The 54,676-nt window shown below is 68.7% G+C and carries 56 protein-coding genes (1 of these 56 running past the window's edge); 30 read left to right on the top strand and 26 right to left on the bottom strand.

What is annotated here, in order from left to right:
• Positions 1-256, top strand: the 3' portion of a protein-coding gene (locus tag ACSVDM_RS11490) for a DUF3703 domain-containing protein (protein ID WP_439264579.1). The gene continues 104 nt to the left of window position 1, outside the view; 256 of the gene's 360 nt are visible here — the last part of the coding sequence; its start codon lies off the left edge, out of view; it ends in the stop codon at positions 254-256.
• Positions 257-318: 62 nt separating this feature from the next.
• Here ACSVDM_RS11490 and ACSVDM_RS11495 read toward each other — a convergent pair whose 3' ends face one another.
• The 3 genes from ACSVDM_RS11495 to ACSVDM_RS11505 form a co-directional block, all read right to left on the bottom strand.
• Positions 319-1,512 carry a site-specific integrase gene (locus ACSVDM_RS11495; RefSeq protein ID WP_439264581.1) on the bottom strand — a complete coding sequence of 398 codons (1,194 nt, stop codon included), beginning with the start codon at positions 1,510-1,512 and terminating at the stop codon, positions 319-321.
• A gap of 60 nt (positions 1,513-1,572) precedes the next feature.
• Positions 1,573-1,806, bottom strand: coding sequence for a hypothetical protein (locus ACSVDM_RS11500; RefSeq protein WP_067638311.1), 234 nt, complete (start codon positions 1,804-1,806; stop codon positions 1,573-1,575).
• A 100-nt stretch (positions 1,807-1,906) separates the two neighbouring features.
• A complete protein-coding gene (locus tag ACSVDM_RS11505; RefSeq protein ID WP_439264582.1) occupies positions 1,907-2,596 on the bottom strand; it encodes a winged helix-turn-helix transcriptional regulator in 690 nt (229 codons plus the stop codon).
• A 91-nt stretch (positions 2,597-2,687) separates the two neighbouring features.
• Here ACSVDM_RS11505 and ACSVDM_RS11510 point away from each other — a divergent pair, with 91 nt between their 5' ends.
• The 5 genes from ACSVDM_RS11510 to ACSVDM_RS11530 all read left to right on the top strand — a co-directional run bounded on the left by ACSVDM_RS11510 (position 2,688) and on the right by ACSVDM_RS11530 (position 7,434).
• The gene (locus ACSVDM_RS11510) at positions 2,688-3,803 is read left to right on the top strand and encodes an acyl-CoA dehydrogenase family protein (protein ID WP_439264584.1); all 1,116 of its coding nucleotides are present in this window, start codon (positions 2,688-2,690) and stop codon (positions 3,801-3,803) included.
• Positions 3,804-4,391: 588 nt separating this feature from the next.
• Positions 4,392-4,955 carry a methyltransferase domain-containing protein gene (locus ACSVDM_RS11515; protein ID WP_439264586.1) on the top strand — a complete coding sequence of 188 codons (564 nt, stop codon included), beginning with the start codon at positions 4,392-4,394 and terminating at the stop codon, positions 4,953-4,955.
• A gap of 117 nt (positions 4,956-5,072) precedes the next feature.
• Positions 5,073-6,158: a metallophosphoesterase gene (locus tag ACSVDM_RS11520; RefSeq protein WP_439264587.1), complete on the top strand. Its 1,086-nt coding sequence runs from the start codon at positions 5,073-5,075 to the stop codon at positions 6,156-6,158.
• A gap of 85 nt (positions 6,159-6,243) precedes the next feature.
• Positions 6,244-6,855, top strand: a complete 612-nt coding sequence (locus ACSVDM_RS11525; RefSeq protein ID WP_439264589.1) for a class I SAM-dependent methyltransferase — start codon at positions 6,244-6,246, stop codon at positions 6,853-6,855.
• 66 nt (positions 6,856-6,921) lie between these two features.
• Positions 6,922-7,434, top strand: coding sequence for an OsmC family protein (locus ACSVDM_RS11530; protein ID WP_439264591.1), 513 nt, complete (start codon positions 6,922-6,924; stop codon positions 7,432-7,434).
• A 1-nt stretch (position 7,435) separates the two neighbouring features.
• On the opposite strand, the gene ACSVDM_RS11535 is transcribed toward ACSVDM_RS11530, so the two are convergent.
• Positions 7,436-8,290 (bottom strand): alpha/beta fold hydrolase, encoded by an 855-nt coding sequence (locus tag ACSVDM_RS11535; protein WP_439264592.1) that lies wholly within the window; start codon positions 8,288-8,290, stop codon positions 7,436-7,438.
• Between the two features lie 65 nt (positions 8,291-8,355).
• On the opposite strand from ACSVDM_RS11535, the gene ACSVDM_RS11540 reads away from it, so the two are divergent.
• Entirely contained in the window at positions 8,356-8,940 is a 585-nt protein-coding gene (locus ACSVDM_RS11540; RefSeq protein WP_439264594.1) for a TetR/AcrR family transcriptional regulator, read from the top strand.
• A 3-nt stretch (positions 8,941-8,943) separates the two neighbouring features.
• Here ACSVDM_RS11540 and ACSVDM_RS11545 read toward each other — a convergent pair whose 3' ends face one another.
• Complete coding sequence (locus ACSVDM_RS11545) at positions 8,944-9,897, bottom strand: endonuclease/exonuclease/phosphatase family protein (protein WP_439264596.1); 954 nt, start codon at positions 9,895-9,897, stop codon at positions 8,944-8,946.
• A gap of 123 nt (positions 9,898-10,020) precedes the next feature.
• Between ACSVDM_RS11545 and ACSVDM_RS11550 the strand changes: the two genes are divergently transcribed.
• The gene (locus ACSVDM_RS11550; RefSeq protein ID WP_439264598.1) at positions 10,021-10,542 is read left to right on the top strand and encodes a YybH family protein; all 522 of its coding nucleotides are present in this window, start codon (positions 10,021-10,023) and stop codon (positions 10,540-10,542) included.
• A 34-nt stretch (positions 10,543-10,576) separates the two neighbouring features.
• On the opposite strand, the gene ACSVDM_RS11555 is transcribed toward ACSVDM_RS11550, so the two are convergent.
• A complete protein-coding gene (locus ACSVDM_RS11555) occupies positions 10,577-11,020 on the bottom strand; it encodes a DUF4267 domain-containing protein (RefSeq protein ID WP_439264600.1) in 444 nt (147 codons plus the stop codon).
• Positions 11,021-11,135: 115 nt separating this feature from the next.
• Here ACSVDM_RS11555 and ACSVDM_RS11560 point away from each other — a divergent pair, with 115 nt between their 5' ends.
• Positions 11,136-14,615: a BTAD domain-containing putative transcriptional regulator gene (locus tag ACSVDM_RS11560; protein ID WP_439264602.1), complete on the top strand. Its 3,480-nt coding sequence runs from the start codon at positions 11,136-11,138 to the stop codon at positions 14,613-14,615.
• Positions 14,616-14,710: 95 nt separating this feature from the next.
• On the top strand, positions 14,711-15,631 hold the full coding sequence (locus ACSVDM_RS11565) for an alcohol dehydrogenase catalytic domain-containing protein (RefSeq protein ID WP_439264603.1): 921 nt from the start codon (positions 14,711-14,713) through the stop codon (positions 15,629-15,631).
• Here ACSVDM_RS11565 and ACSVDM_RS11570 read toward each other — a convergent pair.
• Positions 15,613-16,227 carry a TetR/AcrR family transcriptional regulator gene (locus tag ACSVDM_RS11570; RefSeq protein ID WP_439264605.1) on the bottom strand — a complete coding sequence of 205 codons (615 nt, stop codon included), beginning with the start codon at positions 16,225-16,227 and terminating at the stop codon, positions 15,613-15,615. The genes ACSVDM_RS11565 and ACSVDM_RS11570 overlap by 19 nt on opposite strands.
• 82 nt (positions 16,228-16,309) lie before the next feature.
• Here ACSVDM_RS11570 and ACSVDM_RS11575 point away from each other — a divergent pair, with 82 nt between their 5' ends.
• Positions 16,310-17,536 carry an alpha/beta fold hydrolase gene (locus tag ACSVDM_RS11575; RefSeq protein WP_439264606.1) on the top strand — a complete coding sequence of 409 codons (1,227 nt, stop codon included), beginning with the start codon at positions 16,310-16,312 and terminating at the stop codon, positions 17,534-17,536.
• Positions 17,537-17,557: 21 nt separating this feature from the next.
• Here ACSVDM_RS11575 and ACSVDM_RS11580 read toward each other — a convergent pair whose 3' ends face one another.
• Together ACSVDM_RS11580 and ACSVDM_RS11585 are read right to left on the bottom strand one after the other, a co-directional pair.
• Entirely contained in the window at positions 17,558-18,166 is a 609-nt protein-coding gene (locus ACSVDM_RS11580; protein ID WP_439264608.1) for an SRPBCC family protein, read from the bottom strand.
• Between the two features lie 11 nt (positions 18,167-18,177).
• Positions 18,178-18,507 carry an ArsR/SmtB family transcription factor gene (locus ACSVDM_RS11585; RefSeq protein ID WP_181695986.1) on the bottom strand — a complete coding sequence of 110 codons (330 nt, stop codon included), beginning with the start codon at positions 18,505-18,507 and terminating at the stop codon, positions 18,178-18,180.
• Between the two features lie 100 nt (positions 18,508-18,607).
• On the opposite strand from ACSVDM_RS11585, the gene ACSVDM_RS11590 reads away from it, so the two are divergent.
• Both ACSVDM_RS11590 and ACSVDM_RS11595 read left to right on the top strand, forming a co-directional pair.
• Complete coding sequence (locus tag ACSVDM_RS11590; RefSeq protein WP_439264610.1) at positions 18,608-19,969, top strand: M20/M25/M40 family metallo-hydrolase; 1,362 nt, start codon at positions 18,608-18,610, stop codon at positions 19,967-19,969.
• Between the two features lie 39 nt (positions 19,970-20,008).
• On the top strand, positions 20,009-20,536 hold the full coding sequence (locus tag ACSVDM_RS11595) for a YbhB/YbcL family Raf kinase inhibitor-like protein (RefSeq protein ID WP_439264612.1): 528 nt from the start codon (positions 20,009-20,011) through the stop codon (positions 20,534-20,536).
• A gap of 48 nt (positions 20,537-20,584) precedes the next feature.
• Here ACSVDM_RS11595 and ACSVDM_RS11600 read toward each other — a convergent pair whose 3' ends face one another.
• From ACSVDM_RS11600 to ACSVDM_RS11610, 3 genes are all read right to left on the bottom strand, one after another.
• Entirely contained in the window at positions 20,585-22,411 is a 1,827-nt protein-coding gene (locus ACSVDM_RS11600) for an AMP-dependent synthetase/ligase (RefSeq protein ID WP_439264614.1), read from the bottom strand.
• A 131-nt stretch (positions 22,412-22,542) separates the two neighbouring features.
• The gene (locus ACSVDM_RS11605; protein ID WP_439264616.1) at positions 22,543-23,220 is read right to left on the bottom strand and encodes a GTP cyclohydrolase II; all 678 of its coding nucleotides are present in this window, start codon (positions 23,218-23,220) and stop codon (positions 22,543-22,545) included.
• Between the two features lie 54 nt (positions 23,221-23,274).
• Entirely contained in the window at positions 23,275-24,756 is a 1,482-nt protein-coding gene (locus ACSVDM_RS11610) for a PfkB family carbohydrate kinase (RefSeq protein ID WP_439264618.1), read from the bottom strand.
• Between the two features lie 214 nt (positions 24,757-24,970).
• Here ACSVDM_RS11610 and ACSVDM_RS11615 point away from each other — a divergent pair, with 214 nt between their 5' ends.
• A complete protein-coding gene (locus ACSVDM_RS11615) occupies positions 24,971-25,357 on the top strand; it encodes a hypothetical protein (RefSeq protein WP_439264620.1) in 387 nt (128 codons plus the stop codon).
• Between the two features lie 3 nt (positions 25,358-25,360).
• Here the strand turns inward: ACSVDM_RS11615 and ACSVDM_RS11620 are convergent, their stop codons facing one another.
• Genes ACSVDM_RS11620 through ACSVDM_RS11630 form a run of 3 tightly spaced genes read right to left on the bottom strand, consistent with a single transcriptional unit; the run spans position 25,361 to position 27,671 of the window.
• A complete protein-coding gene (locus tag ACSVDM_RS11620; protein WP_439264622.1) occupies positions 25,361-26,440 on the bottom strand; it encodes a quinone-dependent dihydroorotate dehydrogenase in 1,080 nt (359 codons plus the stop codon).
• Between the two features lie 8 nt (positions 26,441-26,448).
• Complete coding sequence (locus ACSVDM_RS11625) at positions 26,449-26,676, bottom strand: DUF5703 family protein (protein ID WP_067638350.1); 228 nt, start codon at positions 26,674-26,676, stop codon at positions 26,449-26,451.
• The gene (locus ACSVDM_RS11630) at positions 26,676-27,671 is read right to left on the bottom strand and encodes a hypothetical protein (RefSeq protein WP_439264625.1); all 996 of its coding nucleotides are present in this window, start codon (positions 27,669-27,671) and stop codon (positions 26,676-26,678) included. Before ACSVDM_RS11630 ends, ACSVDM_RS11625 begins: the two co-directional genes overlap by 1 nt.
• A gap of 166 nt (positions 27,672-27,837) precedes the next feature.
• Here ACSVDM_RS11630 and ACSVDM_RS11635 point away from each other — a divergent pair, with 166 nt between their 5' ends.
• From ACSVDM_RS11635 to ACSVDM_RS11650, 4 genes are all read left to right on the top strand, one after another.
• Positions 27,838-28,182, top strand: coding sequence for a hypothetical protein (locus ACSVDM_RS11635; RefSeq protein WP_439264626.1), 345 nt, complete (start codon positions 27,838-27,840; stop codon positions 28,180-28,182).
• A 6-nt stretch (positions 28,183-28,188) separates the two neighbouring features.
• Positions 28,189-28,719 (top strand): hypothetical protein, encoded by a 531-nt coding sequence (locus ACSVDM_RS11640; protein ID WP_225279939.1) that lies wholly within the window; start codon positions 28,189-28,191, stop codon positions 28,717-28,719.
• 58 nt (positions 28,720-28,777) lie between these two features.
• Positions 28,778-30,817, top strand: a complete 2,040-nt coding sequence (locus tag ACSVDM_RS11645; protein WP_439264628.1) for an MMPL family transporter — start codon at positions 28,778-28,780, stop codon at positions 30,815-30,817.
• 133 nt (positions 30,818-30,950) lie between these two features.
• Positions 30,951-31,865 (top strand): hypothetical protein, encoded by a 915-nt coding sequence (locus ACSVDM_RS11650; protein WP_439264630.1) that lies wholly within the window; start codon positions 30,951-30,953, stop codon positions 31,863-31,865.
• A 105-nt stretch (positions 31,866-31,970) separates the two neighbouring features.
• Here the strand turns inward: ACSVDM_RS11650 and ACSVDM_RS11655 are convergent, their stop codons facing one another.
• The 4 genes from ACSVDM_RS11655 to ACSVDM_RS11670 form a co-directional block, all read right to left on the bottom strand.
• A complete protein-coding gene (locus tag ACSVDM_RS11655; RefSeq protein WP_439264632.1) occupies positions 31,971-32,888 on the bottom strand; it encodes a heme ABC transporter ATP-binding protein in 918 nt (305 codons plus the stop codon).
• A complete protein-coding gene (locus tag ACSVDM_RS11660) occupies positions 32,885-34,006 on the bottom strand; it encodes a FecCD family ABC transporter permease (protein ID WP_439264634.1) in 1,122 nt (373 codons plus the stop codon). Before ACSVDM_RS11660 ends, ACSVDM_RS11655 begins: the two co-directional genes overlap by 4 nt.
• 214 nt (positions 34,007-34,220) lie before the next feature.
• Complete coding sequence (locus ACSVDM_RS11665) at positions 34,221-35,234, bottom strand: heme/hemin ABC transporter substrate-binding protein (protein ID WP_084456846.1); 1,014 nt, start codon at positions 35,232-35,234, stop codon at positions 34,221-34,223.
• Positions 35,235-35,251: 17 nt separating this feature from the next.
• On the bottom strand, positions 35,252-36,229 hold the full coding sequence (locus ACSVDM_RS11670; protein WP_439264637.1) for an aldo/keto reductase: 978 nt from the start codon (positions 36,227-36,229) through the stop codon (positions 35,252-35,254).
• A gap of 233 nt (positions 36,230-36,462) precedes the next feature.
• Between ACSVDM_RS11670 and ACSVDM_RS11675 the strand changes: the two genes are divergently transcribed.
• From ACSVDM_RS11675 to ACSVDM_RS11690, 4 genes are read left to right on the top strand one after another with little or no spacing between them, the layout of a single operon-like run.
• Positions 36,463-37,392 (top strand): undecaprenyl-diphosphate phosphatase, encoded by a 930-nt coding sequence (locus ACSVDM_RS11675; RefSeq protein ID WP_067490393.1) that lies wholly within the window; start codon positions 36,463-36,465, stop codon positions 37,390-37,392.
• 32 nt (positions 37,393-37,424) lie between these two features.
• Complete coding sequence (locus ACSVDM_RS11680) at positions 37,425-38,141, top strand: histidine phosphatase family protein (protein ID WP_067490061.1); 717 nt, start codon at positions 37,425-37,427, stop codon at positions 38,139-38,141.
• 52 nt (positions 38,142-38,193) lie between these two features.
• The gene (locus ACSVDM_RS11685; protein ID WP_067490390.1) at positions 38,194-38,781 is read left to right on the top strand and encodes a DUF3090 domain-containing protein; all 588 of its coding nucleotides are present in this window, start codon (positions 38,194-38,196) and stop codon (positions 38,779-38,781) included.
• A 3-nt stretch (positions 38,782-38,784) separates the two neighbouring features.
• On the top strand, positions 38,785-39,582 hold the full coding sequence (locus ACSVDM_RS11690; RefSeq protein WP_439264639.1) for an SCO1664 family protein: 798 nt from the start codon (positions 38,785-38,787) through the stop codon (positions 39,580-39,582).
• Here ACSVDM_RS11690 and ACSVDM_RS11695 read toward each other — a convergent pair.
• On the bottom strand, positions 39,541-40,953 hold the full coding sequence (locus ACSVDM_RS11695; protein ID WP_439264641.1) for an MFS transporter: 1,413 nt from the start codon (positions 40,951-40,953) through the stop codon (positions 39,541-39,543). The two genes, ACSVDM_RS11690 and ACSVDM_RS11695, sit on opposite strands and share 42 nt — an antisense overlap.
• A gap of 67 nt (positions 40,954-41,020) precedes the next feature.
• On the opposite strand from ACSVDM_RS11695, the gene ACSVDM_RS11700 reads away from it, so the two are divergent.
• Positions 41,021-41,581, top strand: coding sequence for a helix-turn-helix domain-containing protein (locus ACSVDM_RS11700; protein WP_439264643.1), 561 nt, complete (start codon positions 41,021-41,023; stop codon positions 41,579-41,581).
• Positions 41,582-41,669: 88 nt separating this feature from the next.
• Positions 41,670-41,927, top strand: a complete 258-nt coding sequence (locus ACSVDM_RS11705; protein ID WP_067638374.1) for a hypothetical protein — start codon at positions 41,670-41,672, stop codon at positions 41,925-41,927.
• A gap of 44 nt (positions 41,928-41,971) precedes the next feature.
• Here ACSVDM_RS11705 and ACSVDM_RS11710 read toward each other — a convergent pair whose 3' ends face one another.
• Both ACSVDM_RS11710 and ACSVDM_RS11715 read right to left on the bottom strand, forming a co-directional pair.
• Positions 41,972-42,811 carry an alpha/beta fold hydrolase gene (locus tag ACSVDM_RS11710; protein WP_439264644.1) on the bottom strand — a complete coding sequence of 280 codons (840 nt, stop codon included), beginning with the start codon at positions 42,809-42,811 and terminating at the stop codon, positions 41,972-41,974.
• Complete coding sequence (locus tag ACSVDM_RS11715; RefSeq protein WP_067490050.1) at positions 42,808-43,230, bottom strand: helix-turn-helix domain-containing protein; 423 nt, start codon at positions 43,228-43,230, stop codon at positions 42,808-42,810. Before ACSVDM_RS11715 ends, ACSVDM_RS11710 begins: the two co-directional genes overlap by 4 nt.
• A gap of 295 nt (positions 43,231-43,525) precedes the next feature.
• Here ACSVDM_RS11715 and mshC point away from each other — a divergent pair, with 295 nt between their 5' ends.
• The 4 genes from mshC to ACSVDM_RS11735 all read left to right on the top strand — a co-directional run bounded on the left by mshC (position 43,526) and on the right by ACSVDM_RS11735 (position 48,085).
• Positions 43,526-44,764: a cysteine--1-D-myo-inosityl 2-amino-2-deoxy-alpha-D-glucopyranoside ligase gene (gene mshC / locus ACSVDM_RS11720; RefSeq protein ID WP_439264646.1), complete on the top strand. Its 1,239-nt coding sequence runs from the start codon at positions 43,526-43,528 to the stop codon at positions 44,762-44,764.
• An 87-nt stretch (positions 44,765-44,851) separates the two neighbouring features.
• Entirely contained in the window at positions 44,852-45,676 is an 825-nt protein-coding gene (locus ACSVDM_RS11725) for a universal stress protein (RefSeq protein WP_067638380.1), read from the top strand.
• Positions 45,677-45,842: 166 nt separating this feature from the next.
• Positions 45,843-47,261 carry a hypothetical protein gene (locus tag ACSVDM_RS11730; protein ID WP_439264648.1) on the top strand — a complete coding sequence of 473 codons (1,419 nt, stop codon included), beginning with the start codon at positions 45,843-45,845 and terminating at the stop codon, positions 47,259-47,261.
• Between the two features lie 2 nt (positions 47,262-47,263).
• Positions 47,264-48,085 (top strand): Abi-alpha family protein, encoded by an 822-nt coding sequence (locus ACSVDM_RS11735; RefSeq protein ID WP_067490038.1) that lies wholly within the window; start codon positions 47,264-47,266, stop codon positions 48,083-48,085.
• On the opposite strand, the gene ACSVDM_RS11740 is transcribed toward ACSVDM_RS11735, so the two are convergent.
• Positions 48,086-48,736, bottom strand: a complete 651-nt coding sequence (locus ACSVDM_RS11740) for an enoyl-CoA hydratase-related protein (RefSeq protein WP_439264808.1) — start codon at positions 48,734-48,736, stop codon at positions 48,086-48,088.
• 391 nt (positions 48,737-49,127) lie between these two features.
• On the opposite strand from ACSVDM_RS11740, the gene ACSVDM_RS11745 reads away from it, so the two are divergent.
• A complete protein-coding gene (locus ACSVDM_RS11745) occupies positions 49,128-49,673 on the top strand; it encodes a TetR/AcrR family transcriptional regulator (protein ID WP_067490032.1) in 546 nt (181 codons plus the stop codon).
• Here the strand turns inward: ACSVDM_RS11745 and ACSVDM_RS11750 are convergent.
• Positions 49,670-51,520, bottom strand: a complete 1,851-nt coding sequence (locus tag ACSVDM_RS11750; RefSeq protein ID WP_439264651.1) for a Na+/H+ antiporter — start codon at positions 51,518-51,520, stop codon at positions 49,670-49,672. The two genes, ACSVDM_RS11745 and ACSVDM_RS11750, sit on opposite strands and share 4 nt — an antisense overlap.
• A gap of 391 nt (positions 51,521-51,911) precedes the next feature.
• Entirely contained in the window at positions 51,912-52,667 is a 756-nt protein-coding gene (locus ACSVDM_RS11755; RefSeq protein WP_439264653.1) for a histidine phosphatase family protein, read from the bottom strand.
• 128 nt (positions 52,668-52,795) lie between these two features.
• On the opposite strand from ACSVDM_RS11755, the gene ACSVDM_RS11760 reads away from it, so the two are divergent.
• Complete coding sequence (locus ACSVDM_RS11760) at positions 52,796-53,503, top strand: DsbA family oxidoreductase (protein WP_439264655.1); 708 nt, start codon at positions 52,796-52,798, stop codon at positions 53,501-53,503.
• Here the strand turns inward: ACSVDM_RS11760 and ACSVDM_RS11765 are convergent.
• Positions 53,500-54,558: a glucose 1-dehydrogenase gene (locus tag ACSVDM_RS11765; RefSeq protein ID WP_439264657.1), complete on the bottom strand. Its 1,059-nt coding sequence runs from the start codon at positions 54,556-54,558 to the stop codon at positions 53,500-53,502. The genes ACSVDM_RS11760 and ACSVDM_RS11765 overlap by 4 nt on opposite strands.
• Positions 54,559-54,676 lie beyond the last annotated feature (118 nt).

Raw genomic sequence — 54,676 nt, forward strand, 5'->3', positions numbered from 1 at the left:
CCACATCCTGTCGCAGGAGTGGGCGTGGCCGCACACTCGCGCCCACTGGGAGATGCTGCGGCTCGCGATGCGATCCCGCGACCGCCGCGAAGTCGTCGGCCAGGTCCTTCGACTCGCCTTCGGCGGCATCGCATCCGCGACCGGTCGCGCACCACTGGGCAACAACGGTCGATCCGATGTCGGCCCGTTCACGCCGATGCCGATCCCGGAAGATCTCATGGCCATACTCTCCGCGGGTACGACCACAGCCCGATGAAGAAGGTACGGCCGTTCGGGTGAGCGGCTCCGCGGGGCACCCGGTGCGCGCCGGTCAGCGCGTCAGAGGCCGAGTTTGGTGACGGCGTTGTCTTCGAGGGGGTTGGCGGTGCGGATGTAGCCGTGGACGGTTCGCGGGTTGGACCAGCGGCCCTGGCGCATGATTTCGCGGTCGCTGGCGCCGCCGAGGGCCGCTTGGGTGGCGAAACCGGCGCGTAGGGAGTGGCCGGAGAACAGGTCGGGGTCGAGGCCTGCGCGGGCGGCGTAGCGTTTGACCAGTTCGGCGACGGCACGGCCGGACAGGGCGGTGGGGGCGATGGTGCCGTGCCGGTTGACGGTGGGGAACAAGGGGCGGTGGGGGTCGCTGCTCAGGGTGGTTCCGGTGAAGCCGTGGCAGCGGTGGATGGTGGTGTCGGTGATCGGGTTCGCGGTGACCCAAGCACGCAGATCAGCTGTGCTGGAATGGTTTTCGAGGAGCTGCACCCAGTCGGCGAAGGCGCAGACGGGGCAGGTGTGCGGGTGTTTGCCGCGTGGCAGGGCGACGCGCTGTTCGCTCGCACCGGTCGGGTCGGTTTTGGTGGTCGGCAGGTGCACGATCAGCAGTGGTTCACCGGTGTGGTGATCGGTGCGTACCTGGACATCGCCGATGCGCAGGGCGGCCAGTTCGCTGCGTCGCAGCGCACCGGCGAAACCCACCAGCAGGGCGAGGGCGTCGCGGCGGCGGGCCGGTTCGGTCGGCCAGCCGGGGGCGGGGAGTTCGGCGAGGAGCTGTTCGAGGGTGTGCAGCAGGACCGGGCGTTTGCGGGTCGGTGGGGTGCGGCGGGTGCGGCGGATGCCACGCAGGGTGAGACGCACGACGTCGGACCTGGTCGGGGACGGCAAACCGTTGGCCGCGTGCACGGCGGCGATAGCGGCGGATTTGCGGTCGAGGGTGGCGGGGCTGAATGCCCACGTGCCGTTCTCGCGGCGGGCGTCGGCGGCCGCGGCCAGATACACCGCCACGTCCAGGGGGTCGGCGGGCAGCGCCTGGCGGTGTTCGCCCGCGCACCAGCCCGCCCACGCGATCCAGTCGGTGCGGTAGGCGCGCAAGGTGTTGGCCGACTGTGACGCCTCGAGATAGCGGCGTAGCGCACCTGCTTGGTCGTCGTCGAAGCGTTCACCGACGAGCCGCAGTGCGGCGGTGTCGATCAGGACGCTGCGCACCCCGCGGCGTAGTTCGGTGCGGACCCGTTCGGGTAGCACGACCGCCTCGCTCACCGCAGCCCTCCTCGCCCGCGTCGTCGCCGCTGATCTACGGCGCGCCCAGCTTAATCCGGGTCAGGGCAGTTCCTCGAGTTCGGCGAGCTTGGTGTGGATGAACGCGGCGAGGCGGTGCTTGGCCGCGCCGGTGAGGAAGCTGGTGTCGCCGAGGCGAGGGAACCCGTCGTCCGCCGATGCCGCGGGTTCGGGGGTGTCGGTATCGCCGACTAGTTCGAGACGTGCCGGATGCTGCTGGGGGAGAGGAACATTCGGTTCGTCCGGTTCTGTCTGCTCTGCTCCGGTACGTACCATGACTCGAACAATAACGTTGTGGTCACGGCCGTTGCCAACACGATAGGCCACGGAGTGATAACAGACACGTTTTGTTCGGATTTGCGTAATAAGTCCGGTTTCAGGAGGCTCGGGCCTGCTGGGCGGTCGCGCGCACGTACCCGGCGACCGGGCTCAACCGCAGCACATCCGGCATCCGGCGGGTTACCGCGTGCGGGCCGATGAACCGCACCCGTCCGGTGTGCTGGGCGTGCGTCAGCGGCAACCGGCCGAGCCACACCTCGTACAAACCCGCCACGTCGGCGCTGATCGTCACATCGACCGGATATCCCGGATCCGTCTCGCACACCGACGCCGCGCCGGCCTCGACCACGATCCAGAACCGGCGCGGATCGTCGGTGAACCGGACCGCGAGCACCTGACGGCGACCCGGCAGTTGCGTGGTGTCGAGGCGGTTGTGCATCCACCACACGAGCAGGGCCGCGTCGCGTTCATCGAGGCGTGGTTCGCCGAAGGTCCAGCGTGCACCCCACTCGCCGAGGCCGAACAGGATCGGTTCCAGGTCACGGCCCGCCTCGGTGAGCACGTACTCGGTGCCGAGCTTGTCGACCAGGCCCGCGCGTTCGAACTGGCGCAGCCGTTTGGCCAGCAGGCTGCGCGACAGGCCGGGCAGGCCGCGGGCGAGATCGTTGAATCGGGTGGTGCCCAGGAACAGGTCGCGGGCGATGAGCAGCGACCAGCGTTCACCGAGCACGTCGAGGGCACGCGAAATGGGGCAGTACTGGGCGTAGCTGGGGGTTGTGCTCGTCATCATCACCTCGCCGACGGGGTCCAGATACTGGACCGGGGGAGTCCACTTTCTGGACTATCCGGTTATCGCGCCCGTCCCTACCTTTCGAAACATGACTTCCACGATTACTTCCGCAACCGACCGGGTCGCCCTGGCCCGCACGATCGGTGAAACCCTGCGCACCGAGGTCGCCGAGCGCGACCTCACCGGCGAGATCTCCGTCGCCGCCTTCGACCTGCTGCGCTCCTCCGGGCTCTCGGCCGCGCTCGTTCCGGCCGAATTCGGGGGCGGCGGGGCCACGCATTCCGAAATGGGGGCCGTGCTGCGTGAGCTCGGCGCCCACGATCCGTCGACGGCGGTGGCGTTCGCGATGCATTCGCATCTGGTCGCCGCGCAGGTGTGGCGGCACAAGCACGGTATCGACGCCTCCGGCGTGTTCGCGAAGGTTATCGGTGGGGCGATTCTCGTCAGCACCGGCGCCTCGGACTGGGTGGATTCCAACGGAATGGCCGTGCCGGTGGACGGCGGGTACCGGGTGAGTGCGCGCAAAGCGCCCGCGAGCGGATGCGAGGTGGGTGACGTGCTCGTCACCAGCGTCCGCCTCGAAGGGAACCAGGTGCTGCACTGTGCGATCCCGATGTCGGCGGCTGGTGTTCGGATCGAGAAGACCTGGGACACACTGGGTTTGCGGGCCAGCGGATCGCACACCGTGGTGCTCGACGACGTGTTCGTGCCCGAGGTGGCGGTGTCGCTGATCCGGCCCGCCGGTGCGTGGCCCACTGTGCTGAATGTCGTGATGGGGGCGGCGCTTCCCCTGATCCTGGCCGCCTACCTCGGTATCGCCGACGCGGCGGTCGCCCTCACCGCCCACCTGCTGCGCGGGCGCGCCGACGACCACACCCTGCAGACCGCGGGCGAGATGCTCAACGCCCACTCCACCGCCGACGACCTCGTCACCGCCATGTTCACCGACGCCGCCGACCTCACCTTCCCCAACACCGACGCCTACGCCGCCCGCGCCCTCAGCCGCAAAACCGTCGCCGCCGAAGCCCTCGTCGACACCGTGCGCCTGGCCATCGAAACCACCGGCGGCGCCGGTTACTCCCGCACCTGCGACCTCGAACGCTTATACCGCGATGTCCTCGGCTGCCAGTTCCATCCCCTGCCCCGCCCCAAACAGACCCGCTTCACGGGGCGAGTCCTGCTGGGGCACAACCCGATCGGGTAATGCGATCCCGCTTGCGGCGCAGCGAGCGGGGCAGTTCCTCGGTGCCTGCTCCGCGTCGGCCTGTTCGCGTCAGTGAAATTGCAGCCGCGGGCGCGATGCCGGCTCATCCGGATCCGCAATGACCCCGCCCTGCGGTGCGCTCCTCCACCTTCCCGTGGGTAGCCCGCCCCAATGAGCGGGCTCCGGGTGCTGGGAGTGGTCGCGTGGGCGGGGACGGCGGAATGTGGTTGCGGCCGGAGGGAGCGGCTGGTGTACTCGGGCCGTGATGATGTTTGCGCAGCAGTGGTGGCCGGTCCGGTAGCGGTCGGCGTTGTTGTTGCGTGGCCGCCTCGCGGGCGGTCGGGTGCTTGTCGTGACGACATCTGGACGGGTCCGGGCGGCGGTCCTGGATAGAGAGGTCGACAGATGGGCGACAGCACTTCAGCTTCGGGAACCGGTGGGTTCGGGGAAATCCTGGTCAGTTCTCGTTCGCTGGACGAGTATCGGGCGATGTTCGCGCTCAGCGAGGAGGATTTGCGGCGCCGGATCCTCGATTGTCCCGGTGGTGCTGCGGGTTTCACCGCTGAGGTGTGTGCTCGGGGTGGGGACGTGACCGCATGCGATGTCGCCTATTTCGGTGACGGGTTGGCGAAGGTGGCGGCGACCGCTGTTGCCGAGGCCGAACGCGGCAACGACTTCGTTCGCGCACACGCACAGGATTATCGGTGGGAGTTCTTCGCCGATCCCGACGCGCATCGCCGGGCACGCTCCGAGTCGGCCCGGCAGTTCGCCGCCCACAGCGGTTCGTATCCGCAACGCTACGTTCCGGGACGGTTGCCGCAGCTGCCGTTCGCGGACAACAGTGTCGATCTCGTGCTGAGTTCGCACCTTCTCTTCTGCTACGCCGACGATCTCGACCCCGAATTCCATCGTCGAGCCATCATCGAACTGCTGCGGATCGGTGCCGAGCTCAGGGTGTTCCCGCTTGTTCCGATCGGTTCGCGCAGCCCGTACCCCCACCTGCGTGCGTTGGTTTCCGAACTGGCCGACGACGGTGTCGACTGCCGGGTGGTCGATGTCGACTACGAATTCCAGGTCGGTGCCGGTCAGATGCTGATGTGCCGTCGGGTGAGAGATGGCGCGACCCGCAGCCGGCAAATTCCACGACGCTAACTGGGCGATCGTCCATGTTGTTCTATTGTTCATCGAAACGCGCTGGGTGCGGTGCGGTAGCGGCCGGGGTGTTGTGCTTCGATCGAGCGGTCGACGGGTGAACTCGGAAAGGTGAGCATGGACGAGCAGCTCAACGTGCGGTCGAACGGTCTGGGCAGGCGCGAGGTTCTCGCGGGCGCGGCCGGTGTCGTCGCGGGTCTGACGTTGGTCGGGCTCACCCCGGCCGGTGCGGTGCCCGCCGCGGTAGCGAAATTCCCGCCGACGGCGGGGCGCAGCGTGCGGGTGCTGGTCACCGGTGATGCCGGGACCGGGACGCGCACGCAGTGGGCGGTGGCGGACGCGGCGCGGGAATTCCATGCGCGCGAACCGTTTTCGCTTGCCGTCGGCCTCGGCGACAATATCTACGATTCCGGTCCGAACGGGCCCGACGATATCCAGTTCGCGACGAAATTCGAGGACCCCAACACCGGCCTGGACTTCCCCTGGGCGATGGTGCTCGGCAATCACGACACCAGTTCGGTGTTTCCCGGCGACGGCGGCTGGTTGCCGCGCGGCAACCACGAAGTGGCCTATCACGCCCATTCGCCGCGCTGGTGGATGCCGAGCCGTTACTACTCGCTGCGCATACCCGAGCAGAACCCCGTCGTGGAGTTCTTCGTTCTCGACGTGAACCCGCTGGCCGCCTACATTCCGCCCGTGTTCGACCCGTACTGGGCGGTCGACGGTCCCTACATGAACGAACAGCGCGCCTGGCTCGACCGGGCCCTGGCCGAGTCGACCGCGCAGTGGAAGATCGCCTGCACCCACCACCCCTACCTGAGCAACGGCTCCCACGGCGACGCGGGCAACTACGAGGGCCTGCCGATCGAGCCGCTCAACGGCATCCACGCCAAACGCTTCTTCGAAGACCACGTCCTGGGCAAGGTCTCGCTGCTGCTGTCCGGCCACGACCACACCATGCAGATCCTCGAACCCACCCCGGCCACCAAGGGCACCCGCCAGATCATCTCCGGCGCCTCGGCCAAAACCTCCACCGGCCAGCCCGGCGAACCCGCCGGCCGCCACAACGCCCTCTACCAAACCCACCACGAACTGGGCTTCATGGTTCTGGACCTGCACCCCGACTCGATGCGCGCCCGCGTCGTCACGGTCGACCCGGCCACCGGCTCGAGCACCCAGGTCTTCGACCGTCGCCTCGCCTGAACCGACTCTGACTGAGCTTCGCCGGTCGTGCGGCTGACGCTTATCGGGTCTTTTCTGGTGGCTGGTCGGCGAGGATGATCGGAGAATGGGCTTCTATACCGATCGGGTTCTTCCGCATCTCACCGACAAGGTGTGTGGGGCGCGGGTGAACGACTCGTTGCGGCGGCGGGTGTGTTCCGGGTTGCGGGGGAATGTGGTGGAGGTGGGGTTCGGGTCCGGGAACAATGTGGGGTTCTATCCCGAGACGGTGGAGCGGGTCAGCGGGGTCGAGCCCGCTGAGGTGGGGTGGAAGATCGCGGCGAAAAAGGTTGCGGCCAGCCGGGTTCCGATCGAGCGGGCCGGATTGGACGGGCAGGCGCTGCCGTTCGGGGACGGCAGTTTCGACACCGCACTGTCGACGTTCACGTTGTGCACGATTCCCGATGTCGCGGCGGCACTCGCCGAGATCCGGCGGGTGCTCAAGCCCGGTGGGACCTTGCATTTCGTCGAGCACGGGTTGGCGCCGGACGAATCGGTTCGGGTGTGGCAGCACCGGCTCGATCCGATCCAGCAGCGGATCGCCGGTGGATGTCATCTGACGCGCGACATCCCCGCGCTGATCGCCGACGCCGGATTCGAAACCGTGGAACTCGACCGGTTCTATCAACCCGGAACCCCGAAGACCTTCGCCGCATTGTCGCTGGGTGTCGCCCGTTGAGCAGGGGTTGAAATCACCCGGAAATCATCGGTTGGCCAGGGATCTCCGCGTCGATAGCGTGCGGGCATGACCAGTCAGCTCGCGGCCTTGAACAGCATTTCCGAAGCGACAGCGAAAGCGGTGGCCCTCGATACGACCAATGCGCACGTTGTGTTCCGTGCGGCGGCGACGCCCGAGGGCACGGTGGGCAGCGTGGTCACCGCGCGCACCCACACAGTGCGCGTCGACGAACCGCCCGCGCTCGGCGGCGCCGACACCGCTGCCAATCCGGTGGAGGTGTATCTGGCGGCACTCGTTTCCTGCCAGGTGGTGACCTACCGATTCTGGGCGGAGCGACTCGGGATCAGCGTCGACGATCTCGAGATCACCGCCGAAGGCGACCTGGATGTGCGCGGGTTCTTCGGCATCGATGACACGGTGCGTGCGGGGTTCCAGGCGGTGCGGGTCACCGTGCGGATCAACGGTCCCGAGACTCCGCAGCGCTACGCCGAACTGCAGGAAGCCGTCGACGCACACTGCCCCGTGCTCGATTCGACGACCGGCGCCACACCGGTGAACACCACCCTCGAGGTCGGCTGACTCACCGTTCCGTCGGGCGGACCGTTGTGCTGGTGAGGAACTCGGTGACAGCGGCGGCGACCGCGTTCGGCTGGTCGAGCATCGACAACACATAGGCGTCGTCGATCTCGACCAGGCGGGCGCGGGGGATCAGGTCGGCGAGGCGACGGCCGTGCTCGCGGGGCATCACCTTGCCCGCCGACGACCACAGGATCAAGGCCTCACCCCGGAAGTGTCGCAGTGCTTCGGTTGCGGCGATCAGTTCGGCCTTGTCGAAACCGGAGCGGGTGTAGGCGAGCAGGTCGCGGCGGATACCGGCATCGCGCAGACCGGGGTCGGTCCAGGCGCGCACGAGCTCGTCCGACAGCGGGAACCTCGCCATCCAGCCGAACAGCGGTGGAGTCTCGCGCAACCAGCGCACGCGCAACTGGCGCAGGGCCAAGGTGATACCGCCCGGCAGGTAGGAGGCGAGGATCGCGGACTTGCCGGGCAGCCCGGGCGGGAAGTTGTCGAACGCCTCGCTGGGGAACACGATCAGCCGACCCACCCGCTCGTCGAGACCGTAGGCGGTGAGGAACAGGCCACCACCCCAGTCCGAGTGGACGAGGGTGACATCGTGCAGGTCGAGAGCGGCGAGGAAGTCCGCGATCAGCTGATTGAGCCCGCGCAGACTCAGGTCGGTGCCCGGTCGCAGCGGCTCGGGGTGCGCGCCCAACGGCAGATCCGGCAGCACATAGCGGAACCCGGAGGGCAGCAGATCGATGACCGAATCCCAGACCCGGTGGTTCATCAACAAGCCGTGCAGCAGCACGACCGGCGGTCCCTCCCCGCGCTCTGTGTAGTGGACGCGGCCGGCGGGCAGTTCGACGGACGGCATGAGAACCTCCAGTTAGAGCGAACACTCTAGTGCGTTTGCTCTAGTCTGGAGCTGTGAGGGAGAAGATGTCAACGCCTACCCGGGAACGCCTGGTCACCGCCGTCGCCGAACTGATGCGCACGCACGGGTACAGCGCGATCACGGTCAAGCAGATCACCGCCGCCGCCGACGCGCCGATGGGCTCGCTCTACCACCACTTCCCGCAGGGCAAACCGCAGATCGCCGCGGTGGCGCTGCGTGATTCCGGTGCCGCCTACATCCAGTTGCTGCCGCTGCTGATGGACCCGCACGAGGACCTCGCCGTCGCGGTGTCGTCCGCGTTCGCCGACGCCGCCCGCACGCTCGAGGAATCCGGGTGGATCAATATGTGTCCCGTGGGGACCGTGGCGGGCGAGATCGCCGACTCCGAACCGGAACTGCGGGAGGTGGTGGCCGAGGTCGTCGCGGACTGGATCGACCAGGGCACCACGTATTTCGTGCGTCGTGGACTGGTCGAGGACGAAGCCCGCGATCTTGTGCTGGCGATTCTGTCCGCACTGGAAGGGGCGTTCGTGCTCGGCCGGACAGTGCGCTCGGCCGAACCGCTGCTGGCGGCCGGGAATGCGATGCGGGCACGGGTCGAGGCGGTGCTGACACGGGCCGAGCCGTAGTTCTTACCGAGCGGGAAAGACGATGCGCGTTACCAGGGCTCGATGGTCGGCGCCGGGTAGATCGACGGTTTCCACGTTCGTGGCGTGCGCGTCGGCGAGCAGGAAATGGTCGATGCCGACCAACGGGGGTATCGATTTGTCTGTCGGGTAGGTGACCAGATGACCCGCGCCCGCCTGGGCGGCCGCGTCGGCGTAGCGACCAGAGGCGATAGCGCGGAACCGGGCATGGTCGTGGGTGGCATTGAAATCGCCGCCGACGAGCACCGGACGATCGGCGGGCGCGCCGTCCAGCACCTGCCGGAGCCGGGACAGTTCATCGGCCCAGACACGTGTGTCGTAGATCGGGGGCACCGGGTGGAAGGCATACACCGAGACCGGACCGACTTCGGGAACGGTGGCAGTCGCCGAGATCTGGTTGAGGACGTACCCGTCGTATTCGACGGTGTCGGACAACGGGTATCGGCTCCAGATCCCGGTCCCGCTCGCGGTCTGACCGGGGGCCAGGTAGCGGTACGGGAGCAGGGCATCCAGACCCGCACGACCCAGGTCCTCGACCGCCGGGCGGGTGAGCTCGTTGACGGTGAGCACAGCGATATCCCGCGCACGCGCCTCGTTCACGAGCACCATCGGATCGGCGCCGTCGAACAGCAGATTGGCCTGCATCGCCATGATCGCCGGCCCCTCGCCACCACCATCGGCGAAGTACAGCGGTACCTGGGTCGCCAGACCGGCGGCGACCACGATGCCCGCCACCCCGGCGGCCACCCACTGCTTGATGCCCACGAAACCAGCGGCCCCCACCACCGCACCGCACATCAGATACGGTGCCGCCGACGCCGCCAACACGACCGGCTCCACATCCCACCGCGAAAAATGCAACGCCACACCGGCGATTCCGGCCAGCGTCGCCACCCCGGCAACCACCCCGACCCCGATCCGAACAATCCGCGCGCTCACCACGCCAGCCAAACACGTGCAGCGAGACTTTCCGAACTCAGGGGCTCGGTGGGACCTCACATTTGTTCCCGCTGTCTCGTCGGACTACCGAAAAGGTCCGAAGGTTGCGGAAGGAGACGCGGGGTGTCAGGTGAGACCGAGATCAGGGAGTTCTTGGAAAGTCGTACCCGGGCGCACGAGTCGAAGGATCTCGACGCGGCGATGTCGTTCTATGCGGAGGACATCGTCTACTACGACGCTGTCGCGCCGCTGCGGTTTACGGGAACCGAGGAGGTGCGGGCGAACTTTCTGCGGTGGTTCGACGGGTACGACGGCCCGATCGATCTGGAAACGCACGAGCTGACGATCGCCGTCGACGGAGACGTGGCCTTCGCCAACATGCTCCATCTGGATTCCGGCAAGCACAAGGGCGGCATCGAATTGTCGATCTGGGTGCGCGAGACCGTCTGCCTTCGGCGGGTGGACGGCCGATGGGTGATCACGCACGAGCACATCTCGATTCCGATGAGCCCCAGGACCTTTCAAGTCTGGTGCGCGCCGAGCAAAGACGCGCCCGCCGATGCGGGCAGGACGATCTTCGGTCTCGCGGCGCGGGCGCTGCTTGCGCGGTTCGGTGTGCGCAGGACAGCCGGCAGGTCGGTGTGATCGAGACGACCACACCGACCTGCTCCAGTTTCGGCTAGGTGCGCGCGGGGCGTTCCGTGAGCAGCAGTGCAGCCGTCAGCACGACGAACAGCATTGCCGAAATATGCACGGTCAGCGCTGTCGTCACCGTTCCGCCGTGCGTCACCACGGCCAGCGCGTCGCCGAACGGGATCACCGCATTGATCAGCACGATCCAGCCGAGGACGCGACGGTGGCCGAGGGCGAGCACGAGGAACGCCACCGCGGCCGTCGAGATGTCGCGCACGCCCTTGACGACGAAATAGCCGTCGGCATTGCCGGTAGGCCACGGCGTGATACCGAAACCGGCGGGCGAACTCTCGGGAGCGAGCAGGAAACTCAGCCCGAAATACAACGGTGCCGCCGCGCAGAGCACGGCCATCACGGTGGTGACCCGATACCTTGTGACCACCTTTCGTCCCACTGTGCCGATCCGCGTGCCCTGTGTGCTGATGCTCATACTGTCCTGCCTTTCAACGGGTTTCGATGTGAACGAGACTGCTCGCCGAGCTTTGGAAGGCAGTTGGAGCCGACTTGGAACCGTGCGGGCAGGCGCGCGTACGATATGGCCGGTCATGGTCTTGATCCGGGTGTTGGGCTCGTTCGCGGCCGAGGTCGGCGGCGAACCGCTTCCCCTCGGTGGCCCGCGTCAACGCGGTGTGCTCGCGCTACTGGTGGCCGCGCGCGGGCAAGTGGTGCCGGTGGACCGGCTGGTCGAAGACCTCTGGCGTGGGGAAGCACCGTCGCGGGCGTTGGCGTCGTTGCAGGCGTATGTGTCGAACCTGCGCCGCCTGCTGGAACCGGACCGACCACCACGGGCACCGGCCCGTCTGCTGGTGAGCGCCGCACCCGGTTACGCGCTGCACCTGCCCGAGCACGCGGTGGACGCCTGGCGTTTCGAGGAACTACTCGAACAAGCCCGCACACGCACCGATCCCGAGGACACGCGCTCCCGGCTGGACGAGGCATTGGCGCTGTGGCGCGGTCCCGCGTTCGCCGAGGTCGCCGACGAGCCGTGGGTGGCCGCCGAAACAGCACGGCTGCACGAGTTGCGTCTGGTCGCGCGCGAACTGCACATCGGGGCAGGTCTGCGCCTGGGTCGGGCCGCGACGGTCGTTCCCGACACCGAGACCTTGACTCGCGACGAGCCCCTGCGCGAGGAAGGATGGCGGCTGCACGCGCTGGCGCTGTGGGGTAGTGGGCGTCAGGCCGATGCGCTGAGCGCGCTGCGGCGCGCACGGACCCTGTTCGCCGACGAACTCGGCCTCGACCCGGGCCCGGACCTGGTGGAACTGGAAGAGGCGATACTGGCTCAGCGCACGGACTTCCTGCGTGCGGTGGTTCCGGTGGCGTCATCGCAGCGGACAGTGCAGCCCGGGAGCCGGAATGCGCGCGAAGATCCTGCGGGCGGCGGCCGTGAGGTAGAGGTGGGCAAAGTCGGCCGCGGCGCGGTTGACTCCGGCGAAGTCCGCCCCGGCGCGGCCGGACCCGGCGCGGCTGGACCAGGTGCGGCTGGACCCGGTGCGGCTGGACCCGGTGCGGCTGGACCCGGTGCGGTCGGATCAGGTGTGGTCGACCCGGGTAAGAACTACTCCGGGAGCGTCGGATCACACTCAGCGGCAACGACATTCGACAACGGCCGGTCGCCCACCCCGTTTGTCGGACGCGACAACGAACTCGCAGCCCTGAGCAGAGCCGCCGAGCAAGCGATCACCGACGGCGCGAGAACCGCCCTGGTCACCGGCGAAGCGGGACAGGGCAAGTCGACCCTGCTCGAGCACCTCGCCACGACACTCACCCTCGACGGCTGGCTCGTAGCCGTCGGGCGCTGCCCCGACGTCGACAGCGCACCACCGGCCTGGGCCTGGGTGGAAGTGCTGCGATCGATCGCCGAAAGCGCTGCGCCCCAACCGCTCTCTGACGATCTGGCACCGCTGTTGGGCGACTTCGCGCCCGCACACGGCGACGCGGCAGCCGGACGATTCCGGCTCCGGCGAGCCGTGTGGACCTGGCTCGCCGCGGCCGCCACCGACCGCCCGGTCGCCGTCGTCCTGGACGACCTGCACTGGGCCGACGCCGCCACCCTGGAACTGCTCACCGGCGGCATCGACACCAAGGCCCCGATCCTGATCGTGGCCGCCTACCGTTCGGACGAAAGCGAGCGCCTCACCGAAACACTCGCCACCCTGGCCCGCACCGCCCCGCTTCGGCTCGACCTGCCCGGACTCGACCGCGACGCCGTCGCCGAACTCGTGCGGGCCGAGTGCGACACCGACGACTCGACCGTGGCCGGAATCGCCGAAAGAACCGGCGGCAATCCCTTCTACGTGCGCGAGACCGCCCGCCTGCTCAACGGCGAAGGCGCTTTGGTCGCGCTCTCGGAGGTTCCCGAGGGTGTCCGCGACGTGCTGCGGCGACGGCTCGCACGGTTGCCCGACAGCGGTGTGTCGGTGCTGCGGTTGGCGGCGGTGGCCGGTCGGGAATGCTCGGTCGACGTGCTCGTGCGCGCCGCCGACACCGACGAGGACGGCGTGCTCGACGCCGTCGACGCGGGCGTCATCGCCGGGCTGCTCGACGAACCGGGGCCCGGTCGGGTCCGGTTCGTGCACGCCCTGGTCAGAGACACCCTGGTCACCGGTGTCAGCCGGGCGCGCACGACGAGGATGCACGCGCGGATCGCCGCGGCGCTCGAAGGCTCCGGCGACATCGTCGCCCTGGCACACCACTGGGCGCGGGCCGGATCGCCGAAAGCCGTCGGGTACTGCGTGCAAGCCGCGGAACTGGCCGAGGCGCGCTACGCCCACGATGTGGCGGTCGCGCTCCTCACCGATGCCGTCGCCGCTGCCCGCGAACCGGACGAACGGGTGGATCTGCTCGGCAGACTGCTGCGAGCACAGGTCAGGGCCGGGTCCATCGCAGGCGCCAGGCGCACGCGCGAGGAGGCGGTGGAATTCGCCGAGTCGCTGGGGCGTGAGGATCTGATGATCGCCGCGTTCACCGCCTGGACCGAACCGACACCGTGGCAGTCCCGGATGTACGGGACGGTCGACCGCCCGATCGTCGAACGGCTCGCCCGGTTGCTCACCCGCACCGATCTCGACCGCGAGGTGCGCGCTCACCTGCTCATCGCCTACACCCACGAACTGGTCGGCGAAGACGATCCGACGGTCATGCCCGCGGCCATGGAAGCACTCGAGTCGGCGACCTCCCCGGGTCTGCGCGCCGCCGCCCTACTGATCCTGGCGCGCGCCTCCGGTCGGCAGGAGTACTCGCGGGAACTCCTGGCGATCGGCACCGAACACGACCTGCCCGTGTACCGCATCACCGCCCTGCTCAACCTGGCTGCCGGTGCCGCCGCCGCCAACGATCCGACGACCATGCGTCACGTCAGTGAACAAGCGCGCGACCTGGCCCGCGCCTACCGGATGCCCGAAGCGGTCGGCGCAGCCGAGATCGCCCTGGCGACACTGGTACTGATCGAGGGACGGTTCGCCGACGCCGAACGCCGCTACATCACAGCCACCCAGCGCATGGAACGCGCCGGATCGGTGCACGCCGCCGGATTCCTCCGCATCGCCCGCGCGGCGATCTGGATCAACGACGGCACCCTCGGCGCCCACCTGGACGAGGTCCGCGCCTTCCACGCCGCGCTCGGCTCGATGGTCGCCGACCTGCTGACACTGGCCTTGCACGCCGCGGGTCGCGGCAACGAAGTAGTGCCCACACCACCGGCTCCGATCCGAGCCGATTTCTTCTTCACCTTCCTGACGAGCCTGCGCGCGCTGGCCCTGATCGCCGTGAACGACCGCGACGGTGCCGAACGGGTTTACACGGACCTGCTGCCACACCGCGACGGTCCTCCCGCGGGCGCGGAGAGCGTGTCGCTCGCCGTGCGCCCGGTCGCGCACGTACTGGGCGAACTCGCGGTGTTCCTCGGTCGTGGCGACGAGGCGGCCGCGCATTTCGCGCAGGCAGCCGACATCGCCGAACGGTGGAACGCACCACACTGGTCCACCGAAGCCAGGGCACGCGCCGCCGCCGCGCTCCGCACCTGACAGAGCAAGGCACGGCGACGTCCGATTCGGCTCCAACTCCCTTCCAAGTCGCCCGAGCAGGCTGGAATCCACCAGCACTGATGGAGGAGCGAATCATGAACACAGCCAGAACTTTCCGGGCCGCCGTCGTCCGCACACCGGCCGGACCAGACTCGATCGAGATCATCGACGTGCCCGTCGCCGAGCCCGGACCCGGTGAGGTTCGGGTGGGAGTCGCGGCCGCACCCGTCAACCCCACCGACCTCGGTGTGGTCAGCGGCTTCTTCCACGAGCTCGGGATGATCGACCAACCCGAACACACCGGACTGGGCTGGGACTTCGCCGGCACCGTCCTGGCCACCGGACCCGGCGTCGAGCTGGCCGTCGGGACCCGAGTCGCCGGTGTCGTGCTCGGCTTCGATCGCGACTTCGGCACCTACGCCGAACAACTCGTCGTGCCCGCCACCGACCTCGCAGTGGTGCCGGACGGGCTCGACCTGGTCCCGGCAGCCACGGTGCCACTCAGTGGTCTGAGCGCCGCACAGATCCTCGACATGCTCGGCGAGGCACCCACCGACGGTGACCGGCTGCTGGTGATCGGAGCCGCCGGTGCCATCGGGGCCGGTGTCGCCGCCCTCGCACCCGACCGCGGCTGGCGGGTCACCGGTCTGGCCAGGGCGGCCGACGAACAGTTCGTGCGTGGACTCGGCGCCGACTTCGTGACCGCGGTCGAGCCCGGGTGGGACGCGGTCGTCGACGCCACCCCGCAGCAGACGTGGGGCCTGAAACCGGTCCGTGACGGTGGAATATTCGTCGGTGTCCGGCCCAATATCGTGCCCGCGGTGGAGCGGGGGATCACCGTGAACGTGCTGATGGTGCGATCGGACGGACCGCGCTTGGGGCGCCTGCTCGCCCTCGCCGCGGCAGGCCGATTGCCCACGCGGGTGCACGCGGTCCTGTCGCTGGACCGGGCCGCCGACGCCCACCGGGCCATGGCCGAGGGTGGGGCGCGCGGTCGTTACGTGCTCGAACCCTGAGCCCGGCCGGGCGCGGACAGGCCGAGGCTGGTTTCGAGGTGGTGCGCCCACCACTGTGCGTGCGCGTCGAAGGTCGCGGCGGCGTCGGTGAGCCCGGCGCTACGCCGGAAAGCGTTGCCGTAGCGGACATCCATCGCCACGGCCTGATGCAGAGCCGCGACAGCGTGGCGTGTGTCGTCGAAGCAACTGCCCGGTGGGCGGGCACGGTGCAGGGCCTCGACGACGGGGTCGAGCATGCCGCTGCCCCGGTCACGCCAACCCGCGGCGTGCAGGGCGGCGGCCAGATCGGCGTAGCCGCCGCGGTAGAAGTCGTGGAGTGCGGTGATGAGTGCGGGCAGGTCGGCGTTGTCGTCCAGCCACGCCGCGACGATGTTCGCGAGGCCCGCTCGGAGCCGGCGGCCGCCGTGCCGCAGGAGTTCGGTGAGCAGGGTCTGCCGGTTCCGGAAGTGATGGGTGACGCCCGCGTCGGTCATGCCGACGCGGGCGGCGACCGCACGGACCTGCACGGCCGAGGGGCCGCCCTCGGCCAGAAGCGTCGCGGCGGCGTCGAGGATCGCCTGACGCGCCTCCTCCGGACGCCTCCGCACTCTCGGCATGCTCACATCGTCACACTACCTTGACCAGCCAAGGCAGCAAGGCCTACCGTTACCTGGACACGTCAAGGTTTGGGGTAGCGCGATGATCCATACCGATATCGTCCTCGGCGACGCCACACTGCGCGCCACGGTCCGCGGCCACGGACCCACGGTCCTGCTGCTGCACGCCGGGGGAGAGCGTCGCGGCGTGTGGTCGCCCATCGCGGCACGGCTCGGGGTGCGTGGCTACCGCACCGTTGCGGTCGACCTGCGCGGCCACGGCGAGAGTTCCGGGCAGGTCACCACGCTTCGGCCGCTCGCCGACGACGTGGCCGCGCTGATCGGCCGTGAGTCCGGACCCGTGGTGGTCGCCGGAGCCTCCCTCGGCGGCTTCGCCGCCATGGCGGCGCTGGCCGAACCTGCCGTCCGGTCCAAGGTCGCCGGGCTGATCCTCGTGGACGTCGTTCCCGATCCGGACCCGGAGCCGACACGAGCCTGGTTGCGCGACCAGGGCTTCGGCGCGAGCCTCGAGGACCTCACCGACGACATCCTCGGATCCGGGCCCGCATTGCTCAGCACCATCGGCACAGTGGACCTGCCCATCCTGCTCGTGCGCGGCGGCCGCTCCTTCCTCGCCGACGACGATGTGCACCGTCTGCACCGGGCGAACCGGCGCGTCACCACCGCCGTGATCGCCGAGGCAGGCCACCTGGTGGCCCGCGACGCACCGGAACAACTCGCGGATCTCATCGCGGTGCACGCCGATACCTGTCTCGACGAGGACACCATGCGCGCGGCACTCGAATTCCAGCGAGCACTCGGCGCCGAACGCGTCGAGCACCCGGGCGGGAACCTGCTCGATCACCTGCGTCGCGTGCACACCATCACCACCGAGTGGAACGCCCCACGACGCACCCGGCTCGCCGCGATCTGCCACGCCACCTACGGCACGGACGGGTTCGCCACGGCACTCTTACCGACCACGCGGCGACACCGATTGGCCGAGGTGATCGGTTCTGCTGCCGAGGAATTGGTCTACCTCTACGGCGCCTGCGCCCGCACACCGACCTACCGTGAACTCGGGAAACCGTCACTGCGGGTCACCGACCGCTTCGCCGGCGGATCGGTCACGATCACCGGGGCCGACCTGCACGCCTTCGCCGTCCTCACCATCGCCAACGAGCTCGATGTGGCACGCCACGCCCGCCTCGCACCGGGCATGCGGCAAGGAATCCGCGATCTCGTCACCGCCCTCGCCCACCACGCACCGCGAGAGGCGGCGAAAGCGCTCGCAGACGAGGCGTTGGCCGCGGCTGTACGAGGCTCCTGACGGCCTTGCCTCTGCTCGTCGCTACTCGGCGCTGGTGTAGAAGCCGGCCACGCTGTCGGCGGCCGTGCGGGCAGTCGCCGGATCGGCCCCGGCGGTGGTGTGCGCGTCGCCCCAGGCGCTCGCGGCGCGCCGGATGTACTCGGCGCCTTCCGGTGTGGACAGCAGCTTTTCCAGCTCCGCCGGGGTAGCCCTGTCGTCACCGGACAGGAAGAAACCCACTGCCAGGAACGAGGTTTCCCAGCCGACGCCGGTGGCGCCGGGGCCGTAGGTTAGCCAGTGTTCGTTGTCCGGCACGGTGTGGGTGAGTTCGAGGGTTGCCCCATCCTCGGTGCCGGTGATCGTCACCTCGACCACGCTCGTGTCGTCGCCGTACTCCCAGGTGATGCGCAGCCGTGTCGGCGCGACGCACTCTTCGATGGTGCCGGTCGTTCCGCTGCCGTCGAGCCGGTAGCGGCCGCCCTCCCGCAGCTCACCACTGACCGGCTCGAACCACCGTGACAGCCGCTGCGGGTCGGTGCACGCGTCCCACAGGTCCTCGGTGGTCGTGTCGTAAGTCCGTGCGAGCCGCACCTGTTTCGACGGCCCGAGGTCTGTCATGGTGCGGTTGATCTGATCGATGAGGTCGAGCATTGCTGTCTCCTTCAGCTGCGTCGCTCGCGTTTGCCGCGGGCGATCTCGGTGTCGAGGGCGTCGAGCCGGGTCTGCCACAGGTGGCGGAACCGGTCGAGCCATTCGTCGGCCTGACGCATACCGGCGCTGTCGACCGCGTAGAGGCGCCGGGTGCCTTCCGCGCGAACGGTCGCGAACCCGTTCTCCCGCAGTACCCGCAGGTGATGTGACACCGCGGGGTGGGAGATCGGGTATTCCTGTCGCACAGCGTCACTGATCGCGCCCGCACCGCATTCACCGGCGGCGAGCAGTTCCAGAATCCGGCGACGAACCGGATCCCCGAGGATGTCCAAAGCGTGCACCCCCTTATTTAAGCACAGATTTAATTAAGTCAGCATCTAAACACGGGGGTGATGCCCACGCGGGGCGCGTCGAGACGACCAACAGTGGTAGGAAAGGGGCGTGGTGGCATCTGGCGAAAGTTCTGGAGTCGATCGACGGTCTCGCGCGGAAGACGAGGTGGTGGAGCTGGTCAGTACGCTGATCCGGTTCGACACCTCCAATACCGGTGAGCTCGCGACCACCAAGGGCGAACGAGAGTGTGCCGAGTGGGTCGCAGCACAACTGCAGGAAGTGGGGTACGAGACCGAGTACGTCGAATCGGGAGCGCCGGGGCGCGGCAATGTGTTCGCCCGCCTGCGCGGGGCAGACCCGAGCCGGGGTGCGCTGATGATCCACGGGCATCTCGACGTGGTTCCCGCCGAAGCGGCCGACTGGAGCGTGCACCCGTTCTCGGGCGCCGTGCAGGACGGATACGTGTGGGGGCGCGGCGCGATCGACATGAAGGACATGGTCGGGATGACCCTGGCGCTGGCGCGCCAGTTCAAGGCCGAAGGCACCGTGCCGCCGCGAGACCTGGTCTTCGCGTTCCTCGCCGACGAGGAGAACGGCGGCAAATGGGGCTCACAGTGGCTGGTCGACAACCGGCCCGACCTGTTCGACGGCGTCACCGAGGCCGTCGGTGAGGTCGGCGGGTTCTCGCTGACCGTGCCGCGCCCGGACGGCACCGAACGCAGGCTGTACCTGGTGGAGACCGCCGAGAAGGGCCTGGGCTGGATGCGGTTGCGGGCCAAGGCTCGCGCGGGTCACGGGTCGTTCCTGCACGAGGACAACGCGGTCACCATCCTGGCCGACGCGGTGGCCCGGCTCGGGAAACACACCTTCCCCGTGGTGCTCTCGGACTCGGTGGCCGAATTCCTCGCTGCCGTCACCGAGGAAACCGGCCTGCAGTTCGACCCGAACAGTCCCGACATCGAAGGTCAGCTCGCCAAGCTGGGCACCATCTCCCGCATCATCGGTGCCACGCTGCGCGACACCGCCAACCCGACGATGCTCTCGGCCGGGTACAAGGCCAACGTGATTCCGCAGACCGCCGAGGCCGTGGTCGACTGCCGGGTGGTGCCGGGGCGTCAGGCCGCGTTCGAACGCGAGGTCGACGAACTGATCGGCCCCGACGTGGAACGCGAGTGGATCACCAAACTCGACTCCTACGAAACCACCTTCGACGGCCACCTCGTCGACGCCATGAACGACGCGGTGCTGGCCAACGACCCCAACGGGCGAACCGTGCCCTACATGCTCTCCGGCGGCACCGACGCGAAAGCGTTCGCCCGGTTGGGAATTCGCTGCTTCGGTTTCGCGCCGCTGCAGCTGCCGCCGGACCTCGACTTCACCGCCCTGTTCCACGGCGTCGACGAACGGGTACCGGTGCAGTCCCTGGAATTCGGCACCCGGGTGCTGGAACACTTCCTGCTGAACAGCTGAACCCGCGGGCCCAGCCGCCAACAACACAGAGAGGCCGCTATGACCTACAACCCGTACGACGCGCTGCCGAAGGTGCCGTCGTTCACCCTCACCTCCACCGACATCACCGACGGTCAGCCACTGGCCAACGATCAGGTCTCCGGGGTGTTCGGCGCGGGTGGCAAGGACATCTCCCCGCAGCTGAGCTGGTCCGGATTCCCCGAGGGCGCACAGAGTTTCGCGGTCACCGTGTACGACCCGGACGCCCCGACCGCGTCGGGGTTCTGGCACTGGGCGGTCGCCAACATCCCCGCCTCGGTGACCTCGCTCGACACCGGTGCGGGCAGCGAGGGCGGCACCCTGCCGACCGGTGCGGTGTCGTTGCGCAACGACGGCGGGTTCCCCGGGTTCGTCGGCGCGGGTCCGCCGAAAGGTCATGGGCCGCACCGGTATTTCGTGGTCGTGCACGCCGTCGACGTGCCCGAGCTCGAAGTCGGCCCCGATGCGACCCCGGCCTACCTCGGGTTCAACCTGTTCTTCCACACCCTGGGTCGTGCCACCCTCGTCGGCACCTACGAACAGCACTGAAAACACCGGTGGCCCCGCACGGATGCGGGGCCACCGGTTCTTTCGGACCTACTTCACGTTCACGACGCCCGCGGGCGGTTCGGCCGCGTAGAGCTCGGCGATCCGGTCGGCGTATTTGTTCGCGATGGGGGTGCGCTTGAGCGACATCTTCGGGGTCAGCTCGTCACCACCGGGCTCCCACAGCGTCTCGACGATGTGGAACCGCTTCACCTGCTCCACCCGCGACAGCTTGCGGTTGCCCGCGAGCACCGCCTCCTTGACCTCCTCGATGATCTCGGGGCGACGCGACAGTTCGGCCAGGGTGGCGTCGGTGGCACCGAATTCTTTGGCGCGCAGGGCGGCGACGTCGGGATCGAGCATGACCAGGGCGGTGATGTAGGGGCGGGCGTCGCCGATCGCGACGGCCTGACCGATCATCGACGAAGCCGCCTTCATGGCGTTCTCGATATTGGAGGGGGCGATGTTCTTGCCCGCCTCGCTGATGATGAGCTCCTTCTTGCGGTCGACGATGCGCAGGTAGCCGTCGGCGTCGAGCGTGCCCACATCGCCGGTGTGCAGCCAGCCCGCGTCGTCGATGGCTTCGGCGGTCTTGTCGGGCATGTTGCGGTAACCGCGGGTGATGATCGGGCCACGGATGAGGACCTCGCCGTCGGCGTCCAACCGCAACTCGACCCCGTCCATCACGCGACCGACCGAACCGGGGCGCGGTTTGTCGATCTCGGTGAACGTGCCGACACCCGAGGTCTCCGACATGCCCCACACCTCGCTCACCGAGAAGCCGAGGCCGAGGAAGTACTCGAGAGTTTCCGGCGGCACCGGGGCGGCACCGGAGGCGGCGACCTTCAGTTCGGCGAAACCGAGCGCGTCACGCAACTTCGACAGCACCAGCGCGTCGGCGATCTTGTGCTGCACACCGAGCAGCAGCGACGAGCCCTCGCCCGCCAGCTTGGCGCGCGCGTCGGCGACGCCGACCCCGATCGCCCAGTTGGCCAGCGCCTTCTTCACCGGGCTCGGTTCCACGGCGAGCTTGTTCTCGATACCCGTCTTGATCTTCTGCCACACCCGTGGCACGCCGAAGAACACCGTCGGGCGGGCGTCGGGCAGGGCGGCGGCGATCTCACGCGGGTCGGGCACGGTGGTGATCTGCACACCGGTGAGCAGACTGATCGCGTGCGCGGAAATGCGGTCGGCGACATGCGCGGCGGGCAGATACGACACCGCACGGTCGTCGAAACCGACCGGCAGCGGGCCGGAAACCAGGCCGACCACCTGCGCGATCACATTGCTGTGGGTGAGCTCCACGCCCTTGGGCGGGCCGGTGGTGCCCGAGGTGTAGATGAGGGTGGCCAGGTCACCGGGCTCCACGGCCTGCCAGGCGGCGTCGAAATCGAAGTCCGGCAGCGGGTCCGATTCGAGCTGGGTAAGTGACACGGTGTTCTCGGCGGTGCCGTCGACGAGGACCGTGTGCGCGATCTCGGCGCCGGATTCCCGGATCGCATCGAGGAAGGCCTGCTCGGTGATGACGACCTGGTTGCCCGCGTTGGCGAACACGTGCGCGATCTGCTCCGGCGAGCTGGTGTTGTACACCGAGAACGGGGTGGCGCCCAGGTGCAGGGCGGCGGTGTCGACCAGGTTGAACTCGGGCCGGTTGGTGAGCATGATGCCCACCGAATCGCCGTGTCCGACACCGAGTTTCGCCAGGCCGGCGGCCAGAGCGCGCACCCGGGTGGCGTATTCGGACCAGGTGATCTCCTGGGTGCCGCCGACGGTGCGCAGCGCGATCTGGCCGGGCCGCAAGGCGGCGGTCTGCTGGAAGGCGGCGGGTACGGTGTGCACCGTGACCCCGGAAGCGTGCGCGAAACCGATCTCTGTCATATCCCTGTTCCCATAGGCCGAGCTGAAGTGCCGAACCAATGAGACGACTTTCCTCACATCATCTCGAGGCGAAGACGTCAAAAGTGGCACGGCTCACATATCGTAGCCGGATATCGGGAATCCCGGGGCGTTTACCTGCGGCGACCGGGCCACCACCACATCCGGCGGCGGGTGCCGGCGACCAGATCGTCGACGGGGATGGTGTGGTGACGGTGCACGCGTTTGGCCTGCAGATACCGTCTGCCGCGGGCCGAGGAAAGGGTGATCGTCAGCGGTACCGGGTCCACATCGATGCCCGCATCGGTCAGCGCCCGGCACTTGTCGGGGTTGTTGGTCAGCAGGCGTACCCGGCGCAAGCCCAGCTCGGCGAGCGCGTCGGCGGCGGGTGCGAAACGGCGGGTGTCGGCGGGCAGGCCGAGGCGCTCATAAGCCTGGAATGTGTCGGCGCCCGACAATTCGCTTTCCCGGTACCCCCTGGCCTTCCAGATCAGGCCGGCGCCGCGCCCCTCCTGCTCCAGATAGACCAGCACCCCACAACCCTCGGCTTGGATGCGGTCCATCGCGGTGCGCAGTTCGGCGCCGCAGTCGCAGTCGTCGGAGCCCAGGCTTTCGCCGTAGAGGCAGCGTGAATGCAGCCGCACCAGGCACCCGTCGCCGGGATCGCCGAAAACCAGCAGATGTCCGCCGTCGTCGGGGTCGGCGATCTCGACGACCCGAACCGGAAGCTGCCCGCCCGCGCGGCCCAATCGGTGGGCGGTGTCGGACCCGGCGCGTGTGCTCGCGGCACTGCCGAACGACAGGATGGTCAACGATCCTCCGAGGTGGGACGGGGTGCGGTGCGACGCCGCGACTTTACCCCCGGATCAGGCTCGCGGCGCGTACAGGCGCACGATGCGATCGATGTCGTCGACACCGGGCATGGTCACCGCGACCGCGCCCAGCTTCTGGGTCGGAATCATCGCGGCGGTCGCCCAGGTGAAATCGGCTGCGGTGAGCGCGGTTCGGCTGTTCACCAGCCGATGCGCCAGCGCCCCGGTGAACGCCGCCGCCGCACCGACGGAGGCTTTGAGTACCTGCGGGAAGTGATCGATGACGGTGTTCACCGTGTCGGAGGCGACCACGCAGTGGAAGTTCTCGACCGTGCACACGGTGCCGACGCCGAGCCCGCGCAGTAACCGGGCGATGTCGTCGCCGGACTCGGCGGGCACGTCGGGCAGCAGCGCGGCGAGTTCGGCGGCCGTGCCGACCAGGTAGTCGACGGCGCCGAAATGCTGATACAGCCCTTGGGGAACCGGCATCGACGGGGTGGGACACACGATCACGGGCGGTTTGGGTTGCAACTGCGACACCGTGGCCAGCACCTGTTCGATCACCGCCGGGGGCTGCTCGAAACTCAGGATCACCACATCCGAGGACTCGAGGGCGGCCCGTAGTTCGGGGCGGTGCAGATCCTCGTCCTGCAACTGCACGCGGGTGTCGCGGCAGCCGATCATCCGCGATTCGCCGTTGGGAGCCAGCACGACGGCGGTCACCAGCGACGGCGCGAACAGGACCACCTTCACCAGATCCAGGTGCACGCGCTCGGTTTCGAGGAACTCACGGATGCGGCGGCCGTACTCGTCGTCGCCGACCGCGCACACCAGGTGCACGTCGATGCCGAGCCGGGCCGCCGCCACCGCCCGGTTGAGGCCTTTGCCGCCGGGATGGCCGGTGAAGCTGCCGCTGGCCGCGCTGGTGGCGGTGGGAAAGTCGTCCACCCGGTACAGGTGATCGATCACCGCGTCACCGAACACCGTCACCACCCCGCGCTGGGCGGGCGGCGGCGCGGTCGGCGCGGGCGCGGCGGGCTGAGCCATCGGATAGCCCGAGTCGGCGGCGAGCAGCCCGGCCAAGGCAGTGAACGCGGCGTGTTCGGCGACGGTGCGCAGACGTTTGACGGTGGGAGTCTCGGGGATCGGGTCGACATCGAGCAGGGTGTGCAACGCGACCCACTGTTCGGTCAAGGCCTCTCGACGTTCGCCGAGGTTGTCCGCATACAGGCGATCGACATCGACACCGACGCCCGGCCGGTCCCGCCACAACCCCAGACACAGGGCGGCATCGACGATGAGCCGATCGGTAGGGGCGAGCCACTGGGCGACCTCGCGCACCACCGGCAGGATCGCGGCTTCGACACTGTCACCGGTGCGCCTGGCGTGCCTGCGCACCGACAGCAGCTCGAGCAGCGGCGCGGCATCGATTTCGGTGTGGCGCAAGCGTTCCGCGCTCAGGCCGGAGTACTTGCCGAGGCGCATGAGGATGCTGCGGATAGCGGCGACTCGGGCGTCCTGGGGAACCATCGACATGTCTGCCTCCCATCACCTGACGACCCGCGACCACGCGGTCGCCGGACTGCGATCGCCACAATGCCGGGTTTGCCACGCCCGGTTTGCGGCAATTACCTCTCTACAATGGCAATTGACCCGGACAAAAGGCAAATGCCACACTGGGTTACGGGGGAGCGCCCGCCCCGCCGGACACCGGACAGGTGAAGCGCCCGCCGGGGAAGGCAGGTCCGCGATGATTTTCCGCACCGACGACACCATGCGCAGCGACCGCACACCGGAATACGCCGAACGCGTCGGCCCCGATTCCTGGACCCTGAGCTGGTTGCCCGGCTATCTGCTCACCACGGAACAGGCTCGCGCGGGCATGGAACTGGACGAACTCGTCAGCGATCTCGGCATGGCCTACGACCGCATCGCCCACGCCGAGATCAGCGCCCGCGCCGACATCCTCGGCATGATGTGGCAGCAGGCGCTGATCAAACTGGCCAAACGACTCGACGCACGCGCCGGTCGCGAACCCGCGGGCGAATCGTTCCACGATCCGCCCGACCGCCGGGTCGGGTGGGGGCCGCCGAAACTGCCGCACGGCGACCGTGCGCGGAATGTGTACTACGGGTGAGGTTCAGGCCTTCGCGGTGCGGTGTTCGGCGCCGACGGCTTGGGCCAGCGAGGTGAAACCGCCCGCGCGCAGGTTGGCGGCGATGCCGCGATGGATGCGGGTGGTCCAGAAGGGGCCGCCGTAGATGAAACCGGTGTAGCCCTGCAGCAGGGTGGCACCGGCGAGGATGCGCTCCCAGGCCTGCTCGGGGGTTTCGATACCGCCCACCGAGATCAGGACGAGCTTGTCGCCCACGCGGGCGTAGAGGCGGCGCAGGACCTGCAGGGAACGCTCGGCCACCGGGGCACCGGACAGCCCGCCCGCGCCCATCGCCTCGACCTCGGCGGCGGGAGTCTTCAGGCCGTCGCGGCGGATGGTGGTGTTGGTGGCGACGATGCCGGCCAGACCCAGCTCGACGGCGAGGTCGGCGACGGCGTCGATGTCGTCGTCGGACAGGTCGGGGGCGATCTTCACCAGCACCGGCACCGACACCACCTCGAGCACGGCCGCCAGGATCGGGCGCAACGATTCGACCGCCTGCAGATCGCGCAGGCCGGGGGTGTTGGGGGAGGACACGTTGACCACGACGAAGTCGGCCAGCGGACCGAGCAGGCGCGCGCTGGTGGCGTAATCGGCCGCGGCCGCATCGGGTTCGACGACCTTGGTCTTACCGATGTTCGCGCCGATCGGCACCGTGGGGTGCGCGCCGTGCAGGCGGGCGGCCGCGGCGGCCGCGCCGTGATTGTTGAAACCCATGCGGTTGATGAGGCCGCGATCGGCCGACACCCGGAACAGGCGCGGCGCCGGATTACCGGGCTGGGCCCGGGCGGTGACGGTGCCGATCTCGGCGAACCCGAAACCGAGCGAGCCCCACGTGTTCGCGCCGTCGGCGTTCTTGTCGAAACCGGCGGCCAGCCCGAGCGGGGCGGGGAAATCGACACCGAACGCGGTAGTCGCCAGGATCGGGTCCTCGACGACAGTGAGCTTGCGCGCCAGCCAGCGCGTGGGCGGGAACCAGGTCGCGAACCGCAAGGCCGCGAACACCAGGTGGTGCACCCGCTCCGGCGGGATCAGGAACATCAAACGTAATAGCAGGGCGTACATGGGTCGGCTCACAATCCGGGTTCGGGCACAGGGAGGACGGCGGTCTTGCGGCGGCGCAACAACACCCGGCGGCTGCCGTCGGTGTAGGCGCGCACCCGCGACAGTTCCCAGCCACCGAATTCGGCCTGGATGGCCAACCGCATGGAGGCGGAGACCCGGGTGACCTCCGGTGGCAGGCGAAGCGGCACGTATTCGTAGTCGTCGTTGCTGGTTTCCCAGCTCGGGGGAGTCGCCATCACAGCCCTCTCTTCCGCTGTCCGGCCCCGATCCGCTGCAGACCCTCGCCCGCGGCCGAGGCGACGAACAGGTCGCCGGTGCGTTCGTCGACGGTGATCGCGTCGGGCTGACGCACGGTGGTCAAGCGGTCGACCTCGACACCGATGCCGGTCGACAGGTCGTACCCGACGACCTCGTTGCTCTCTGTGCACGACACCCAGACCGTGTCCGAGCGCGGATCGTAGGCCAGGGCGTAAGGCGCCGATGCTACCGGGAACCGCTGGCGCAGCACGAGCGGACCGGCCGAGTAGACGAGCAGTTCACCGCCGTCGGTGTCGGCGACGAGGATGCGGCCGTGCGGGTCGGCCAGGGCATTGGTCGCACCGTCGCCCGCGCGCAGCATCAGGCCGAGCGCGTCGGTGCCGACGCCGACGACGGCGGTCTGTTTGCGGTCGAGGACGGTGATGTCGTCGCCGGTGACCGCGAGCGCGTCGGCCGAGACCAGACCGGTGACGGTGCGGGTGACCACGCCGGTGGGGTCGAGGACGCGGACGGTGCCGTCGGCGGTGCCGACGACCAGGCTCGCATCGGGCCGGATCTGCACACTGCGCACGTCACCCTCGACGGGCAGTTCGGTGATCGCGCCCGAATCGGCACGAACCCGCAGCACCCGGCGGTCGGCGGCGACGAGCACCTCTCCGGCCGTCCCCTGCGCCAGTGCGGTGCCCGCGAGGGGCAGGGTGACCCGCTGGGTACCCGCCGAGTCGATCAGGGCGAGCGTCGTGCCCGCGGTGTCGAGCGCGGCGAGCCGACCGGTCGCCCGTTCGGCCAGTAGCGCTTTCGTTGCCGACAGCGGCGTGACACTCCCGGCCGGGACACCCGCCACGACGGGCGAGACCGCGGCGGTCGCCGGTTCCCGGGTCGGCACAGAGGGACCGCTGTCCTCACCCGCGCAACCGGTGGCCACCACAAGTGCCGCCAGCAACGTCGAGGCGACCGAGCCACGAAGGCGCATGCACCGAACTCCTTCAATTCCGCACGAGATGACCGCAGATCACCATCTGACCATGATGACTCACCAGTAGCTCCGACCGGGTGGCCCGCGCCGCGCCGTCGGTGACGCGCGTTACTGTTGACGTGTCGACAACTGATCGCCCCTCGCAGCGGCAGGAGAACACACGATGACCGAGCCCACCTCGTCGGGTTTCGGTATCGATGACCTCTCACTCGGCCCGTTCGCCCACGGTTTCGGCACCACCGACGACGGGCGGCCCTTCGCCTTCCGCACCCGGCGCGCCACCCTCACCGTCCAGATATACCGTCCCGACCTGGGCGAAACCGTGCCCGGCTCGGCCGATGTGGTGGCCCAGGCGGGCGCGCAGGTCACCGATATCGACCTCGACGACGAGCGAAGCGTCGTCGCGTTCGTGCGCGACCTGATCGAGCACGCGCAACCTGTGCATCGACCCGAAACCAGTGTTCGCGGCATCCTCGGCCGGATCGGTGCCGTCATTGATGGTATGTAGATGGTGATGTCTTCCACACTTTTCGCCAGGGCCGCTGCGGCCACCGCCTGCCTCACGGCCCTCGCCGTCCTCACCGCCTGCGGTGGGACCGACGAGGCCTCGGTCGACGCCGCACGGTCCTCGGCCAACGCCTCCCTGTCCTCCTCGGTCGCGATCTCGTCGAGCAAGGCCAATGTGCCGCTGCCGACCGCCGCCGAACTCGACGCGCAGATCAAACGCGCGCTCGACCCCAACCTGCCCGACGACGAACGCACCGCTCTCATCGAGGACGGTGCCGCGTTCAAGGACGCGATCCCCGACATGTACAAGGCGCTGCGCGACAACCCGCACGCCGTGTACGGGGTCGTGGACCCGGTGTTCGACAACCGCGACGGCACGCTCACCGCGACCATGCGCCTGGACAAGGACGGGTCGGGCACCAATGTCCGCACCACCATCGTGCATTTCGTGCTGATCGACGGGAAGTGGAAGATCTCGCGCACCGACCTGTGCGGCATCCTGCGCTCGGCCGACTACCGCACCGCCGCCTGCGGCTGAGATGCGGGAATCGCGGTCGATGCGGTGGGGGCGTTTCGTCCACCGGCATCGTTTTCTCGTGCTCGGGTTGTTCGTCCTCGCGGTGGCGATCTCCGGGTGGTACGGCCGTGACCTGACCGGCCGCTACACCCAGGAGGGCTGGTTCGACGAGGACAGCCAGTCGGTCGCCGCGTCGAAACTGGCCGACGACACCTTCGGGCGCGACACCGACGGCGACCTCATCGTCATCTACACCGCCCCGGCAGGCGCCACCGTCGACGATCCGGCGGTGCGCGGCCCGGTCCTGGCCGCCCTCAACGGTTTACGTGCCGAGCACGGCGAGCGTATCCACAAGATCGACAGCTACTGGGACAGCCCGTTCTCGGCGAACGCCTCCGACCCGACCAAACAGCACGCCTTCGCCAGCATCGGGCTGGCCGGTGGCGGCGGCACGGCAACGGTCAACAACTACCTGGCACTCAAACCGCACCTGAACGCCGGAGTGCCCGGCGGCGGGCCCGGTGGGACGACGGTGCAGTTGGCCGGGTTGCAGCCGGTGGTCGAGGGCATCAACATCGGAATGCAGCACGACATCCGGCGCGCGGAGATCATCGCGCTGCCGATCGTGGCGATCCTGCTGTACTTCGTGTTCGGCGGGGTGATCGGTGCGTTGCTTCCGGTGCTGATCGGTGGGCTCACCATCCTCGGCACCTCGGGGATCCTGCGGGTACTCACCGACCACATCGAGGTCAACGTGTTCGCCAGTGCCGTGATGACGCTGGTCAGTCTCGGATTGGCGATCGACTACGGGCTGTTCACGGTGACCAGGTTCCGGGAGGAGTTGGCTGCCGGGCGCAGCGTGGAGGAAGCGACCGCGCGAACGGTGGCGACCGCCGGGCGCACGGTGCAGTTCTCGGCGGGCATCATCGCGCTCAGTCTCGGCGCCTTGTTCATCTTCCCCAACGGGGTGTTGCGCTCGGTGCCCTACGGTGGCATCTCGGCGGTCATGCTGGCGGCGGTGCTGTCGGTGACCGCGCTTCCCGCCGCGTTGAGTATCGCCGGGCGGCGCATCGACTGGCTGGGCTGGAAACGGTTCTCCCGCACCAAGACCGAAACCCAGATCGACGCCGGGTTCTTCTCACGGCTGGCGATCTGGGCGATGCGCAGGCCGTGGGCGGTGGTGATCCCGATCGTGCTGGGGTTGCTGGCGTTGAGTATTCCCTTGCGCCACATCGAGTTCGGCGGGATCAGCGAGAAGTACCTGGCCGCCGACAACCCCGCCCGGGTGGCGCAGGAGGATTTCGACCGGCTGTTCCCGGGGTTCCGCACCGAACCGCTGAAACTGGTGGTGGTCGGCGCCTCCCCGCAGCAACTGAGCGACATCCGGTTCGAGGCCAACCAGGTCCCGGGTCTGACCGGGCGGTTCGAACCGGCCGCGCCGACGAAGAACGATGTGAACGTGCTCTCGGCCGGGCTCGGGGACAAACGCGACGCCGACCGGGTGATCGACACCTTGCGCGCACTGCCCGCACCACCGGGCGTCGAGATCATGGTCGCCGGCATTCCGGCACTGGAACGCGACAGCATCAACGGGTTGATCGACGGGCTGCCACTACTGCTGGCGATTCTCGTCGCCGCCGCCCTGGCCTTGATGATCGTGGCGTTCCGGTCGGTGATCCTCGCCGTGAAGGCCGTGGCGATGAGCGCACTCAGTCTGGTGTCCACATTGGGTGTGCTGACCTGGATCTTCGTGGAAGGGCACGGGGCCGGGGTCTTCCAGTTCACGCCCGGTCCGTTGATGTTCGCGGTGGTCGCGTTGATCGTGACGGTCATCTTCGGGTTGTCCACCGACTACGAGGTGTTCCTGCTCTCACGCATCGCGGAGAAACGCGCCTCCGGTGCCGACGCCACCGAATCGATCCGCTACGGCGTCGCCCACACCGGTGGGGTCATCACCTCCGCCGCCGCCATCCTCATCGTGGTGACCGGTGCGTTCGGGTTCTCCGATCTGGTGCTGATGAAGTACATCGCCTACGGGATGATCGTGGCGCTGATCATCGACGCCACGATCATCCGCATGGTGCTCACCCCCGCGCTGCTGAAGATCATCTGGCGGTGAGGGAGAACCCGGCGGTGGGCCCCGGCGCGGAGGGTGCGGTCGACCACGGGGTCATCATGTGGATCGGCCCGTGTGAAAGGCCGTGTCGGCCAACGTAGTTCTGTCACAATGAGGTATGGGCCGCACGGTACACGTGAGCACACTGGCGAACCTGGTCGAGAACCGGCGCCTCGATGTGATCGGCCGACTGATCCGAGACCATGACTATCTCGCGTGCGTGAGCGATCCAGGTTTCCGATCGGATGCGTACCCGGACGCCGCGGTCTCCGAGAGCGACTACGACCGGTGGCGTTCGGCGACCGATGACCTGCTCGGTGCGATCCGCGAATTACAGGCCCGCGCACGGGAAGTGGGTGCGCACCTCGAGCTGCCACTCAGTGGTACCCTGTTGTGGTCGCTGCGGTACGCGAGAAGAAACCGGCGGCTGCGCGCGAACTACGACACGCACGCGGCCGAACTGCGCGCCGAGTTCCACCGGGTGATCGCGGAGTACCAGCAACGTACCGGCGACCTGACCGAATTCCTGGAGGAAGAGCACCGACGCAAACGGCAACGCATCGAAGAGGAACAGCGGCGGCGCGAGGAAGAACGAGAGCGCGAGCGAGAGCGCATCCGTTCGCGTCGTGCCGCGGCGCTGGACGCGGCCACCGGGGCACAGTGGGCCTACGAGATCACCGACTACTCCAATGCGCGCACCTTCTGGATCTACCTGTCCACTCTGGACGCCATTCTCGGGGCGGAGGGCGAACTGACCGTGACCGAAGTTCAGGAAGCCTTGCGTGCCGAGCGCGAACACCACCCGTACACGCGGGTGGCGTGGGGTAACGAAACCGGACGGGCACTGACGGACAGGTATTCGAGTGAGGCCGAAGGCTGGCAGGCGCTGACCGGCGAGCTGATCGATCCGCACCCACACGATCCAACCAGGCCACGACGGTCCGGGAAGTATTACGGCCCCTCCAGCAACTATGGGGGCGACGGAGGTGGTGGGTACTCCGGCTGCTCCGGTGGTGGCTACTCCGGTGGATTCGGCGGCGGTTTCCGGTAGGACCAGCCCCCGCCGGTTACACCTGTCGGCTGCGGTAGCGGGTGCGGACCGCTGCGGAGCTCGGTTACGGCAGGCGCCTTCGTCGCAGGATGGTGCGTGGGTGGTTCAGGGGCGGGTGCGGTCGGGGAGGACCAGTTGCAGGCCGGTGACGGGGTGGTCGAAGACGTCGACCGGGTGTCGGTAGATCTTGGTCAGCAGGTCGCGGGTGAGGACTTCGCGGGGTGGGCCGTCGGCGGCGACCCGGCCCTCGTCGAGGACGGTGACGCGGTCGGCGTAGGCGGCGGCTACCCCGAGGTCGTGCACGACGACGACCACTGCCGCGCCCTCGGCGGCGCGGTCGGCGGCGAGCCGCAGTACCGCTTCCTGGTGGCCGATGTCGAGGGCGGCGGTGGGTTCGTCCAGGAGCAGGGTTGCGGTGTCCTGGGCGAGGACCCGGGCCAGGGCGACGCGGGCGCGTTCACCGCCGGACAGGGCGGGAAAGGTGCGGGCGGCGAGGTGGGTGACGTCGGTGGCGGCCAGGGCGGCGGCGATCAGTTCGTCGTCGCGGTCGGCGGCGGGGGTGTGCAGCCACGGTGCGCGACCCATGGCGACGACCTCGCGGGCCGTGAACGGGAAGCCGACGGTGTGCGATTGCGGCAGTACCGCGCGGCGGCGGGCCATGTCGGCGTGGGTCCAGTGCGAGAGGGCGTGGCCTTCGAGTTTCACCGTGCCGGAGGTGGGCTCCAGCTCACCGGCCAGGGCGGCGAGCAGGCTCGACTTGCCCGCGCCGTTGGGTCCGACCAGCGCGACGATCTCACCGGCCGCCACCTGGAAGTCGACGTCCTCCAAAACGGTGCGCTCACCACGGCGCACGGTGAGATCCGTCGCCCGCAGCGTGACGGTGCCCGGTTCCGGGCGCGCGGGGACATCGGGAGTGCGGGCGAACAGCGACCGCCACGACGTCGCCTTCCGCCGCTGAACCGGGGTACTCGCGGCCGTTCGGTCGAGTACCGGGCGGGAAGAGGACCGGCTCGGTGTGCTCATCCCCAACCTCCGGCCTTGGCCCTGGTGCGGCGCAGCAGCCAGAAGAAGAACGGGCCGCCGATCAGTGAGGTCAGCATGCCGAGGGGCAGGTCGGCATTGCGGACCAGGGTGCGGGCGGCGACGTCGGCACCGAGCAACACCACCGCCCCGACGACGGCGCTGAGCGGCACGAGCACCCGGTGCCCCGGGCCGACGAGCATTCGCACCACATGCGGCACGATCAAGCCGACGAACAGGATGATGCCGCTGAACGCCACACCCGCGGCGGTGAGCACGGCGACCACCACGATCACCTGCCTGCGCAGCCGCTCCACGTCGACACCGAGGTGACGGGCCGCGGAATCACCCAACGCCAGCAGATCCAGGCGCGGCGCGATGAGCACGGCGGCCAGGATCCCGCTCGCGGCGAGGGTGGCGACAACGGCGACCGACGGCCAGGTGGCGCCGTTGAGACTGCCCAGCTGCCAGAACACGATCTGATCGCGGGCGGCGGGGGTGGCGATGAACAGCAGCAGCGCGATGAGACCACCGGCGAACGCGTTGATCGCCACACCGGTGAGGATCAACGTCACCACCTCGGTGCGCCCACCCGAACGCGACAGCACATAGACCAGCGCCGTCGTGACGAGCCCGGCGACGAACGCGGCCGCCGCGATCGACCAGGCGGCGACGAACGCGCCACCGATCACGATCACCGTGCCCGCACCGACCGCCGCACCGGCGGACACCCCGATCACGCCCGGTTCGGCCAGGGGGTTGGCGAACACGCCCTGCAACAATGCACCCGCTGTCGCGAGGACCGCCCCGACCAGGATGGCCAGCACCACGCGGGGGAAACGCACCTCCCACAGCGTCACCTCGCCGGCCGGGTGCGCGGGCATCGGCCCGAAATCCAGTCCGATCCGGTGCGCGACGCTGCCGACCACCTCCGCGGCGGTGGTCGGCACCTGTCCGAGCACCGCCGATACGACTGCCAGGATCACCAGCGCGGCCAGTGCGACCACGAACACCGCCGTCACCCGGGTAGCGCGGTGCCGTGGACGCGGCAGCGGGTCAGGCGTCGCATCGGTGATCTGCGCCGGATCGGCGGACTTGATCAGCTCCGGGGCATCACTCATGCGACGTCTCGGTGCTCGGCGGGGGAAGGCTCAGTCGTCATCGGGCGACGACGCCGACCCGGCTGTCGAGTGCGAGAGCTATCGCTACCGCCCGGCGCTTCGCGGGTAACCGGCGCCAGACGTTCGAACTCCGGGCATCGCCGGCTGCTCCGAACGACCGGGTCGACCGGCTGGAAGACACGCGCCCGGCAGGTCACTGCTGCTGCTCGCGGGGTCATGACGTCTTCCCGTAGATGGCGTCGGACAATGCCGAGATCACCCGGCCGGTGTTGGGGCCGAAGCTCAGCACCACCGCGTCGGACATGTCGACCACGCGCCGATCACGCCCGGCAGGCGTCTGGGCGATGCCGGGGACCTTCACCAATCCGTCGACACCGCCCACCGACTTCAGACCGTCCGTCATCACCAGCAGCACATCGGGCGACGCGGCGATCATCGCCTCACTGGTGATCGCGGTGAACGGTTCGCTCAGCCCGGCCGAGGTCCCCGCGTCGACTCCGCCCACCGCGGTGATCAGCGAATCGGCACCGGAACCCGGGCCGGCCATCATCGTGATCGCGGCGCTGCGCAGGTACAGGAACGCGATCTTGGGTTTCGGGTCGGCGGAGGGCACGCGGGCGGTGGCGGCGGCGATCTCGTCGCTGGTGCGCTGACCGAGCGCGCGCCCCGCGTCGGGAACCCCGAGCGCGGTCGCGACGGCCTCGATCTGCGGGACGACACCGTCCATGCTGCGGTCGGGGTCGAAGTACACGACCGTCACACCGGCGGCGCGCAGCTGGTCGCGCACGGCGGGCGCGGCGCTGGTGGTGTCGGTGAGGAACACCGACGGGCGAAGGGCGAGCACCGCTTCGACGCTGAGGCTGCCGTTGCCGCCCGCCACATTCGGCACGTCGGCGACGGCGGGGAACGAGGCGGAGGTGCTTCGCCCGACGAGGTTGTCACCGAGACCGAGCGCCCACACAGTCTGGGCGAGCGTGCCGTACCGGTCGACGGCGATGATGCGCGAGGCGTCGGTGACCGTCACCTCGGTGCCGTCGAACGACCGCGCGGTCGCGGGCATCTTCGGCGTAGGTGCGGGCCCGATCGGGACAGGATCGAGATCGGCGAACTGGGCGGTCACCGGCCCACGGGTTTGTGCGGTCGATGCAGGATTGCTTCCGGTGCAGGCGACGGCGCCGGTCAGGACCGTCGCCGCCAGCATCGCCGTCAGCACACCACGCAGTTTCATGCAGGTAAGGCTAGCCATCATTCCGAACGGGCGCTCACATCGTCGAGGGCGGCCGCGATCGCCCGCGGCAATTCCAGGGTCTCGGCGGCCAGCACCCCCGTGAGCTGACCGATATCGCGCGCACCGACGATCATGCTCGCGATACCCGGCCGGTCCCGGATCCAGGCCAGCGCCACCGCCAGCGGCGAAGTCCCGAGCCCGTCGGCGGCGGTGACCAGCGCATCGACCACCCGGGTCGCGCGGTCGTCGTCGAGGCGGCGGCGGATCTCGGCGGCCGTCGACTCGTCGGCGCCGCGCGAATCGGCGGGCACACCGTCGCTGTATTTGCCGGTGAGGATGCCACCGGCCAGCGGCGCCGAGGCGATGATCCCCACCCCGTGATGGCGTGCGGCCGGAATCACATCGTTCTCGGGGGCGCGCGCCAGCAGCGAATACGGTGTCTGCGCGGCCGTGACCGGGCCGATCGCGGCCAAGCTCGCGAGCTGCCAGGCGCTGAGGCCACGTACACCCGCGTACCTGGCCCGTCCGGTGGCGATCACCGTCTCGAGGGTGGCCGCGACCTCCTCGAGAGGTGTGTAGGGATCCCAGACCGCGATGCTGAAGATGTCGAGATGGTCGGTGCCGAGGTCGGCGAGTGTGCGGTCGAGCTGACGGAGCAGGGTGCGCCGGGAGGCGTCGACGACCGGGCCGACCGCGGCAGGCGCGGGAACCGTGTCGCCCACTCCCGCGCCCGGCTTGTGGGTCACCACACCCGCGCACCCGCTGAGCACCACGTCCTCACGCGAGACCACTTCACCGAGCAACCCGGCCAGGATCTGATGTGCGGCGCCGTCACCGTAGACGGGGGAGAGGTCGATCAGTGTCCCCCCGGCATCGGCGAAAGCCGCCAGCTGCACCGAGGCCTCCTCGGCATCGGTATGGGTGCCCCAGGTGTGGGTCGCCAACCCGATCCGCGACACCCGCAGTCCGCTTCGTCCCACCGTTCGCTGTTCCATCACCGCGCCCGTGCTTTCGTCACGGCGCCCAGCCTAATGCGCGGCGTGGCCGTCACCGCCGCGCCGACCCGGTGCGAGTCGGGTTCACCGGTGGGCCGACGACACCGATCCGGCCCGACGGGTAGGGTCGCTGCGGGATCGCGGGCCCGCACGGCCGGGCGAGCAAGCAAAAGCCCAGGAGGACGCGATCTTTCGGGCGCGAGAAGTGGTAGGAGGATGTGGTGGGCGAGTCGATGACCTGGTTCCAGGCATTGGTACTCGGACTGGTGCAGGGGCTCACGGAGTTCCTGCCGATCTCCTCCTCCGGACACCTGCGCATCGTCTCGGGTGTGTTCTTCGGCGACGACGCGGGCGCGTCGTTCACCGCCGTCACCCAGCTCGGCACCGAGGCCGCGGTCCTGGTGTACTTCGCCAAGGACATCTGGCGCATCCTCATCGCCTGGTTCACCACCCTCGGCATGCGATGGCGCGAACGCTCGCAGCGTGAGGTGGCCGTCGGTGACCGGGTGACGACCAAACTGCCGGTGATGGACCGCAGCGCCCGCGAAGCCCACGAACGCGACACCCAGCGCGAGCTGGACTACCGCATCGGCTGGTACGTCATCATCGCGACCATCCCGATCGGTGTACTCGGCTACCTGTTCAAGGACGAGATCCGCACCGGGGCACGCAACCTGTGGCTGGTGTCGTTCATGCTGGTGGCGTTCGCGCTGGTGATCGCCGCCGGTGAGTACTACGGCAAGAAGGCCCGCCCGATCGAACAGCTCACCACCCGCGACGGCATCATCATGGGCCTGGCCCAGTGCCTTGCCCTGATCCCGGGTGTGTCGCGTTCCGGCGCCACCTCGACCGCGGGCCTGTTCCTCGGCCTGAAACGGGAAGCGGCGGTGCGGTTCTCTTTCCTGCTCGCCATTCCCGCCGTCACCGCCTCGGGCCTGTTCAGCCTGCCCGACGCCTTCGAACCGGCCGGTGAGGGACTCAACGCCAGCGGCCCACAACTGCTGGTCGCGACCGTCCTCGCCTTCGTCGTCGGCTATGCCTCGGTGGCGTGGCTGCTCAAGTTCGTCGGCAAGCATTCCTTCTACTGGTTCGTCGGCTACCGGATCATCCTCGGCCTCACGGTGATGGGCCTGCTCGCCGCGGGTGTCGTCTCCGCCACCTGAGCCCGCGGCCCGCTGATGGTTAGGCTGGTCCCATGACGGTGATCCTGCTCCGGCACGGAGTGTCCACCTCCAACACCGCGCGCACCCTCGCTGGGCGCGCACCCGGTGTGGAGCTCACCGAGCGTGGTACCGAACAGGCCGCCGCGGTCGCCGACCGGCTCGCCACCCTGCCGATCGAACACATCGCCAGCTCACCGCTGCTGCGCTGTCAGCGCACCGTCGCCCCGCTGGCCGACAAACTGGGTCTCGAACCCGAGCACGACGAACGGCTCATCGAGGTCGACTACGGCGAGTGGACCGGCCGCCCGATCGCCGAGCTGCTCACCGAACCGCTGTGGAAAGTGGTGCAGGGGCACGCTTCCGGTGCCGTGTTCCCCGGTGGCGAAGGTCTGGCCCAGGTGCAGCAGCGGGCGGTGGCCGCGATCCGCGACACCGAACGCCGCCTCGCCGACAAGGCCGGTCGCGATGTGCTGTGGGTGGCGTGCGCGCACGGTGATGTCATCAAGTCGATCCTGGCCGACGCGCTCGGCCTGCATCTGGACAGTTTCCAGCGGATCGCGGTGGAACCGGCCTCGATCAGCGTCGTCCGGTACAGCCCGCACGGGCCGTCGGTGTGGAAGTTCAACGACACCGGCGCCGACCTGTCGGCCCTGTCCGCGGGTACACCACCGCCACCGCTGCCCGGCGGAGAAGTACCCGGGACAGCGAGTGCGGATAATGGGAATGTGAGACACCGCGATTCTCCTTGAACCAGGAGGTTGTTCGTGAGTGTCGTTGAGGGTCACGTATCAGGAGGTGCATGTGTCACGCGCAATCCATGTATTCCGCACCCCCGATCGTTTCGTCGCCGGGACCGTGGGCGAGCCGGGCGATCGTTCGTTCTACCTGCAGGCCGTGCAGGAACCGCGCGTGGTCAGCGTGCTGCTGGAGAAGCAGCAGGTGAAGGTGCTCGCCGACCGGATGGGGTTGCTGCTCGACGAGGTGGCGCGCCGGTTCGGGGCCGAGGTGCCGCCCGAAGGTGAGGACGTCACCGATGTGGCGCCGCTGATGACTCCCATCGACACCGAATTCCGGGTCGGCACCATGGGTCTGGGCTGGGACGCCGACGCGAACGCCGTGGTGGTGGAACTGCTGGCGATCACCGAGACCGAGGTCGACGAATCGGTGGTGCTCGACGACACCGACGAAGGCCCCGACGCGGTGCGCGTGTTCCTCACCCCGATGCAGGCTCGTGAGTTCGCGTTGCGTTCCACCCGGGTGATCGCGGCCGGGCGCCCACCGTGCCCGCTGTGCGGGGAACCGCTGTCGGCGCGCGGGCACATGTGTGTGCGCACCAACGGGTACAAGCGCGGCGAGATCTTCGGTGCGGCCGAACTCGACGAGGAGTGAGACGTGTCCGGCATCACCGACGGTGAGCTCGAGATCATCGGACGGGTCGGCGTCGCCAGCAACCTGACGCTGGTGTGCGAGATCGCCGCACCCGAGCCCGATGGTGCGCCGCTGCGGGTGGTGTACAAGCCAGTGCGCGGTGAACGACCGCTGTGGGACTTTCCCGACGGCACCCTCGCCGGGCGCGAGGTGGCCTCGTACCTGATCTCCGAACAGCTGGGATGGGGTGTCATCCCGGAAACGGTGTTGCGCGACGGCCCGTTCGGGCCGGGCATGGTGCAGCGGTGGGTGACCTCGGTCGACAACCGCACCGACGCACGCCAACGCCTCGACCTGGTCGATCTGTGTTCACCGGGCACGGTGCCCGACGGGTTCTGCGAGGTGCTGCGCGCCCTCGACGACACCGGCAACGAGATCTCACTCGTGCACGCCGACGATCCACGCCTGCAACGCATGGCGGTGCTCGACCTGCTGCTCAACAACGCCGACCGCAAGGGTGGGCACGCGCTGGAAGGTGTCGACGGGCAGGTCTACGGCGTCGATCACGGCATCTGCCTGCACAGCGAACCGAAACTGCGCACGGTGCTGTGGGGGTGGGCCGGTCAGCCCATCGACGAGGCGCTGATCGCCGATGTCACCGCGTTCGCCACGAATCTGACCGGTCAGATAGCGGATTCGCTCGCCGAGCACATCACCGACGCCGAGATCACCGCACTGACCGAACGCACCAAAGCCCTGCTGGAACGCCCGGTCATGCCCCTACCGAATTCGGCCCGCCCGATCCCTTGGCCCGCGTTCTGAGGGCGCGAACCCGGCCGCGAGCATGACGAGCAGCCCGCAACAGCCGACGAGAACCCAGCCCGGCCGCGCGGCCTGAACCAGTTCCGTCTGTGCGGCGCCGCCGATGAACCCGCCCGCGACCGCGACGCCGAGGGCGGCACCGAATTGGCGTGCGGTGGAGGTGATTCCGCCTGCCACGCCGGCCCGGTCGGCGGGCAACCCGCTCACGGCGGTGGTGGTGATGGGCGGGTTGGCGAAGCCGAACCCGATTCCGACCAGCAGCAACGCCGTCAACAGCAGGGGCAGCGGGCGGTGCTCGCCGACCGCGACGAACAGCAGCGCACCACCGAGCGCGGTGAATGCGCCCGCGAGCTGTAGCGGTCGCCGCGCACCGTGGCGGCTCACGAGCACACCCGAGAGCGGGGCGGACACGATCGCGGGCACCGCAAGTGGCAGCATCACCGCACCGGCCGCCGCCGGTGACATCCCGCGCGCGTCCTGCAGATACAGCGTCGTCAGCAGCAAGGTGGCGCCGAGGGCGACGAACACCGCGACCGCGCTGAGGACAGCGGCGGTGAACGGTGCGCGACAGAACAGATCGGGGTCGATCAACGGTTCGGGCCTGCGGCCTTCGAGCCGGACGAACGCGATGAGCGCCGCGCACACCACCGTCGATCCGATGATCGTCGCGGGCGAAGCCCAGCCGAGACGCGGGCCCTCGAGAAGCACACCGACCGACCCGCCGACCACGATCACCAGCAGCGCCTGCCCGAGGCCGTCGAGCCGCCGCACCCGCACAGCTCTCGACTCGGGAACCACCAGCGCGGTCAGTACGAGCACCACCGCGATGACCGGCAGGTTCACCCAGAACACCCCACGCCACCCCAGACTCTGCACCAGCGCACCGCCGACGACCGGGCCCGCCGCCATCGCCATCCCGAAGACCGCCGCCCACACCCCGATCGCGCGTGCCCGCTGCCCCGGGTCGGTGAACACCCCGACGACGATCGCCAGCGCCACCGGGCTCAACATCGCCGCGCCCGCACCCTGCGCGATCCGCGCGGCGAGCAGCACACCGACCGTCGGCGCCACCGCGCACAGCACCGACGACGCACCGAACAGCACCAGCCCCACCCGGAACACCCGCCGCCGCCCGACCCGGTCGGCGACGGCGCCCGCGGAGATGAGCAGGCTCGCCATCACCAACGTGTAGGCGTCGACGATCCAGGCGATGCCACGGACTCCGGTGTGCAGGTCGCGGGCGATGGAGGGCAGGGCGGCGTTGACGATGGTCGTGTCCAGCCCCACCAGGAACAGGCCCGTGCTGCACACGGCCAGCACCGCCCATCGCCGTCGCGCGCCGAGGGCCTGGTCTTTCGCTGTGTCGATCATGGCGAGAATCGTCGAGGCGCGGCCGGGCGAACAGGTAGAGATTTTGCGAAGACCGCAAAATGGGGGTGTGGACGACGCACAGATCATCGACGAGATCGGTCCGCGCCTGCTGGCCTTGCGCCGCGGCCGTGGCCTGACCCTGCACGAGTTGTCGGGCGAGACCGGTATCTCGGTGAGCGCGCTGTCGCGGCTCGAATCCGGCAAACGGCGCCCCACCCTCGATCTGCTGTTGCCGTTGGCGCGGGCGCACCGGGTCTCGCTCGACCAGTTGATCGCCGCGCCTGCCACCGGTGACCCACGCGTGCACCTCATTCCACGCCGCAGCCGCAACGGCAGCATGGTGGTGCCGCTCACCGACTATCCGGGACGCATGCAGGTCTTCAAACAGGTCCTCGGTCCGAACACTCCGAGACTGGTCACCCACGCCGGCTACGAGTGGCTGTATGTGCTGGCCGGGGACCTGCGGCTGATCCTCGGCGAACAGGAACTGCTGTTGCGCCCCGGCGAGGTCGCCGAGTTCGACACCGACCAGCCCCACTGGTTCGGTCCCGCGGGCGATCGAAGCGTCGAGATCCTGCACATGTTCGGCCCGCAGGGTGGGAAAGCGCGGGTGCGCACACCCTCCTGACCGGCACGGATTTTCCTGGGTGTACGACGATGCCGGTGCTAGTGTGCTCCAAGCACTTTCGCTGTCCCCGCATCATCAGAGGAACACCATGTCGACTCGTTCGATCGTCACCGGATCCGCCGCCGCCCTGCTGCTCGGCGCCGTCGTCGCCGCTCCCGCCCAGGCCTTCCCCGCCGGCTGGTTCGACGACCAGACCTACGTCTGCACCGCCACCGACCGCACCACCGGCGCCTGGCTGCCCGAGGTCGTCGTCGAGGCTCCCGACCAGGTGGGTGCCGGTTTCTACGCGCTGCCCCTGCTCGGTCCCAACGCCGACAACCTCAACCTGCACTGCCGCCCGGCCTGACCGACCCCCTGAGTTGCCGCGAGTCGGGGCGCGGCGACACAGGGTCAGTGGGCGAGCAGGAAGTGCCGTACGGCTTCGCTTTGCCCCAGCACGGCATGTCCGACACCGGGCAGGAGACGCACCTGCGCATCGGCCAATGCCCGAGCGCGTCGAGCCGTGCCCGCCGAATCGAACAGTGCGTCACGCTCGCCGACGATCACAAGTACCGGAATACCCACCGACTGCAACTGGGTGTCGGAGAACCTCGGTAGATTTCCCGAGCGGGCCGAGAAATGGGTGAAGACCAGTTCCACGTCGTCGAGGATTTCCTCCGCCGCCGGACCTGTGAGCCCGAGACCGGTGCGTGCCATCTCGCGCACACTGTGTCGGCCGAGTAGCCGTCGTCCGAGAGCCTGCACCAGCCACCCGTACCGGTGCCTGCCCAGACCACCCGGGCACAGCAGCGCCAGCGCGTCGACTCGCCCCGGTCTGCGCGTCACGTAATCCAGCGCGGTCCAGCCGCCGAGCGACATTCCAATCATCGACACCGTGTCCAGTTCGAGCCCGTCGAGGACCTCGTCGAGCCAGTTTGCGCACGCATCGGTGTTCAGCGGCAGCCGGGTGGGAGCGCTGAAACCGGGCTCGCCGGGCAGATCCACCGCGTACACCCGGAACCGGGCAGCCCAGTCGGCGATGTCGCCTCGCCAGGCGCTCGCATTGGAGCCCGAACCGTGCAGCAACACCAGTGGTGGCGCGTCGACCGGGCCACAGACCAGCACGAACGTCTCACCCGCGGCGGTCGGGACGAGCCGCTGCTCCCATGGAACGGGCCAAGCCGCCAGATGTTCGCGGTAGCGCGCGCTGATGCGTTCGCGGCCCTGCTCTGAGGTGTAGATGATGCTCATGGGGCGAGGACTCCGTCCAGGTAGTCGAGCAGGCGTGCGGTGTCGGCGAGTCCGCCGAGCAGGATCACTTTCAGGCGTCCGCGTGCCGGGTCGTAGCTGGTTTCGACCCGCAATGCCCGCCCGCCGGGACCCCGCGTGGCGGCGGTGGCGGTGAGCAGGGTCGCGACACGGTCGACGGTGGCGCGGTCGATGTCGTCGATCTCGACGATGCAGGAGGCCTCCGCGTGCCCGGCGGTCGCGGGTTTCGGTGCGCTGATCGGGAGGCCGGTGAAGGTCTCGAGGTCGTCGTGGGTGATGCGGTACTGCTTGCCGATGCGGGCGGCGGGCAGTTTGCCGTCGCGGACATATCCGCGCACGGTGCGGACATGCAGTCCGAGCAATTCCGCGACCTGTTCCACCGAATAAAAACCTTCTGGCATGAAACGACCGTATAGGAACGTTCATATAGGCGCAAATAGGTAATGATAGGGAGCAGGCGCGCGGCGTGCCGGCGACGGCAGCTACCGTTCGCGGATTCGGCGACCGAGACCGCGCCACAACGGCCCACCACACAGGCGCACCCCCTGCGGCCTGGGAATCCTCGTGAGCGCAACCCTTGACAGCGCCGGTCGAACACGTTTGTGTGCAGGTTGCGGGCCGCGCCGAATCCGGCCGGGCAACCGGCTGGACCGGGCCGCGAGGCGAGCACTCCGGCCGGGGCTCTACCCTCGAATCATGCAGTCCTGGTCCGATAACGCCCTTCCGACCGTCCCCGGAGCAGGGCCGCCGTTGCGGTTGTACGACACCGCTGACCGCCAGGTCCGCCCGGTCACCCCTGGCGAGACCGCGAAGATGTACGTCTGCGGAATCACCCCCTACGACGCCACCCACCTCGGCCACGCCGCGACCTACCTGACATTCGACCTGGTCAACCGGGTGTGGCGCGACGCCGGACACGACGTGCACTACGTGCAGAACGTCACCGACGTCGACGACCCGCTGTTCGAACGCGCCGCCCGCGACGGCGTCGACTGGCGCGACCTCGGCAGCTCCGAGATCGACCTGTTCCGCGAGGACATGTCCGCCCTTCGGGTGCTGCCGCCGCGTCAGTACATCGGCGCCATCGAATCGGTCGAAGAGGTGGTCGAGGTGGTGCAGAAGTTGCTGGCCTCCGGCGCCGCCTACATCGTCGACGACGCCGAATACCCCGACATCTATTTCCGCACCGACGCCACCGAACAGTTCGGCTACGAGTCGGGCTACGACCGCGCCACCATGGAGAAGTTCTTCGCCGAACGCGGCGGCGACCCCGACCGGCCAGGCAAGCGCGACACCATCGACGCCCTGCTGTGGCGCGCCGAACGCCCCGGCGAACCGTCGTGGCAGGCACCGTTCGGCGCCGGGCGCCCCGGCTGGCACATCGAGTGTGCCGCGATCGCGCTCAACCGTATCGGCACCGAGTTCGACGTCCAGGGCGGCGGCTCGGACCTGATCTACCCCCACCACGAGTACTCCGCCGCGCACGCCGAAGCCATCACCGGCACCCGCCGCTTCGCCCGCCACTACGTGCACGCCGGGCTGATCGGGCTCGACGGCGAGAAGATGTCGAAGTCCAAGGGCAACCTGGTGCTCGTCTCGAAACTGCGCCGCTCCGGAGTCGACCCCGCCGCGATCCGCCTCGGCCTGTTCGCCGGGCACTACCGGCAGGACCGCATGTGGACCGACGCGGTCCTCGACCAGGCCCAGGCGCGGCTGGCCCGCTGGCGTGAAGCGGTGTCGCTCGCCTCGGGACCGTCGGCGACCGACACCGTCGCCCGCCTGCGTCAGCACCTGGCCGACGACCTCGACACCCCCAAAGCCCTTGTCGCGGTGGACAACTGGGCCGAGCAGGCGATCGCCTACGGCGGCACCGACACCGCCGCCCCGGCCCTGGTGCGCAACGCCGTCGACGGACTCCTCGGTATCGCCCTCTGACCCGGCGCGGGCATTTGCGGCAGGATTGCCGGAGCGTGCGGTGTTTATACTGTGGCGAACCGCCGTCGTCGGATCGGAGAGGGTCCCATGGACCGCTACCAGCGCATCGTGGTGGGAACCGACGGGTCGGAGGCCGCGCAACTGGCGGTCACCGTCGCCGGTGAGGTCGCGCTCCGGCTCGGGGTCCCGATCACCGCGCTGACCGTCTGGAAGGAAAAGGCGCGCAAGTCCGCCCTCGATCCCGAATCGGCCGTGCGGATCAGCGCCGCCGCCGTCGCCGCGCTCGTCGAGGCGGGCCTGTCGCAGGTGACGGCCCTCGACATGCCGGGGACACCGAGCGCGGCGCTGCTCGAAGTCGGTGCGCAGGACCCGGGCACGCTGCTGGTGATCGGGGCGCGTGGGCTCGGCCGCTCCAAGGACCGGCTCACCAGTTCCACCGCCAACCACGTGTCTCACCACAGCCCCACCGACGTCCTGTTCACCCACAAGGTGCCCAAACGCTGGACCACCGTCGGCCTGGCCACCGACGGCTCACCCAGTTCGATGCTCGCGGTGCGCCGCGGCTACGACCTGGCCCTGGAACTCGGTGCGCGCCCGTTCCTGGTGACCGCGACGAAAACCGACGCCGACGGCGCGGAAACGCTGGCCCAGGTACACGCGGCCCTGAACCTCGACGATCCCGAACTGCTCGGCCACGACGTGCTCACCGGCGTGCCGCCCGCCGAAGCGCTGTGCAACGCCGCCTGGAAATACGACCTCGTGGTCATCGGCAACCGGGGGATGAGTGGACCCGCGCGGCTGCTCGGATCGGTCGCCAACAAGGTCACCCACGACATCGACACCAACCTGCTGCTGGTCGCCACCACCCATGGGTCCGACGATCCCGACCCGGAGCCGGACCCACCGCGTTAGCCTGGAAGACGTACCTGCGCAGGGTCGAACGCACGCCGGGTCCGGACATGATCGCAGGTTTGCTCCGATATTGCGGGTAAGTGCCGAACTTGCCCGGAACCTCCCGATCTGTCCCCTAAGATGACCGAAACGCGCGATGTTCGGAACACGACGGAGTGGACGCCGGATGAATGCTGAGATCGAGGCGGCGGGCTTCTTCGGCCTGCTGAACTGGGAAGAGATGACCGGACTCAGCAAGTTCTGGGTCGACATGATCAGCATTCCGATCTTCAGCGCCATCGCGGGTCTGATCACCAACTGGACCGGCGTCATCATGCTGTTCGCACCGGTGCGATTCACCGGCTTCTATGTGCCGGGCCTCAAAACGCTGTTCCCGTTGCTGCCGCGCAAAGTTCAGATCCTGCCGACGTTCGCACCGGGCGGAATCCTCGGGTTCCAGGGGTTCATCCCGGCACGCGCGGAGAAGATGGCCAGCCTGATGGTCGACAACGCCGTCGCCAAGATCGGCACGGCCAAGGACTTCTTCGACCAGATGGACCCGCGCAAGATCTCCGCCCAGGTCGCGCACGTGGCGTTACCGAATGTGCGCTCGATGGTGGATTCGATCATGACCACCGAACACCCGCAGCTGTGGGCGGACATGCCGCCGCGCGCGCGTGAGGCGATCTACGCGCGCGTCGAAGCCGAACTGCCCGCGATCACCGACCGCGCCTTCGACTTCATCGGCGCCAATATCGACCAGCTGCTCGATGTGAAGCTGATGGTCGTCGGATATCTGCGGCGCCGCCCGGAGTTGCTCAAGGACGTGATCTACGGGCTCGGCGCTCCCGAACTGCGGTTCATGACGCGCAGTGGGGTACTGGGTTTCCCCTTCGGTGTGGTCGTGGCGTTGTGGTTGTCGCTGCTGCACTACAGCTCCCCGCACGGTGACACGCCCGCGATGATCGAACTGCCCGGCTGGCTGCACACCCTGGTACATCTGATGCCCGCGTGGCTGGTCGTGGTGCTCGGCGGCGCCGTGGTGGGTGTGCTGGTCAACATCATCGCCATCAAAGTGGTGTTCGAACCGGCGAACCCGCAGCCGAGATACAAATACCCGTGGGGTGTCGCGAAATTCGCCAAACGCCAATACCAGGCGGCGGCCGATCTGGGGCACGCGATCGGGTATCAGATCGTCACCCTGGACGTGGTCACCGAACAACTGCTCGACGGGCCGAGCGGTGACAAGACCCGCGCGGTGATCGCGCACTTCCTGCAGCTCGAGATCGACCGCATCCTCGGTCCGCTGCGGTCGGTGACCCGATTGGCCGTCGGCCCACGGCATTTCGACGCCATCCAGGCCACCGCGGGCGCGAGCCTGGCCACCGAGATGAAGCCCTGGCTGGTCGAGGACGTGGAGTTCTCCCAGTCGACAGCGGCCAGCGTCGACGAGCTCGCCACCGAGAAACTGCGCGAACTACCGCCCGAGGAATTCGTCGAAATGCTCTACACCGCCATCGAACAGGACGCGTGGCTGCTGTATCTGCACGGCGGCATCCTGGGCGCCCTCGTCGGCGGCGTACACCTACTGGTCTTCGGAGCGTGACCATGAACGACGACCGCGATTCCGGTATCCCCACCGACCTGGCGGGTCTGGCCCGCATCGCCGGGCTCACGATGCGGCAATTCGTCGGTGCCGTCACCAAGGGTGCTGTGCACACGGCCACCGAACTGGTCGACGACATCCGGGCGGGCGAACCGATGTCGCGCATCATCGACGAACGCGTCGACGTACTGCGCCGGGCGGCACTGAGCGCGCTCGGCTTGGCGCCCACCGCTTCCGGTGCCCTGCGCGCCATCGATTCCGATGTCGACGCCGAAGATCTCAAGACCATCGGCGACGCCATGATCAACGAGGGCTGGGACTCGGCGCAGCAACCCCGCGACGTGCACCCCTCGTTCGTGCCGATCCTGCACGACCTGACCCCCGACGAGGCCAGGATCCTGCGGTTCCTCGCCGTCGCCGGACCACAGCCCGCCATCGACATCCGCACCAAGACACCCTTCGGGATCGGGTCCCAGCGCCTCGCCGACGGGATCAACATGATCGCCAATATGGCCGGGTGCGCGATGCCCGAACGCGACCAGCACTACCTGGGTAACCTCAACCGGCTCGGGCTGGTCCGGTTCTCGAGCGAACCGGTCGCCGACTTCCGCCGCTACGCCTTCCTCGAGGCCCAGCCCGCCGCCCAGGCCGCCTACAAGTCGGTGAAGATGCGGGCGATCAGTCAGTACCGCAGCATCTACCTGTCGGTGTTCGGGAAACAGTTCTGCGACGCCTGTTTCGTCCTCGACGGGTATACCGGTGGCGGCTGGGCCACCGACGACCGCGGCGATGTGTATCTGGGCAAGGGCCCGCGGCTGCCGTGATCAGTTCTTGCCGCGCAAGGCGGTGAGCACACCCTCGAACATCACCGATTTGATGGCCGTCATCGTCGGCTGATCCTTGCCGCCCAGTGGGGCGACCGAGGCGAGGGCGGCGTCGAGGACCTCGGCGGCGGTGGTGTCGACCAGGTCGAAGGCGGCGGCCTCGGTGCCGTCGAAGCGGCGGGCGGTGGTCATGGCCGCGATCGCCGTCTTCGGGGGCACTTTCGCCTGGATGAGGGCGGCCATTCCGTTGGTGAACGGGATCCGCAGCTCGGCCTCGGGGAAACAGAAGAACCCGCGATCGGCGCGCATCACGCGATAGTCGTGGGCCAGCGCCAGCATCGCGCCGGCCCCGAACGCGTCTCCGTCGATCGCGGCGGCCGTGGGCATCGGCAGGGTGAGCACCCGGGCGAGCAGGGTGTGCACTGCGGCCACATAGCCGGCGGCCTGGTCGCCGTTGGCGGCCAACCACTCGAGGTCGAGGCCGTGGGAGTAGACCTGGCCGGTCGCGGTCGTCACCATGGCCCGCGCCCCGGTGGTGACGACGGTGTCGAGGTGGGTGTTCATCTCGGCGAGGAAGTCGGGGGAGAAGCGGTTCTCGCCGTCGCCGAGATCGAGGACGGCGACGGTGCCGTGATGGCGCAGGGTGGGCATGCGGTTCCTTTCGGTGCGTAACCAGATGTGCGCCAGCACTTCCCGGCATGCGCCGAGGCGGTGCCTACCGTTCACCCGCAAACGACGGTTCCGTGAAGGTGGCGGAACCTGTTCGGGCAACAGGGTTTCGATGGCGTCGAGCACGGTCCGGGGGGCCATGAAACAGGGGTCGCTACTGAACAATACTTTACAGAGCTATTGCTCCGTTATTCCATCCGGGACCTCCCTCCGCTGCATGGAGCACCGATTATGTTCCAGCCCTTGGCATTTCGGGAGACGCGACGGCGTTCGGGCCACAGAATAGATTTCGTTACGGTGCTCTGGGCCCTCGATACGATGGGGTACTGTTCGCATTCTTCGGCCCTGCCCGCACGAACAGAACGGCATCGCGATGTCCCGAGTGGTTACCAAGGAGCAGTACTTCGACACCGCTGTGGCGGTGCTCGCCGAGTTCGGCTTCAAAGGTCTCAACATCGGCGTGCTGTGCCGTCGTCTCGGGGTCACCAGCGGATCGTTCTACCACCACTTCGGCTCCTGGCAGGGTTTCGTCGACGCGCTGCTCGAACACTGGGAGAACCGGCAGATGGTCGAGCTACGCGCCCTCGACGTCGGCCACGGCGACCCCGACGCCGACGTACGCGCCATGTCCGAACTCACCGGTGGTCTCGAACACGGCGCCGAAGCGGCCCTGCGCGCCTGGGCCGCCAACGACGAATCTGTCCACGTCACGGTCAAACGGATCGACGAATCGCGCAGGCGCACCGTGCACCGGGTGATCGACAGCGTCATCGGCGACGACGACACCGCGGCCGTGGTCACCGAGGTCGGCATGGCCATGCTCATCGGCTACCAGCAGCTCGCCGCCACCGGCGAACCGACCGAACTCGACCGCCTCCTGTCGCAGTACGCGCGCCTGATCTACTCGCACCGCCGCTAACCGAGCAGTTCGTCGAGATAGCACCAGCGCCACTGCTCGCCTGGTTCGACGCTGCGCATCACCGGGTGCGCGGTGGCATGGAAGTGTTCGGTCGCGTGGTTGCCGACCGAGGACTCGCAGCAGCCGATGTGCCCGCATTCCAGGCACATCCGCAGATGCACCCACCGCATCCCGGCGTCGCGGCACGCACGGCACACCGGTTCGCCCGCGGGGGGCGCGGTGTCGGGTGCCTGTTCCAGATGCGCGCAGCCGGCGGTGGCGTTGCCGAGGGGTTCGGTCGAGGTGTCGTCGTCGTCCTCGTCGAAGCGGTCGATCATCGACTCCTCGAGATCGAGGCGGGCCAGCACATGCTGGAGCACTTCGTAATCCACCGCACCCACGTCACGCACGGCGAGCACGGCGTCGCGTTCGGCGGCCAGCATCGCCAGCCGTAGCCGCCGGTACTCCGCGGTCGGTGTCACCCATTCGGCCTCCGGACGACCGAGCCGCTCCCACGCGGCATTGCTGCGCCAGGTGAGGCGTTGGCGCAGTGATTCGATCACCGGTTCCGGCGTGTGCGGGCCGATCCGGCGGTCCAGCTCGGCGAGCCCGGCCACCGAAGCCTGGTGCAGCAGATCGGCTTTGGTGAGCGCGTCCTCGGCGCGGCTTGGGCCACGCAACCGCAGCAACCGCACCAGCCACGGCAACGAGGTGCCCTGCACCAGCAGCGTGCCACCGACCACCACCAGCGCCAGCAATTCGAGCACCGGCAGCTGCGGCGTCGAATCCGGCAGCAACAGCACCGCGGCCAACGTCACCACCCCGCGCATCCCCGCCCACGACACCACCGCCGCATGACTCAACGGTTCGGTTTCGCGCCCGAACAGCCGGGCGACCAGCACCGGGGTGAACACCCACACCGGACGCGCCAGCATCACCGCCGCCAGCACCGCCACCGCCGCGAGCACCAACGTGGTGTGGTCGAGACCGGAATGCCAGGCGCCCTCCACGATCCAGCGCACCTGCAACCCGATGACCAGGAACACCGCGCTCTCCAGAATGAACTGCACCGTGCGCCAATTGGTTGTCTCGGCGACCCGCGAGGCCGCACCCTGCCAGCGGTGCGCGCCGTGGCCGAGGATCATCCCGCACGTCACCACCGCGATCACCCCGGAAGCGTGCACGTGCTCGGCGGGCAGGTACGCCACGAACGGCGCGAGCAGCGACACCGTCGTGTCCAGCACCGGGTCCTGAATCCGCCTGCGCAACACCACCAGCACCGAGGCGACCAGCGCACCGATCACCGCGCCACCGACCGAGGCGAGCAGGAAGTCGCCACCGATCTGCCACACCGTCACCGCACCGGCCATCGCCGCGATCGCCCCACGCAACGACACCAGCGCCGTCGCGTCGTTGAACAGCGACTCGTCCTCGAGCACCGTCACGATGCTGCGCGGCATCCCGGTACGGCGCGCGATCGCGGTGGCCGCCACGGCATCCGGGGGAGCCACCACCGCACCGAGCGCGACCGCCGCCGCGAACGGCACCGGCAACAACCACCACACCACCAGCGCGACAGCGAACGTGGAGAACAACACCAACCCCACCGACAGCGACGCGATGGTGCGCAAATTCTTCCGGAAATCGACCAGTGAGGTCTTCAGTGCCGCCGTGTACAGCAGCGGCGGCAGCAGACCGAGCAGCACCATTTCCGGTTCCAGATGCACCTGCGGAACCATCGGGACATACGAGGCGAGCACACCGGCCACCGTCAGCACGAGCGGTTCGGACACCCCGAAACGCCGTGCGGTCGCGGCAAGGGCCGCCGCGGACCCGATGAGCACCACCAAACCGATCGCGATATCCACCCCGGCATTGTTCCACCCCCGCTACCGCGCGGTGCCCGCCCAACCGCGCCGCGCCACCACCGACCACAGGTAAACCCCGAGACTGGCCCCGACGCCCAACGCCACACACACCGCCCCCGCCTGCACGAAATATTCGACCCCCGACACCTGATAGCACCCGGCCCATCCCCGTCACCGTCAGCCGCGACAAGCCCCACGCCGCCGCGCACGCCCGCACCATGTACTCGGCGGCGGCGGTGGCGTAACCGCACCCGAGCGCGTCGGTTCCCAGCCTGGTCAGGAACTCGGGGGCCGCATCGAGGTGGGCAGTGCCGGTGCGGCCGGTGTCCTGGTTCGGCATAGCGCCGATCTAGGGGTGGGGCGACCGTCTTCCACGCCGAGACGCATGGACTCAGCCGTCCCGCTCACCCACGGTCAGGTGGTCGACGGAACCCCACACCCGCAACGCCAACCGGTCGCCCTCGCGCCGCCACTGCGACACCGAGGCGTTGGGCACCGGTTCCAGCGAATCCGGGACGGGCGCACCGAGGCCGTCGAGGATGTAGCGCAACGATACGACCACCGCGTCGTGGGTGACCAGCAGGACCTGTTCGCCGGCGGCGACGGCGTCGAGTTCGTCGAGGAAACCGCGCACCCGCACCGCCACGTCGGCCAGCGATTCACCGCCGGGTGGGCGGTACACCCAGTTGCCGACCTGCTCGCGGCGCGACGCCTCCTCGGGGGCGCGTCGCCGGATCGCCCGGTAGGGGTGCAGTTCGAACACACCCATCTCCCGGTCGCGCAGCCGTTCGTCGACGAGGGTGCGGATCGGGGGGAAGCGGCGTTCGAGCACGGCCGCGTCGGCCATCAACGCCCACGTCAGCCGCGTGCGCAGGTAGGGGGAACACACCACGAGGCCGGGGCGCTGCGAGCTCGACAACCCGGCCAGCCACCCACCCAACCGCTGACACTGGGTGCGGCCGTATTCGGTGAGGTCCATCCCGGCGTCGGTGCCGCGCATCGGCCGGGTCTGCGTAGCGGGATCGGCGTACCAGACATTGGCTTCGCTCTGGGCATGGCGGATGGCCCACAGTCCGCCGAGTGCCCGTGGCCGTGGCAGACCGTCGGGCACCTGCACCCACCCCCTGTCGCCGCGCTCGACCGCCATCATGTTCCTCCCCGTTCCGCCGGAATAGCGGCAGTGTCGCTCGCGTTGCACCGAACGAACTTGTACGCCTGTCCAGAATCTTCCGTCGGGCCGGCGCACCCATCCACGATGTGGCGCAGGAGGCCCGCTTGACCACAAGAGTAGAGATCTGGACCGACATCAACTGCCCGTTCTGCTACCTGGGCAAAGCCCGCTTCGAGCAGGCCCTGCACAGCTTCGAGCACCGTGACGACGTCGAAGTCGTGCACCGTTCCTACGAACTCGACCCCACCCTGCCCGCTGACGAGAGCGGTCCGGTGATCCCACGCATCGCCGCCAAATACGGCATCACCGTCGACCAGGCCGCCGCCAACGAACGCGCCATCGCCGCGCAGGCCGCCGAGCTCGGCCTGCCCTACCAGAGCAGCGGTCGCGACTACGGCAGCAGCTTCGACATGCACCGGCTGCTGCACTTCGCCCTCGGACAGGGCCGCCAGGAGGCACTGCTCGACGCCCTGTACGCGGGCAACTTCGCCGAAACCGAACCGGTCTTCGCCGACACCGAACGCCTCGTCGACCTCGCCGTACGCGCCGGCTTCGACGAAAACGAGGTCCGCGCCGTCCTCGCCGACCCCACCGCCTACGCCGACGCCGTCCGCCAGGACGAACGCACCGCCGCCCAGCTCGGCGTCACCGGCGTGCCGTTCTTCGTGTTCGACAACAAATACGCCGTGTCCGGCGCCCAGCCCACCGAGGTGTTCACCCAGGCACTCACCACCGCCTACAACGACCGTCCGGCACCGCTGGTCACCGTTGCCGAGGGCGAGTCCTGCGGGCCGGACGGCTGCGCGGTCTAACTCGCGCCGAGGTCGATGACGACCTTGATGTCGGAATGATCGCCCGGATCGAACGCCTCGAGGGCCCGCTCCAACGGCAACCGCCGGGTGATCAACCGGCCCAGCCACGCCGGGTCGGCCTTGGCCAGGGCCTGGGCCGCCAGCTCGTAGTGGTGGCGGTTGGCGTTGACCGACCCGAACACCACCGCGTTGTCGAGCACCATATTGCGGTTGACCGCGCCGACGTCGACCTCGGTGTCCTTGCCGGGCGAGGAGACACCGGTCAAGCAGATGATCACGCCCGGATTGTTCAGCTGGAGCAACTGCTGGGCGATCGCGGTGGCCGCCGTCGCCTCGATCACGATGTCGGCGTCGATCTTCTCACCGACATCGAGCGCCGAACCGGTGTGGAACGTGGCGCCGAGGTCTTCGACCAGTTTCGGTTTGGGGCCCTCGGTGGAGCGGTCGAGCACATGCACGTCCAGGCCGCGTTGCACGCCGAGCAGCGCTGCGAGCAGACCGATCGGGCCCGCACCGGTGACCAGCACCGACTTCGGTTCGAACCAGGCCCTGGTGTTGATCTTCTCGATCTGATCCCACGCCTTGGCCAGCACCGTCGTCGGTTCCATCAGCACACCCACCTCGGTGAGCGCGGGGTCCAGCTTCACCGTGTAGTCGGCGTCCACCACCCACGACGTCGACCCGTACCCGTCGATCTGCTTGATCCCGCGCTCGACGTACTCGCCGTTGCGGCACATGTCGAACTCACCGTGCGCACACGCTCCGCACGGCACCGGATCGGGCCTGCGCACGATCCCGACGACGAGGTCACCGGGGGCGAAACCGCTGCCGTCGGGCGCGGTGCGCACCCGCCCCAGCGATTCGTGCCCGAGGACGAGGCGTTCACGTCCCGGCGGTGCCCACCCGTAGATGCCCGAGGCGATCTCGCGGTCGGTGCCGCAGATGCCGAGCGAAATCCCGTCCACGAGAAGCTCGTTGGGGCCGGGCACCGGATCCGGGACATCGTCTATCCGCAACGATCCGGGTTGGTTCGGCACTACGGTCAAAGCGCGCATGTCGTTTCCCTTCCGACGAACTGCCCTGGCTATCCATTCGCGAACCTGGTGAAACACGCACTACCTGGGACAACGGTACGGGACACGGGAGCCGAGGCGAAGAACCGTTCAGGTCGCG

The sequence above is a fragment of the Nocardia sp. JW2 genome (genome assembly GCF_051843015.1).
Classification (GTDB): domain Bacteria; phylum Actinomycetota; class Actinomycetes; order Mycobacteriales; family Mycobacteriaceae; genus Nocardia; species Nocardia coubleae.

What these genes read in the sequence shown, in the direction of transcription:
- mshC (WP_439264646.1), top strand. Translation starts at nt 43,526, where the DNA reads ATGCAGTCCTGGTCCGATAACGCCCTTCCGACCGTCCCCGGAGCAGGG.
- ACSVDM_RS11620 (WP_439264622.1), bottom strand. Translation starts at nt 26,440, where the DNA reads ATGTACGCCCTGCTATTACGTTTGATGTTCCTGATCCCGCCGGAGCGG.
- ACSVDM_RS11505 (WP_439264582.1), bottom strand. Translation starts at nt 2,596, where the DNA reads ATGACGAGCACAACCCCCAGCTACGCCCAGTACTGCCCCATTTCGCGT.
- ACSVDM_RS11500 (WP_067638311.1), bottom strand. Translation starts at nt 1,806, where the DNA reads ATGGTACGTACCGGAGCAGAGCAGACAGAACCGGACGAACCGAATGTT.
- ACSVDM_RS11745 (WP_067490032.1), top strand. Translation starts at nt 49,128, where the DNA reads ATGTCCCGAGTGGTTACCAAGGAGCAGTACTTCGACACCGCTGTGGCG.
- ACSVDM_RS11670 (WP_439264637.1), bottom strand. Translation starts at nt 36,229, where the DNA reads ATGGAACAGCGAACGGTGGGACGAAGCGGACTGCGGGTGTCGCGGATC.
- ACSVDM_RS11680 (WP_067490061.1), top strand. Translation starts at nt 37,425, where the DNA reads ATGACGGTGATCCTGCTCCGGCACGGAGTGTCCACCTCCAACACCGCG.
- ACSVDM_RS11510 (WP_439264584.1), top strand. Translation starts at nt 2,688, where the DNA reads ATGACTTCCACGATTACTTCCGCAACCGACCGGGTCGCCCTGGCCCGC.
- ACSVDM_RS11540 (WP_439264594.1), top strand. Translation starts at nt 8,356, where the DNA reads ATGTCAACGCCTACCCGGGAACGCCTGGTCACCGCCGTCGCCGAACTG.
- ACSVDM_RS11765 (WP_439264657.1), bottom strand. Translation starts at nt 54,558, where the DNA reads ATGCGCGCTTTGACCGTAGTGCCGAACCAACCCGGATCGTTGCGGATA.
- ACSVDM_RS11595 (WP_439264612.1), top strand. Translation starts at nt 20,009, where the DNA reads ATGACCTACAACCCGTACGACGCGCTGCCGAAGGTGCCGTCGTTCACC.
- ACSVDM_RS11525 (WP_439264589.1), top strand. Translation starts at nt 6,244, where the DNA reads ATGGGCTTCTATACCGATCGGGTTCTTCCGCATCTCACCGACAAGGTG.
- ACSVDM_RS11635 (WP_439264626.1), top strand. Translation starts at nt 27,838, where the DNA reads ATGACCGAGCCCACCTCGTCGGGTTTCGGTATCGATGACCTCTCACTC.
- ACSVDM_RS11530 (WP_439264591.1), top strand. Translation starts at nt 6,922, where the DNA reads ATGACCAGTCAGCTCGCGGCCTTGAACAGCATTTCCGAAGCGACAGCG.
- ACSVDM_RS11610 (WP_439264618.1), bottom strand. Translation starts at nt 24,756, where the DNA reads ATGTCGATGGTTCCCCAGGACGCCCGAGTCGCCGCTATCCGCAGCATC.
- ACSVDM_RS11715 (WP_067490050.1), bottom strand. Translation starts at nt 43,230, where the DNA reads ATGCCAGAAGGTTTTTATTCGGTGGAACAGGTCGCGGAATTGCTCGGA.
- ACSVDM_RS11600 (WP_439264614.1), bottom strand. Translation starts at nt 22,411, where the DNA reads ATGACAGAGATCGGTTTCGCGCACGCTTCCGGGGTCACGGTGCACACC.
- ACSVDM_RS11755 (WP_439264653.1), bottom strand. Translation starts at nt 52,667, where the DNA reads ATGGCGGTCGAGCGCGGCGACAGGGGGTGGGTGCAGGTGCCCGACGGT.
- ACSVDM_RS11655 (WP_439264632.1), bottom strand. Translation starts at nt 32,888, where the DNA reads ATGAGCACACCGAGCCGGTCCTCTTCCCGCCCGGTACTCGACCGAACG.
- ACSVDM_RS11520 (WP_439264587.1), top strand. Translation starts at nt 5,073, where the DNA reads ATGGACGAGCAGCTCAACGTGCGGTCGAACGGTCTGGGCAGGCGCGAG.
- ACSVDM_RS11665 (WP_084456846.1), bottom strand. Translation starts at nt 35,234, where the DNA reads ATGAAACTGCGTGGTGTGCTGACGGCGATGCTGGCGGCGACGGTCCTG.
- ACSVDM_RS11640 (WP_225279939.1), top strand. Translation starts at nt 28,189, where the DNA reads ATGTCTTCCACACTTTTCGCCAGGGCCGCTGCGGCCACCGCCTGCCTC.
- ACSVDM_RS11565 (WP_439264603.1), top strand. Translation starts at nt 14,711, where the DNA reads ATGAACACAGCCAGAACTTTCCGGGCCGCCGTCGTCCGCACACCGGCC.
- ACSVDM_RS11630 (WP_439264625.1), bottom strand. Translation starts at nt 27,671, where the DNA reads ATGCGCCTTCGTGGCTCGGTCGCCTCGACGTTGCTGGCGGCACTTGTG.
- ACSVDM_RS11575 (WP_439264606.1), top strand. Translation starts at nt 16,310, where the DNA reads ATGATCCATACCGATATCGTCCTCGGCGACGCCACACTGCGCGCCACG.
- ACSVDM_RS11740 (WP_439264808.1), bottom strand. Translation starts at nt 48,736, where the DNA reads ATGCCCACCCTGCGCCATCACGGCACCGTCGCCGTCCTCGATCTCGGC.
- ACSVDM_RS11695 (WP_439264641.1), bottom strand. Translation starts at nt 40,953, where the DNA reads ATGATCGACACAGCGAAAGACCAGGCCCTCGGCGCGCGACGGCGATGG.
- ACSVDM_RS11705 (WP_067638374.1), top strand. Translation starts at nt 41,670, where the DNA reads ATGTCGACTCGTTCGATCGTCACCGGATCCGCCGCCGCCCTGCTGCTC.
- ACSVDM_RS11560 (WP_439264602.1), top strand. Translation starts at nt 11,136, where the DNA reads ATGGTCTTGATCCGGGTGTTGGGCTCGTTCGCGGCCGAGGTCGGCGGC.
- ACSVDM_RS11625 (WP_067638350.1), bottom strand. Translation starts at nt 26,676, where the DNA reads ATGGCGACTCCCCCGAGCTGGGAAACCAGCAACGACGACTACGAATAC.
- ACSVDM_RS11660 (WP_439264634.1), bottom strand. Translation starts at nt 34,006, where the DNA reads ATGAGTGATGCCCCGGAGCTGATCAAGTCCGCCGATCCGGCGCAGATC.
- ACSVDM_RS11535 (WP_439264592.1), bottom strand. Translation starts at nt 8,290, where the DNA reads ATGCCGTCCGTCGAACTGCCCGCCGGCCGCGTCCACTACACAGAGCGC.
- ACSVDM_RS11570 (WP_439264605.1), bottom strand. Translation starts at nt 16,227, where the DNA reads ATGCCGAGAGTGCGGAGGCGTCCGGAGGAGGCGCGTCAGGCGATCCTC.
- ACSVDM_RS11580 (WP_439264608.1), bottom strand. Translation starts at nt 18,166, where the DNA reads ATGCTCGACCTCATCGATCAGATCAACCGCACCATGACAGACCTCGGG.
- ACSVDM_RS11615 (WP_439264620.1), top strand. Translation starts at nt 24,971, where the DNA reads ATGATTTTCCGCACCGACGACACCATGCGCAGCGACCGCACACCGGAA.
- ACSVDM_RS11555 (WP_439264600.1), bottom strand. Translation starts at nt 11,020, where the DNA reads ATGAGCATCAGCACACAGGGCACGCGGATCGGCACAGTGGGACGAAAG.
- ACSVDM_RS11710 (WP_439264644.1), bottom strand. Translation starts at nt 42,811, where the DNA reads ATGAGCATCATCTACACCTCAGAGCAGGGCCGCGAACGCATCAGCGCG.
- ACSVDM_RS11730 (WP_439264648.1), top strand. Translation starts at nt 45,843, where the DNA reads ATGAATGCTGAGATCGAGGCGGCGGGCTTCTTCGGCCTGCTGAACTGG.
- ACSVDM_RS11735 (WP_067490038.1), top strand. Translation starts at nt 47,264, where the DNA reads ATGAACGACGACCGCGATTCCGGTATCCCCACCGACCTGGCGGGTCTG.
- ACSVDM_RS11675 (WP_067490393.1), top strand. Translation starts at nt 36,463, where the DNA reads ATGACCTGGTTCCAGGCATTGGTACTCGGACTGGTGCAGGGGCTCACG.
- ACSVDM_RS11725 (WP_067638380.1), top strand. Translation starts at nt 44,852, where the DNA reads ATGGACCGCTACCAGCGCATCGTGGTGGGAACCGACGGGTCGGAGGCC.